General features: G+C 38.9%; 56 protein-coding genes and 5 tRNA genes (1 of these 61 cut by a window edge). 16 read left to right on the top strand and 45 right to left on the bottom strand.

Features of this window, described 5'->3' with window-relative positions:
- Nucleotides 1-174: 174 nt before the first annotated feature.
- The 3 genes from mnmE to AC00Y6_RS06655 all read right to left on the bottom strand — a co-directional run bounded on the left by mnmE (nt 175) and on the right by AC00Y6_RS06655 (nt 4,745).
- Nucleotides 175-1,575: a tRNA uridine-5-carboxymethylaminomethyl(34) synthesis GTPase MnmE gene (gene mnmE, locus AC00Y6_RS06665; RefSeq protein WP_474489831.1), complete on the bottom strand. Its 1,401-nt coding sequence runs from the start codon at nt 1,573-1,575 to the stop codon at nt 175-177.
- 128 nt (nt 1,576-1,703) lie between these two features.
- Nucleotides 1,704-4,085, bottom strand: coding sequence for a M1 family metallopeptidase (locus AC00Y6_RS06660; RefSeq protein ID WP_474489830.1), 2,382 nt, complete (start codon nt 4,083-4,085; stop codon nt 1,704-1,706).
- Between the two features lie 81 nt (nt 4,086-4,166).
- Complete coding sequence (locus AC00Y6_RS06655; RefSeq protein ID WP_474489829.1) at nt 4,167-4,745, bottom strand: HupE/UreJ family protein; 579 nt, start codon at nt 4,743-4,745, stop codon at nt 4,167-4,169.
- Between the two features lie 62 nt (nt 4,746-4,807).
- Between AC00Y6_RS06655 and AC00Y6_RS06650 the strand changes: the two genes are divergently transcribed.
- The 8 genes from AC00Y6_RS06650 (at nt 4,808) to AC00Y6_RS06615 (ending at nt 11,458) form a co-directional block, all read left to right on the top strand.
- Nucleotides 4,808-5,311 (top strand): DUF6702 family protein, encoded by a 504-nt coding sequence (locus tag AC00Y6_RS06650; RefSeq protein ID WP_474489828.1) that lies wholly within the window; start codon nt 4,808-4,810, stop codon nt 5,309-5,311.
- A gap of 30 nt (nt 5,312-5,341) precedes the next feature.
- Nucleotides 5,342-7,633, top strand: coding sequence for a GH92 family glycosyl hydrolase (locus AC00Y6_RS06645; RefSeq protein ID WP_474489827.1), 2,292 nt, complete (start codon nt 5,342-5,344; stop codon nt 7,631-7,633).
- A gap of 72 nt (nt 7,634-7,705) precedes the next feature.
- Nucleotides 7,706-8,188, top strand: a complete 483-nt coding sequence (locus AC00Y6_RS06640) for a SixA phosphatase family protein (RefSeq protein WP_474489826.1) — start codon at nt 7,706-7,708, stop codon at nt 8,186-8,188.
- Nucleotides 8,189-8,368: 180 nt separating this feature from the next.
- Nucleotides 8,369-9,001 (top strand): peroxiredoxin, encoded by a 633-nt coding sequence (locus tag AC00Y6_RS06635; RefSeq protein ID WP_474489825.1) that lies wholly within the window; start codon nt 8,369-8,371, stop codon nt 8,999-9,001.
- Nucleotides 9,002-9,080: 79 nt separating this feature from the next.
- On the top strand, nt 9,081-9,392 hold the full coding sequence (locus tag AC00Y6_RS06630) for a thioredoxin family protein (RefSeq protein WP_474489824.1): 312 nt from the start codon (nt 9,081-9,083) through the stop codon (nt 9,390-9,392).
- Nucleotides 9,393-9,454: 62 nt separating this feature from the next.
- Nucleotides 9,455-9,703: a DUF6952 family protein gene (locus AC00Y6_RS06625; protein ID WP_474489823.1), complete on the top strand. Its 249-nt coding sequence runs from the start codon at nt 9,455-9,457 to the stop codon at nt 9,701-9,703.
- Nucleotides 9,704-9,780: 77 nt separating this feature from the next.
- Nucleotides 9,781-10,794: an adenosine deaminase gene (locus AC00Y6_RS06620; RefSeq protein ID WP_474489822.1), complete on the top strand. Its 1,014-nt coding sequence runs from the start codon at nt 9,781-9,783 to the stop codon at nt 10,792-10,794.
- A 58-nt stretch (nt 10,795-10,852) separates the two neighbouring features.
- Entirely contained in the window at nt 10,853-11,458 is a 606-nt protein-coding gene (locus tag AC00Y6_RS06615) for an HAD family hydrolase (protein ID WP_474489821.1), read from the top strand.
- Here AC00Y6_RS06615 and AC00Y6_RS06610 read toward each other — a convergent pair.
- Genes AC00Y6_RS06610 through AC00Y6_RS06585 form a run of 6 tightly spaced genes read right to left on the bottom strand, consistent with a single transcriptional unit; the run spans nt 11,448 to nt 14,911 of the window.
- Entirely contained in the window at nt 11,448-11,894 is a 447-nt protein-coding gene (locus AC00Y6_RS06610) for a GNAT family N-acetyltransferase (protein ID WP_474489820.1), read from the bottom strand. The two genes, AC00Y6_RS06615 and AC00Y6_RS06610, sit on opposite strands and share 11 nt — an antisense overlap.
- On the bottom strand, nt 11,860-12,402 hold the full coding sequence (locus AC00Y6_RS06605) for a thermonuclease family protein (RefSeq protein WP_474489819.1): 543 nt from the start codon (nt 12,400-12,402) through the stop codon (nt 11,860-11,862). Before AC00Y6_RS06605 ends, AC00Y6_RS06610 begins: the two co-directional genes overlap by 35 nt.
- On the bottom strand, nt 12,392-12,985 hold the full coding sequence (locus AC00Y6_RS06600) for a Crp/Fnr family transcriptional regulator (protein ID WP_474489818.1): 594 nt from the start codon (nt 12,983-12,985) through the stop codon (nt 12,392-12,394). Before AC00Y6_RS06600 ends, AC00Y6_RS06605 begins: the two co-directional genes overlap by 11 nt.
- A 17-nt stretch (nt 12,986-13,002) precedes the next feature.
- Nucleotides 13,003-13,371: a bacillithiol system redox-active protein YtxJ gene (gene ytxJ, locus AC00Y6_RS06595; RefSeq protein ID WP_474489817.1), complete on the bottom strand. Its 369-nt coding sequence runs from the start codon at nt 13,369-13,371 to the stop codon at nt 13,003-13,005.
- 56 nt (nt 13,372-13,427) lie between these two features.
- Nucleotides 13,428-14,120, bottom strand: coding sequence for a ZIP family metal transporter (locus AC00Y6_RS06590; RefSeq protein ID WP_474489816.1), 693 nt, complete (start codon nt 14,118-14,120; stop codon nt 13,428-13,430).
- A 20-nt stretch (nt 14,121-14,140) separates the two neighbouring features.
- Nucleotides 14,141-14,911, bottom strand: a complete 771-nt coding sequence (locus tag AC00Y6_RS06585; RefSeq protein ID WP_474489815.1) for an SAM-dependent methyltransferase — start codon at nt 14,909-14,911, stop codon at nt 14,141-14,143.
- A gap of 71 nt (nt 14,912-14,982) precedes the next feature.
- Here AC00Y6_RS06585 and AC00Y6_RS06580 point away from each other — a divergent pair, with 71 nt between their 5' ends.
- Together AC00Y6_RS06580 and AC00Y6_RS06575 are read left to right on the top strand one after the other, a co-directional pair.
- Nucleotides 14,983-16,143: a THUMP domain-containing class I SAM-dependent RNA methyltransferase gene (locus AC00Y6_RS06580; protein ID WP_474489814.1), complete on the top strand. Its 1,161-nt coding sequence runs from the start codon at nt 14,983-14,985 to the stop codon at nt 16,141-16,143.
- A gap of 58 nt (nt 16,144-16,201) precedes the next feature.
- Entirely contained in the window at nt 16,202-17,197 is a 996-nt protein-coding gene (locus AC00Y6_RS06575; protein ID WP_474489813.1) for a glycosyltransferase family 2 protein, read from the top strand.
- A 32-nt stretch (nt 17,198-17,229) separates the two neighbouring features.
- On the opposite strand, the gene AC00Y6_RS06570 is transcribed toward AC00Y6_RS06575, so the two are convergent.
- A complete protein-coding gene (locus AC00Y6_RS06570; RefSeq protein ID WP_474489812.1) occupies nt 17,230-18,561 on the bottom strand; it encodes a dihydrolipoamide acetyltransferase family protein in 1,332 nt (443 codons plus the stop codon).
- Between the two features lie 121 nt (nt 18,562-18,682).
- Here AC00Y6_RS06570 and AC00Y6_RS06565 point away from each other — a divergent pair, with 121 nt between their 5' ends.
- On the top strand, nt 18,683-18,973 hold the full coding sequence (locus AC00Y6_RS06565) for a putative quinol monooxygenase (protein WP_474489811.1): 291 nt from the start codon (nt 18,683-18,685) through the stop codon (nt 18,971-18,973).
- 58 nt (nt 18,974-19,031) lie between these two features.
- On the opposite strand, the gene AC00Y6_RS06560 is transcribed toward AC00Y6_RS06565, so the two are convergent.
- The 7 genes from AC00Y6_RS06560 to AC00Y6_RS06530 all read right to left on the bottom strand — a co-directional run bounded on the left by AC00Y6_RS06560 (nt 19,032) and on the right by AC00Y6_RS06530 (nt 27,013).
- A complete protein-coding gene (locus AC00Y6_RS06560) occupies nt 19,032-20,321 on the bottom strand; it encodes an aldehyde dehydrogenase family protein (RefSeq protein WP_474489810.1) in 1,290 nt (429 codons plus the stop codon).
- A gap of 197 nt (nt 20,322-20,518) precedes the next feature.
- On the bottom strand, nt 20,519-21,106 hold the full coding sequence (locus AC00Y6_RS06555; protein ID WP_474489809.1) for a hypothetical protein: 588 nt from the start codon (nt 21,104-21,106) through the stop codon (nt 20,519-20,521).
- Between the two features lie 27 nt (nt 21,107-21,133).
- Complete coding sequence (locus tag AC00Y6_RS06550; protein ID WP_474489808.1) at nt 21,134-21,778, bottom strand: HD domain-containing protein; 645 nt, start codon at nt 21,776-21,778, stop codon at nt 21,134-21,136.
- Entirely contained in the window at nt 21,775-22,617 is an 843-nt protein-coding gene (locus tag AC00Y6_RS06545; RefSeq protein WP_474489807.1) for an alpha/beta hydrolase family protein, read from the bottom strand. The genes AC00Y6_RS06550 and AC00Y6_RS06545 overlap by 4 nt, the downstream gene beginning before the upstream one ends.
- 88 nt (nt 22,618-22,705) lie before the next feature.
- Nucleotides 22,706-23,596 carry a ribokinase gene (locus AC00Y6_RS06540; RefSeq protein WP_474489806.1) on the bottom strand — a complete coding sequence of 297 codons (891 nt, stop codon included), beginning with the start codon at nt 23,594-23,596 and terminating at the stop codon, nt 22,706-22,708.
- 18 nt (nt 23,597-23,614) lie between these two features.
- A complete protein-coding gene (locus AC00Y6_RS06535; RefSeq protein ID WP_474489805.1) occupies nt 23,615-24,259 on the bottom strand; it encodes a DUF4241 domain-containing protein in 645 nt (214 codons plus the stop codon).
- 135 nt (nt 24,260-24,394) lie between these two features.
- Nucleotides 24,395-27,013 (bottom strand): valine--tRNA ligase, encoded by a 2,619-nt coding sequence (locus AC00Y6_RS06530; protein WP_474489804.1) that lies wholly within the window; start codon nt 27,011-27,013, stop codon nt 24,395-24,397.
- 121 nt (nt 27,014-27,134) lie between these two features.
- On the opposite strand from AC00Y6_RS06530, the gene AC00Y6_RS06525 reads away from it, so the two are divergent.
- From AC00Y6_RS06525 to AC00Y6_RS06515, 3 genes are all read left to right on the top strand, one after another.
- On the top strand, nt 27,135-27,617 hold the full coding sequence (locus tag AC00Y6_RS06525; protein WP_474489803.1) for a DUF1573 domain-containing protein: 483 nt from the start codon (nt 27,135-27,137) through the stop codon (nt 27,615-27,617).
- Between the two features lie 69 nt (nt 27,618-27,686).
- Nucleotides 27,687-28,565: a polyphosphate kinase 2 family protein gene (locus AC00Y6_RS06520; protein ID WP_474489802.1), complete on the top strand. Its 879-nt coding sequence runs from the start codon at nt 27,687-27,689 to the stop codon at nt 28,563-28,565.
- A gap of 69 nt (nt 28,566-28,634) precedes the next feature.
- Nucleotides 28,635-29,978 carry a DNA recombination protein RmuC gene (locus AC00Y6_RS06515; RefSeq protein WP_474489834.1) on the top strand — a complete coding sequence of 448 codons (1,344 nt, stop codon included), beginning with the start codon at nt 28,635-28,637 and terminating at the stop codon, nt 29,976-29,978.
- Nucleotides 29,979-30,144: 166 nt separating this feature from the next.
- On the opposite strand, the gene hemB is transcribed toward AC00Y6_RS06515, so the two are convergent.
- Nucleotides 30,145-31,131: a porphobilinogen synthase gene (gene hemB, locus AC00Y6_RS06510; protein ID WP_474489801.1), complete on the bottom strand. Its 987-nt coding sequence runs from the start codon at nt 31,129-31,131 to the stop codon at nt 30,145-30,147.
- 112 nt (nt 31,132-31,243) lie between these two features.
- Between hemB and AC00Y6_RS06505 the strand changes: the two genes are divergently transcribed.
- Entirely contained in the window at nt 31,244-31,588 is a 345-nt protein-coding gene (locus tag AC00Y6_RS06505) for a T9SS type A sorting domain-containing protein (protein WP_474489800.1), read from the top strand.
- 42 nt (nt 31,589-31,630) lie between these two features.
- Here the strand turns inward: AC00Y6_RS06505 and AC00Y6_RS06500 are convergent, their stop codons facing one another.
- A complete protein-coding gene (locus AC00Y6_RS06500; protein WP_474489799.1) occupies nt 31,631-32,083 on the bottom strand; it encodes a VanZ family protein in 453 nt (150 codons plus the stop codon).
- A gap of 51 nt (nt 32,084-32,134) precedes the next feature.
- Between AC00Y6_RS06500 and AC00Y6_RS06495 the strand changes: the two genes are divergently transcribed.
- On the top strand, nt 32,135-33,199 hold the full coding sequence (locus AC00Y6_RS06495; protein WP_474489798.1) for an NAD(P)-dependent alcohol dehydrogenase: 1,065 nt from the start codon (nt 32,135-32,137) through the stop codon (nt 33,197-33,199).
- A 54-nt stretch (nt 33,200-33,253) separates the two neighbouring features.
- On the opposite strand, the gene AC00Y6_RS06490 is transcribed toward AC00Y6_RS06495, so the two are convergent.
- The 26 genes from AC00Y6_RS06490 to AC00Y6_RS06365 all read right to left on the bottom strand — a co-directional run.
- The gene (locus AC00Y6_RS06490; protein WP_474489797.1) at nt 33,254-34,531 is read right to left on the bottom strand and encodes an alkaline phosphatase family protein; all 1,278 of its coding nucleotides are present in this window, start codon (nt 34,529-34,531) and stop codon (nt 33,254-33,256) included.
- 144 nt (nt 34,532-34,675) lie between these two features.
- The gene (locus AC00Y6_RS06485) at nt 34,676-34,981 is read right to left on the bottom strand and encodes a DUF3467 domain-containing protein (protein ID WP_474489796.1); all 306 of its coding nucleotides are present in this window, start codon (nt 34,979-34,981) and stop codon (nt 34,676-34,678) included.
- 87 nt (nt 34,982-35,068) lie between these two features.
- Nucleotides 35,069-39,334: a DNA-directed RNA polymerase subunit beta' gene (gene rpoC / locus AC00Y6_RS06480; protein ID WP_474489795.1), complete on the bottom strand. Its 4,266-nt coding sequence runs from the start codon at nt 39,332-39,334 to the stop codon at nt 35,069-35,071.
- A 145-nt stretch (nt 39,335-39,479) separates the two neighbouring features.
- On the bottom strand, nt 39,480-43,307 hold the full coding sequence (gene rpoB, locus AC00Y6_RS06475; protein WP_474489794.1) for a DNA-directed RNA polymerase subunit beta: 3,828 nt from the start codon (nt 43,305-43,307) through the stop codon (nt 39,480-39,482).
- 424 nt (nt 43,308-43,731) lie between these two features.
- A complete protein-coding gene (locus AC00Y6_RS06470) occupies nt 43,732-44,145 on the bottom strand; it encodes a GlcG/HbpS family heme-binding protein (RefSeq protein ID WP_474489793.1) in 414 nt (137 codons plus the stop codon).
- 8 nt (nt 44,146-44,153) lie between these two features.
- Entirely contained in the window at nt 44,154-44,450 is a 297-nt protein-coding gene (locus tag AC00Y6_RS06465; protein WP_474489792.1) for a hypothetical protein, read from the bottom strand.
- A 4-nt stretch (nt 44,451-44,454) separates the two neighbouring features.
- Nucleotides 44,455-45,012, bottom strand: a complete 558-nt coding sequence (locus AC00Y6_RS06460) for an SDR family oxidoreductase (RefSeq protein WP_474489791.1) — start codon at nt 45,010-45,012, stop codon at nt 44,455-44,457.
- A 24-nt stretch (nt 45,013-45,036) separates the two neighbouring features.
- A complete protein-coding gene (locus tag AC00Y6_RS06455; RefSeq protein WP_474489790.1) occupies nt 45,037-45,867 on the bottom strand; it encodes an aldo/keto reductase in 831 nt (276 codons plus the stop codon).
- Nucleotides 45,868-46,032: 165 nt separating this feature from the next.
- A complete protein-coding gene (gene rplL / locus AC00Y6_RS06450) occupies nt 46,033-46,401 on the bottom strand; it encodes a 50S ribosomal protein L7/L12 (protein WP_474489789.1) in 369 nt (122 codons plus the stop codon).
- Between the two features lie 48 nt (nt 46,402-46,449).
- Complete coding sequence (gene rplJ, locus AC00Y6_RS06445; RefSeq protein WP_474489788.1) at nt 46,450-47,034, bottom strand: 50S ribosomal protein L10; 585 nt, start codon at nt 47,032-47,034, stop codon at nt 46,450-46,452.
- A gap of 17 nt (nt 47,035-47,051) precedes the next feature.
- The gene (gene rplA / locus AC00Y6_RS06440) at nt 47,052-47,744 is read right to left on the bottom strand and encodes a 50S ribosomal protein L1 (protein WP_474489787.1); all 693 of its coding nucleotides are present in this window, start codon (nt 47,742-47,744) and stop codon (nt 47,052-47,054) included.
- An 11-nt stretch (nt 47,745-47,755) separates the two neighbouring features.
- Nucleotides 47,756-48,199 (bottom strand): 50S ribosomal protein L11, encoded by a 444-nt coding sequence (rplK, locus tag AC00Y6_RS06435; protein ID WP_474489786.1) that lies wholly within the window; start codon nt 48,197-48,199, stop codon nt 47,756-47,758.
- Nucleotides 48,200-48,404: 205 nt separating this feature from the next.
- Entirely contained in the window at nt 48,405-48,947 is a 543-nt protein-coding gene (nusG, locus tag AC00Y6_RS06430; protein WP_474489785.1) for a transcription termination/antitermination protein NusG, read from the bottom strand.
- 17 nt (nt 48,948-48,964) lie between these two features.
- On the bottom strand, nt 48,965-49,171 hold the full coding sequence (secE, locus tag AC00Y6_RS06425; RefSeq protein ID WP_474489784.1) for a preprotein translocase subunit SecE: 207 nt from the start codon (nt 49,169-49,171) through the stop codon (nt 48,965-48,967).
- A 12-nt stretch (nt 49,172-49,183) separates the two neighbouring features.
- Nucleotides 49,184-49,254 (bottom strand) — tRNA-Trp (locus tag AC00Y6_RS06420).
- A gap of 54 nt (nt 49,255-49,308) precedes the next feature.
- Entirely contained in the window at nt 49,309-50,496 is a 1,188-nt protein-coding gene (gene tuf / locus AC00Y6_RS06415; RefSeq protein ID WP_076781867.1) for an elongation factor Tu, read from the bottom strand.
- Nucleotides 50,497-50,720: 224 nt separating this feature from the next.
- A tRNA-Thr gene (locus AC00Y6_RS06410) sits at nt 50,721-50,792 on the bottom strand.
- A gap of 39 nt (nt 50,793-50,831) precedes the next feature.
- Nucleotides 50,832-50,904, bottom strand: a tRNA-Gly gene (locus AC00Y6_RS06405).
- An 80-nt stretch (nt 50,905-50,984) separates the two neighbouring features.
- Nucleotides 50,985-51,065, bottom strand: a tRNA-Tyr gene (locus AC00Y6_RS06400).
- Between the two features lie 16 nt (nt 51,066-51,081).
- Nucleotides 51,082-51,155: transfer RNA gene (locus AC00Y6_RS06395), tRNA-Thr, on the bottom strand.
- A 119-nt stretch (nt 51,156-51,274) separates the two neighbouring features.
- Nucleotides 51,275-51,565, bottom strand: a complete 291-nt coding sequence (locus tag AC00Y6_RS06390; protein WP_474489783.1) for an HPF/RaiA family ribosome-associated protein — start codon at nt 51,563-51,565, stop codon at nt 51,275-51,277.
- Between the two features lie 56 nt (nt 51,566-51,621).
- Entirely contained in the window at nt 51,622-52,500 is an 879-nt protein-coding gene (locus tag AC00Y6_RS06385; protein ID WP_474489782.1) for a tyrosine-type recombinase/integrase, read from the bottom strand.
- 76 nt (nt 52,501-52,576) lie between these two features.
- Nucleotides 52,577-52,774, bottom strand: coding sequence for a 30S ribosomal protein S21 (rpsU, locus tag AC00Y6_RS06380; protein WP_027384137.1), 198 nt, complete (start codon nt 52,772-52,774; stop codon nt 52,577-52,579).
- Nucleotides 52,775-53,147: 373 nt separating this feature from the next.
- The gene (locus tag AC00Y6_RS06375) at nt 53,148-54,131 is read right to left on the bottom strand and encodes a pyruvate dehydrogenase complex E1 component subunit beta (RefSeq protein WP_474489781.1); all 984 of its coding nucleotides are present in this window, start codon (nt 54,129-54,131) and stop codon (nt 53,148-53,150) included.
- A gap of 174 nt (nt 54,132-54,305) precedes the next feature.
- The gene (locus tag AC00Y6_RS06370) at nt 54,306-54,725 is read right to left on the bottom strand and encodes a DUF2147 domain-containing protein (protein ID WP_474489780.1); all 420 of its coding nucleotides are present in this window, start codon (nt 54,723-54,725) and stop codon (nt 54,306-54,308) included.
- A 154-nt stretch (nt 54,726-54,879) separates the two neighbouring features.
- Nucleotides 54,880-55,236, bottom strand: the end of a protein-coding gene (locus tag AC00Y6_RS06365) for an LTA synthase family protein (RefSeq protein WP_474489779.1). Its footprint extends 1,563 nt past the window's final position; the window shows 357 of its 1,920 coding nt (coding positions 1,564-1,920); its start codon lies off the right edge, out of view — the gene reads right to left on this strand; the stop codon is at nt 54,880-54,882.

Below are 55,236 nucleotides of genomic sequence, written 5' to 3'. Positions count from 1 at the left end.
ATATACGAAATTTTCGTATTATGAGTAACCTTTTTTATAATGCACTACGGGTTAAATAAATAAATAAGATATCACTTAACCAGTGCAAATTAGAGTATTTGTACTGGTTTTTGACTTTGATATGATAGATATGACTTCCGGCATAATGATATATAGCTCAAATAACCCTTGTATTTATTTCCCGATACAAAACTTAGAAAAAATATTTCCCAACACTTCGTCATTGGTAAACTCTCCCGATATTTCACCAAGGTATTCAAGTGCGTTGCGAAGCTCGTAAGCTAATAGTTCTGTAGTGATCTGGGAGTTGACAGCCTCCTCTACCCTGTTGACGGAATCCAGTGATTTCTGAAGTGCTTCATAATGACGCTGGTTAGTAATGACTACATTGCCTTCTTCGGACTGAAGTTCTTCTACAAAAGATGACAGTTCATTCTTTAGTTCCTGAATGTTGCGGTTCTCTATCGCAGAGATCTTGATAAAATCAAATGGGTAATCCAACGCATCACGGAAGATACTTTCTACAATATCCAGCTTTGTTGGCACCACTTCATCAATCTTGGTTAAGCAAATAATCAATGCTACATCATTATGCAAAAGGGATTTAATCATTGCTATATCATCTGTGAAGTCTTCAGTCCCAGCATCTGCGAGGTAAACTAAAACTTCTGCCTGAGCCACTTTTTCCCTGGCTTTTCTCACGCCAATAGCTTCTATTTCATCGGCTGTTTCACGTAGTCCTGCTGTATCGATAAGGCGAAAGGGATGACCTTTGATATGCAACACTTCCTCAATAGTATCCCTCGTGGTCCCAGCAATATTGCTGACAATGGCGCGCTCTTCTTTCAGCAATGTATTAAGCAGTGTAGATTTTCCGGCGTTCGGTTTGCCAATAATAGCTACTGCTGTTCCATTTTTGATGGCATTGCCATATTTAAAACTTTCAAGTAAGCTTCCTAGCTTGGCTTTAAGCTGATCAATCAGGCTTTTAAGCGCCTTCCGGTCGGCAAATTCCACATCTTCTTCCGCAAAGTCCAATTCTAGTTCTATTAATGACGTAAAATTGAGCAGGTCATGTCTCAAAATACTTATCTCGTGCGAAATTCCACCTTTTAACTGATTGAGTGCCACTTTTCGGGATGCCTCATTTTCCGACGCAATCAGATCGGCGATAGATTCGGCTTGGCTCAAATCAATCCGGCCATTCATAAATGCGCGCATGGTGAACTCTCCGGCTTTCGCCATTCTGGCACCATTTTTTATCAAAACTTCCAGAATCGATTTTCCTATATATGGCGAGCCGTGAAAAGAAATTTCTACAGAATCTTCGGTTGTAAATGTCTTGGGTGCACGGAAAACACTCACCATCACTTCATCGATCACTTCGGCGTTTGGTAAACCTTTGTTGTCTGAAATATAACCGTAATGCACCGTGTGGGACTTTGCCTTTGTCAAATCCTTCCCCTGAAAAACCCTGTTTACAATCTCCAAAGCATCATCCCCGGAAACCCTGATAATGCCGATAGCGCCCACACCGTTAGCCGTGGCCAGTGCGCAAATAGTATCTTGATTCATATTACAAAATTAAGCTTTTACGAAACAACATTATCAAAGATTCTTAAAATGAAAATATGAGAAACCGATATTAACAAAAAAAGCTTCCCGAATTGATCAGGAAGCCTTTTTAGAATTAAGCAACAATTTTATTTTTTCGAAGCTTGCATTGGATTCACTTTTCCATTGGAAGCACCTCTGGATGCCTCTTTTTGCTTTTGTTTGAATACATTAAACTGACTTGGTGCATCGGATGAACCGGCAGCAGACCAGTAGTTATTTGTGGTATCAATATCAGCCGTTTCCCTCAGCGGATCCATTTGTACAGACTTCAGTTTCTTTTCAAAATAATAGGTTTTGGAAACTTTTTGCTCATTGCTTCGCCAGATCTGAACATTAATTCTGTCATTCAATTTGCTGCCATCTTCAAAAGTAAATTCAAGAATAATTGGCATTACAAGACCACCTTTGTTGGTAAAATCAAACTGGTAAGCCGTGATATTCTTCTTGGCTGCTATAGCTGCATTATCTTCTGCGCCAAGCTTTGCCGGACTGTTGGGCACTACAGAATATTCTTTCTTAGCATCCACTTTTTCTTCACCTCTGTCATATCTGTAATAAAAATCCTGAACGCTCTTATCCTTATCGGCATAAAATGTAATGGTTTTGTCCTGACGGTTCCTGATTTTGGAAATATCATCAAATTCATTCAGTAATGGCTGATCTACATTATATTTTACAACTTTGGCATCGTTGGGGATTGCATCAAATTTGGGAGTAGAAATGCTAACTTTATCTATGGCGATATCCACAGGATCTGTGCTGTAAAACCAGCCTCTCCAGAACCAATCCAGATCTTCGCCACTGGCATCCTCCATCGTCCTGAAAAAATCAGCGGGTTCCGGATGGCGGAATGCCCAACGCTGCGCATAGGTCTTGAATGCTTTATCGAAAAGCTCCCTTCCCATAATGGTTTCCCGAAGGATATTAAGCCCTGTCGCTGGTTTGGAATAAGCATTAGGACCAAAACGGGCAATGTTTTCGGAGTTGGTCATAATCGGTTCCAGCTCATCTTTAGGCAACTTCATATAATCAACAATGGTCCACGCCGGTCCGCGCTTGGAAGGGAATTTGTTATCCCATTTTTCCTCGGTAAGGTATTCTACAAAAGTGTTAAGCCCTTCATCCATCCAGCTCCACTGCCTCTCGTCAGAATTGACAATCATGGGGAAAAAGTTATGCCCTACTTCATGAATAATAACACCAAGCATCCCATTCTTAATCGCTTCGGAATAGGTGCCGTCTTTTTCCGTACGGCCGTAATTGAAACAGATCATTGGATACTCCATTCCATTGGCCGCTTCTACAGACTGCGCCACAGGATAAGGATAAGGGATTGTAAATTCTGAATAGGTTTTGATGGTGTGTGCCACAGCTTTGGTAGAGAATTTACGGTACAATCCATACGCCTCTTTACCATAGAAACTCATGGCCATCACCTTATTATTATTTTCCGGAATGGTTACCCGCATGCCATCCCAAACAAATTTCCGGGAAGATGTCCATGCAAAATCACGCACGTCATTGGCTTCAAAAATCCAGGTTTTTCTCTGTTTTGATTTTGATTTTTCAGCTTTTTTGGCTTCATCAAGGGTTACAATTTCCACCGGCTCATCAGATGATTCGGCTTTTTTGTAACGGTCAAGCTGCGCTGAAGATAAAACATCAGAATAATTTTTACATTCCCCCGTTCCACCTACGATGTGGTCTGCCGGAACATTCATTTTAACTTTATAATTCCCGAAAACCAAAGCAAATTCGCCACGTCCTGTGAACTGATGGTTTTGCCAACCATGGAAATCGCTGTACACACACATCCTTGGAAACCATTGCGTCATGGTATAAAGATCGTTCCCATCTTCTGCAAAATTCTCGTAACCGCCGCGGCCCCCGCGCTCAATCCTGTTAGGAATGTTATAGTTCCATTCAACTTTAAAGGTGTACTTCTCACCTTTTTTAAGCGTTTTAGGAAGATCGATGCGCATCATGGTTTTGTTGACCACAAAAGGCAGCAATTTGCCTGAACCGTCTGTCACTTTTTCCAGGTTCACGCCGTATCCATTGTCTTTTACAGGGATTTCGGATGGGCGCAGTTTTTCTATATCAGATGATTTTGCTAAAAAAGAAGAAGACGGGAAATCTGCATTTTTCACCGAAGACTGTTGGTTCTCATCCAGCTGTAGCCAAAGGTAATCCAGATCGTCCGGAGAATTATTATAATAAGTAATTGTTTCGGAACCTTTCAGGTTTCTTTTATCCTCGTCCAGATAAGCTGTTATATCATAGTCGGCGCGTTGTTGCCAATATTGGTGGCCGGGTGCCCCAGAAGCCGTTCTGTAAACGTTGGGCGTGGGAAGTATGGTACCGAGCTGCTCAAATTTGTTCCCATGGTTGCTGCCCGGGTTGTTCTGGATATTCTGCGCAGAAACCATCGCAGAACAGAACAAAATTGCTGAAATTTTTAACTTCATTATTCAAAAAATATTAGTAGGTAAAGCTTTTAAGTACAACAAATGTAAGAAATTGCAACCGACTTTACATAATCTTCAAGATTAAAAAGGGATTCTTTCTAATGCCATTTTCAGTGATAGGGCGAATACGGCAGAAGAAACAAATAGGATACAGTCTTTTCGGTTGATTCGGAATACATTAAGCAGAATGAATAAAATGATTAATATCCCAATAACCATCGCAATTTGCCCCAATTCCAGCCCGATATTGAAGCCTAAAAGCGGCACAAAAATACTTTGTTCTTTGGCAATCATCATCCGTGCTGTATTGGCAAAGCCCATCCCATGGATCAATCCAAAAATAAGTGCCAGGTAATAATTAAGCGTCATCAGGTTTTTCTGATGGTTTTTCATCAGGATATTATCCAGCGATGTCAGCACAATGGTAACCGGAATCAGGAATTCGACCCAATTTCCCGGGACGCGCAGCACATCCAGAACGCTAAGCGCCAATGTTAACGAATGCCCGATTGTAAATGCCGTAACCAAAATCAGTATTTTTTTGAAATCGTTGTAGGAATAAACGGCAATCAGTGCCAGGATAAACAGCTGATGATCCAGCGCATCCAACGAAATAATATGTTCCCAACCCAGCTTAAGATAAAAAATAAAGTCCTGCATTTTGTCCATTTTAAAAGCGGTTACGAAAATAATGATTAATTTCGGTTAAATTTTTTGATCTAATGAAAAAACTTGGTGTTGTAGCGGCTTTTGCTATACTGCTGGCGATGGTTTACTCTTTTGCATTGCATCCTTATCATGTAGGCTCGGTGGAATTCAGTTATAATCAGAAATCGAAAACATTTGAAATTACCGGAAGGTTTTTTATAGACGACCTGGAAAATGCCATCAACAAAAAATATGGCAAAAGTGCGCATTTCCTCAATCCAAAATCAGAAAAAGAAATGCAGCAACTGGTAAAAAATTACGCTGACGAATATCTTAAGCTGAAAGTCAATAACCAAATCCTGAAGGTTAATTACGTAGGTTACCAGGAAGACCGCGAAAGTGTCAATATCTATTTGGAAAGTGATCCGGTAGCCAACCCCAAAAAAATCGAAACTGCTGTCAGCTTTCTTTATAACCTTTTTGATGACCAGATGAATATCATCCATATCGTTATTAATGCCCAGCGTAAAAGCGAAAAACTAAATTATCCCGACCGCTATCTTTATCAACAATTTTAATGGTTCTAATCAATTAAGCAAGACAAGCCTATGTCAAAAATTAAACTTCTTATTTTTATGCTGGCGTTTACAGGCGCCCAGTCTCAGGAAATCAATGACTGGATCACCAATCCGGTAGATTTCGTCAACCCTCTGATGGGGAGCCAATCTTCCTACGAACTGTCCAACGGTAACACCTATCCTATTACAGGATTGCCTTGGGGGATGAATTACTGGACCCCACAAACCGGAAAAAACGGCAATGGCTGGCAATATACCTATGATGCCAAGAAAATACAAGGTTTCAAACAGACGCACCAGCCCTCGCCTTGGATGAATGATTATGGGCAGTTTTCTGTATTGCCAATGGTTGGAAACCCGCAGACAGATCAGGAAAAACGTGCCAGCTGGTTCTCTCACAAGACCGAAGAAGCAACACCATATTATTACAAAGTTTACCTCGCCGATTATGATCTGTGGACAGAAATTGCACCAACGGAACGTGCGGCGGTTATGAAATTTACCTTCCCGGAAACCAATCAGGGGCAGGTTTTGGTAGATGCATTTGATAGAGGTTCCTATGTCAAAATCATCCCTTCCGAAAGGAAAATTATTGGCTACTCTACAAGATACGCCCGCGGCAAGATGACTAATTTCAAAAACTATTTTGTTATTACTTTTGATCGGGATTTTGCCTCTCAGAATACCTGGGCAGGTACAGAACCTCCCAAATCTGAACTTGAAATCAAGGCAGATCATGTGGGCAGCATTGTCCGTTTTGCACCACTTAAAAAAGGTGATGTTGTTACCATGAAAGTGGCATCATCTTTCATCAGCCCGGAGCAGGCAGAAATAAACCTGGATGAAGTCCGTAATAAAACATTTGACCAGGTCAAAGCAGAGGCTAAGGATTTATGGAACAAAACACTCGGCAAAATTGAGATCAAAGGCGCCACCACAGACCAAGCCAGGACTTTCTACAGTTGTCTTTACCGCAGCGTCCTCTTTCCGCAAAAGCTCTACGAAAAAGATAAAAGCGGCAACATTGTTCATTACAGCCCATACAATGGTAAAATTGAACCAGGTTATTTGTACGGTGGCACCGGGTTTTGGGATACCTTTCGGGCGCTTTATCCTCTGCTCAACTTGGTTTACCCTTCCATCAATGTAGAAATGCAAAAAGGACTGATTTCCGCATATCAAGAAGGTGGGTTTTTACCCGAATGGAGCAGCCCGGGTTATGCAGATATTATGGTTGGCAACAATTCGGCCTCTGTTGTTTCCGAAGCTTATCTGAAAGGTTTGCGTGGATATGATGCCGAAGTGCTTTGGCAGGCGGTAAAACATGGTGCTAATCACGAAGGTCCAATGAGTGCTGTTGGCAGGAAAGGTGTGGACGATTATAATAAGCTTGGTTACGTTCCCACAGACACCGGCATTAATGAAAGTGCTGCCAGAACACTGGAATATGCTTATGATGATTATGCCATCTACCAAATGGGGAAATCCCTAGGCAAACCGGAATCTGAACTGCAACCTTACAAAGAAAGGGCAATGAATTACAAAAAACTCTTTGATCCCAAATATAACCTGATGCGTGGCAAGAAAAAGGATGGCAATTTTCAGGATAATTTTGATCCGTTTGAATGGGGAAATGCTTTTACAGAAGGCAACAGCTGGCATTACACATGGAGTGTTTTCCAGGATATCCACGGTTTGCGAGAACTGATGGGCGGAAAAAAGAACTTCACCAAAATGTTGGATTCCGTATTTGTTATGCCGCCAACTTTTAACATTAATTATTACAAAGAAGTCATCCATGAGATGCGCGAGATGCAAATTGTAGGCATGGGCCAATATGCACATGGCAACCAGCCCATCCAACACATGCTGTATCTCTACAACTATGCGGGACAACCCTGGAAGAGCCAATATTGGGTAAGGCAGGTGATGGACAGGCTTTATAAAGCATCGCCGGACGGCTACTGTGGAGATGAGGATAATGGGCAAACTTCGGCATGGTATGTATTCTCGGCCTTGGGGTTCTATCCCGTGACGCCTGCCAGCACACAATATGTTTTAGGTTCGCCGCTTTTTAAATCTGCCAGGATTAATCTTGAAAATGGGAAAACGGTAGAGCTGGACGCGCCGGAGAACTCATCCCAAAATATATATATTGATCAGCTAAAGGTGAATGGTAAAAAACATACGGCCAACTGGCTTGATCATTTTGAGTTGATGAAAGGATCTAAAATAAAATATAAAATGAGCGCAGAACCTAACAAAGAGAGGGGAATCCAAGATAAAGATGAACCATTTTCTATCAGTAAAACAGGAGAGTAATAAAAATTATTTATTTCTAAAGTGAGTATGCATCAAATTTTTTATTAATTTTATTAGATTAAATTTTTTTGAATGAAAACTCTTTTACTCATTCGGCATTCAAAAAGCGACTGGCCAGAAGGTGTAGACGACTTTGACCGCCCGCTGACGGAGCTGGGAAGCACCAATGCACCAAAAATGGCTGAGTTCCTGCGGCAACACCATATACCAATTGATGCATTTGTCAGCAGTACTGCCCTGCGCGCCAGGGAAACATGCAGACTTTTTTCGCAGGTTTATGGTAAAGATTACACCACCAATGAAAAACTTTACCGCCCATCCGAGGCTAATTTTTTATCGGTGATATTTGATACAGATGATAAAGTCAATCATCTTGCCTTGTTTTCGCATAATAACGGTATTTCCAATTTTGCCAACTCTTTGTCTGATGAGATTGTCAACCTGCCTACCTCTGGCGTTGCCGCCTACGAAATCGACTGCGACCACTGGAGTGATTTTGAAAATGCCCCCAAAAAGTTTTTATTCTTCTACTCTCCAAAGAATTTCTCTCATTAATATATAACTCCTGTAAAAAGGAGTTTTTTTATGTATAATATATTGGCTTGCAATAATATTATCAGAATCAAATATTAATCTTTCATCTTAATAGATTTTATAAATCAATATTTGTTTTTCAATTAACAAAATCTTACTACTTTTGTACAAGAAATTTAAACACATTAAAACTTAAATATTATGTCATTAGTAGGAAAATTATTCCCAAATGTTGCAATTGATGCGATGAGCGAAATGGGCGATGATCTTAGAATCAACATTTTTGAAGAAGCTGTAAACAACGAGCAAAAAGTATTATTGTTCTGGTACCCAAAAGATTTTACTTTTGTTTGCCCTACAGAATTACATGCTTTTCAGGAGGCTTTGGAAGATTTCAAATCAAGAAACACAATCGTTATCGGTGCATCTTGTGATACCAACGAAGTGCACTTCGCATGGTTAAACACACCAAAAGACAACGGTGGTATTGAAGGTGTTACTTATCCAATCCTTGCAGATACGCACAGACAATTGGCCAACATCCTTGGGATTGTAGACCAAGATCTTGAGTATGATGAAGAAGGTAACGAAATTTTAACAGGTTCCAACGTAACTTACAGAGCGACTTACCTGATTGATGAAACCGGTAAAATCTTCCACGAGTCTGTAAACGACATGCCTCTTGGTAGAAATGTGAAAGAATACTTAAGATTAATAGATGCTTACACGCACGTTCAAAAACATGGTGAAGTTTGCCCTGCCAACTGGGAAGAAGGTAAAGATGCAATGAATGCCGACAGAAAAGGCGTTGCAGATTACCTTGCAAAACACTAATTATAAATTGGTTGAATTAGCTGACAGCTCATACAGACTGTCGGCTAATCCTTCAATTTTCATTTAAAAAAGTATTATAATGTACACAGAACTTACAGAAGATAACTTACAACAGATCATCAGCCAAAACGATAAGGTGATGGTGCAGTATGGTGCCAGCTGGTGCGGTAACTGCAGAATTATGAAGCCAAAATTCAAAAAACTGGCTGCTGAAAATGAGGATATTCCTTTTTATTATGTAGATGCCGAAAAATTACCGGAAAGCAGAAAGCTGGCCACAGTAGATAACTTGCCAACTTTTGCAGCATTTGAAGGCGGCAACCTTAAAAATCAGGTTCAGACCAATCAGGCAGATAGCCTTAATACGCTTTTTTGCGAATTAAAAAATTAAAACGTCGGGATTTTAGAAATTTCTTAATTTATTAATCCTCCTAATTTCTAAATTTATTAAAAATGAAATTACCAATTATAAGACAACTCTATCAAAACCAATCACCCGAAAACCTAGAAGCAACGCTGGAAGTATTGGAAAGCTTTTCCGAGTTCCGAAATGTGTCTGAAGAAGATATCAACGTTGCCGGGGAACTTATGACTAACATCTGTGGTGCGCTGGAGGTGCATAACAATGTCAAAAATGGCATGAGCGAGAAAGATGCTTTGAACTCATTTGCACACAAGGTGATGGGCTCGATAGATAAATAACAATTAATTTTTGTTAATAAAAAGGCTTTGGAAAGGGATTTTTGAAGCCTTTTTTTTATTTTTGAACAAAGAGACTTATGCAGAATTTTATAAAAGCCCTTCCAAAGGCAGAACTCCACCTCCATATTGAGGGTAGTTTTGAACCCGAACTGATGTTTGAGATCGCCCGGAGAAACCAAATCAATATTCCTTATAAAACGGTTGACGAGGTTCGGAATGCATACCGTTTCTCTTGCCTGCAGGATTTTTTGGACATTTACTATGCTGGGGCCGGTGTGCTAATTCATGAACAAGATTTTTATGATTTGTCGATGGCTTATTATGAAAAATGCTACGAAAACAATGTGATTCATACGGAGATTATGTTTGATCCGCAAACACATACAGAGCGCGGAATCGCTTTTGAAACCATTATCTGCGGATTGCAAAAATCAAGAAAAGATGCCTATGAAAAATGGGGTATCACTTCCCTGTTTATCATGAGCTACTTGCGCCATTTATCCGAAGAATCCGCTTTCGAAACGCTGAAACAATCACTGCCCTACAAAGATTTGATTACAGCAGTTGGCTTGGATTCCTCAGAAATGGGAAACCCACCATCGAAGTTCAAAAAGGTCTTCGAGGCTTCTGTAAATGAAGGTTACCTGCCTGTGGCACATGCCGGTGAAGAAGGTCCGGCAGAATACATCCGCGAAGCTATCGACATCCTGAAAATAGTAAGGATAGACCATGGTAACCGCTGTCTGGAAGACGAAAAATTGGTTCAGGAAATTGTCAAAAAAGATTTGGCTCTTACAGTTTGCCCATTATCAAACTTAGCCCTTAGGAATACTGATGTGATGACTAACCACCCTTTGAAAAAATTATTAGACAAAGGTATCAAAGCGACCGTGAATTCAGATGACCCGGCTTATTTTGGTGGTTATATAAACGCCAATTTTATTGCTGTACAAAAAGCATTGGATTTATCCGAAGAAGACATTATCACTTTGGTAAAGAACGGATTCAGCCATTCTTTTGCTAATGAAGAGCAGAAAAAGAGTTACTTGCAAAAGGTTGATAAAGTAGCATCTGGATATCAGTTCTCATAATCAGAAATAAAATTGAGGTATTAATTCTAAAAAATTTTAGACTAAGAAACAGAAAACAATGATAAAGAATATTGTATTTGACTTTGGTGGTGTCCTTATGGATTGGAATCCGCGTTATTTTTTCAGGACTTATTTTAATGATGACGAAAAAATGGAATGGTTCCTGAAAAACATTGCCAAAGATGAATGGAACGCCGAACAAGACCGCGGAAGAAGCCTTGCCGAAGGGACAGAAATCCTTGTAAAACAACACCCAGATTGGGAAAAAGAGATCCGTGCCTACTATGATAACTGGGCTACAATGCTAAAAAGCGATATTCCGAAAAACGTAGAAGTCCTTCGAGAGCTGGATGGGCATTATCAATTATACGGATTGACCAACTGGTCTGCAGAAACGTTCCCATATGCATTGAAACATTATGATTTTTTCAAATTATTTGAAGGAAAAATCGTTGTTTCGGGCACAGAAAAACTAATCAAACCAGGCCGAGAAATCTTTGATGTGTTAATCAGCCGCTACCAAATACAACCCGAGGAGTCGGTTTTCATCGATGATAACGCCAAGAACATTGACACGGCAAAATCATTAGGTTTTGAAACCGTGCATATATTGCCAGACACAGATTTGGGTAAAGAATTAAGACAGCTTGGCCTTAATTTTTAAGGATCATCAGGCTTCTTTTATGATTTTGAAAACCATAATGTTCATAGAGTTTTTTGGCTCTGGCATTATGGTTTTCTATTTCAAGCATCACGACTTTGTATTGATGTTCAACCGAATAGGATTTGACAAATTCAAGCGCTAATTTCCCCAGAGATTTCCCTTGAAATTCGGGCTTTACGTACAATTCATCCAAAAAAAGGATTTCGCCTCCAAACTCAAAACTGAAATATTTTGCAAGAATAATATAACCGGCAATTTGTCCTTCGAACATAATTTTAAAACACGATCCAGAAGCTGGATTTTCAATAAACTGTTTAAAATTATTAGTCGTCATTTGATTATCAAAAGGATAATTATCGATGGCGTAAAAATCGCGCATCATGGTACAAAGTGCGGGGATGTCAGCTAACTCTGCTTTTAAAATATTGTGATTCATTCTTTTTTAATTTTCTCCACAGCCAAGGCTCTATGGGATTTTTATCAAGCCACAATCCTATTCTTTTTCGGCGGGCTTGATTCTCTAGTTGGGCATAATCGGCATCTTGAGAATATTTTTTATAATGCCAAGCCATGCCGAGCTTTAGCATCTCTTTATTGATATTTTGATTTTTATCGTTGATAATAACGGCAATCAAACGATGATAACGGTCATTTCTCCCACCAATTACAGTGACATACCTCCCAAAACAAAGTGCTGAAAGTGCCTGTTTAGCATTGTTCCCGAAAGGCTGGCTTCCTTTTTTCTCTGGCGCATCGATATGGGCAAGCCTGATTTTTAATGGATTTTTCTCATACAAAACCTCCATCGTATCGCCATCTGATATACCAATGACTTGTGCAGAAAATGTCTTGTTAGTGAGTTTCTCAGTTGACTGACCACGAATCAATGGGAAGATCAGAATTAAAAAAAACGTAACCGACTTAAAAAAATAATTAGATCTCAAACTTCTTTTTTGCTAACTCTTTTCTTACGCGGCTAAGGCTTTCCGGCGTGATGCCAAGGTAAGAGGCTACCATCCATTGCGGTACTCTCAACATAAGGTTGGGGTATTTCTTAATAAAATCCAAATAACGCTCTTCTGCCGTGCTGCTGATAAGCGCATTCACCCTGTTTTGCAGGTTTTTGATATGGTTAAACATCAGTTGCTGATTTTTCTCCGTCACTTCTGGGTAAAATCTGGATAAATCTTCAAAAAAACCTTTCCTTATAATAATGACAGTGCTCTCCTCCACCGCTTCTATATAAAAACGGGATTTTTCATTCAGCAGTTGGCTAGTAGTGTCCGAGATAATCCAACCTTCAGGGGCAAACTGTATTACGTGTTCTTTGCCCAATTTATCAATAGAATACATCCTCAACAGCCCTTTTTCTACAAAAAAAGTACTATCTGAGATTTCACCTTCGCGCAAGATAATTTCGTTCTTTTTAAAATCTTTGACCTCATAAAATGTTGAGCAAAACTCTGCTTTATCCACCGGAACGCCAAGGATTTGGGAAAGATGCTTATTGAAATTCTGATATGCCATAGTTACAAGAATTGAAATTAATCTAGGCTAATACTCTGATGCGACGCATGGTGAACCACCTTACCATCTTGCAAAACAATCAACTGGGGGCTCTGATGTTCTACGCCAAAACGCTCAGCAATATGGTTTGAAATATCCCGATGAGCCAAGAGATCCAGAAAATAATAAGCATAATCGTGACCAGAATCTTTCATCTCGTTTTCAAAATTTCTGAGAACTGTTTTGCTAATAAAACACCTCGTGGAATGCTTGAAAACAAACACTTTCCGGTGATAAGATTCGGCAACAGCCTCGTCTAGATCCTTAACCGAAGTGATCTGTTTCCAAAGTTTATCAGTTGAGTCCTCCGTTTCTTTTTTACCGAAAATCTGGCCTAAAAATCCCATAACAACTTTTTGGATAAATTTATTAAATTTTTATTGATAAATCAGTATAATCTTGATTAGTGATGGTGCAACAAATGGCCAAATAATGCCAGAGAAACCCCACAAATAACCAAAATGATTTTTTGCCAATCCATCTTATGGTTTTTGTTGCTTTCAAAAATTATAACTGAGGAAATATGTAGGAAAATGCCGCCAACAACAGCCAGAAAATAAACTTTGAGATTCTCGTCAAAATATTTACCCAAAAGCATCCCAAGCGGTGAAGCCAAGGCAAACGTCATCACAATCAACCAAAACTTAGGTGAAAAATTTTTGCTGTGTGCCAAGAAACTTCCCAAAACAAATGAAATCGGAATATTATGAAAGAGAATACCTAATAAATAAGGGGAGAGCAACTGTTTCTCATGCGACAACGGAATCCCTTCTATAAAAGCATGTACGAAAAGCCCGGCAATTAAGGCCACAGGAATGATGGAATGGTCATCGGAATGATGATGTAGATGGCCATGCTCAAAGCCTTTGGTAAGATTTTCCAAGAGCATCTGTATCAGAACACCTAATATAACGTATATCCCAATATTATGGTTATCTGAAGCGTAAACCTCGGGAAAAACTTCATTAATACAAATCGTAATTAGAAAGCCGGCACTCAGGATCAAAAGATTTTTGGCAAATTGCTGTTTGCTTCCCAAATATTTACCAAGAAATACACCGATTAGGACACTTAAAATTAATAAAACAATGATCATTTGATTGACTTTTATTTTCCCTATTTAATTTTTTTTCTGAACAAATTAATACAACGCTGAGAACTTTGGCTTTCAAAATCTCCTAACTGGTAATTGCCCCAACGTTTTACCAATTCAAAACCGAATTCATGGGCATATTGCAGAATTTTTTCTGGCGAGGTAAGTTTTACCCGTTCAAAAAAATGAAATTTTTGACCTTTGTCCTCAAAATCAATTTCTTTCACCACATAGTCATTTTCGATATGTTTTTTGATATTGAAATCAATATTACCTTTATTAACAGAACTATGGGGCACAATTGCGTTTTTGACAAATTCTGCATTCAGGAAATCCAGAACAAAATAACCATCCGGCTTAAGCGCTTCTGCGACAGACCGAAAAACACTTTTATCTTCCTCCTCCGTTTCAAAATACCCAAAACTTGTGAAAAGGTTAAAAACCGCATCCACAGGTTCTGTTTCTATTCTATTGCGCATATCATGCACCTGAAACTTTAACGTATCATTCTCAAATTGCTGGTCATAAGTGATGCTTTGTTTAGACAAGTCAAGACCCAAAACCTGATAGCCCAGTTTATTCAAATAAACTGAATGACGCCCTTTACCACAAGCCAAATCAATAATTTTGGAATGGGGATTAAGTTTAAGAAAAGCCGTTAAGAGATCCAGAAAGTTCTCAGCTTCCTGATAATCGTGGTTGTTGTATAAAATATGATAATAAGGGGTATCAAACCATTCTTCGAACCATTGCATACTGCAAAAATAGTGAAAATAGACGTGAGACAAGGCCATTGCAGACAGGAGATTTCCCTGAAATTAGAAAGTCCACAATCTATGATCCAATAATCTCTTATCTTTGCAGCATGAATACAGACAATCTGCAGATACAGATCAAAACATTTTTCGGTTTAGAAAACGTTTTGGCGGAAGAAGTTAAGAAACTTGGTGGTAAAAAAGTAGAAGCTAAAAACCGCGCAGTTACCTGCGAAGGCGATCTCGGTTTTCTTTACAAACTTAACTATTCCTGCAGGACAGCTCTCAAAATCATTGTTCCGATTATGGAGTTCAAGGCTTTTAACGAAACCAAATTCTACGATAAACTATTCAAATTTGAATGGGATCAGTTTTTGGAAAAACACCAGTCATTTGCCATTGATGCGACGGTTAATTCGGAGAGATTCAGCCATTCTCAGTTTATGACCCTGAAAATGAAAGATGCGATTGTAGACTATTTCCAAGACAAGCACAACATCAGACCCAGCGTTAACAAAGATAATCCCGACATCAAATTCCATCTTCATATCGACCGGGAACTGGTAACCATTTCTATGGACAGCTCCGGTGATCCGCTTTTCAAACGCGGTTACAGGAAAGAGCAAACTGTTGCGCCGATTAATGAAGTATTGGCAAGCGGCATGTTGCAACTGGCGGGCTGGGATGGCAAAGGGAATTTTCTGGATCCTATGTGCGGTTCGGGAACTTTGTTAATAGAAGCAGCCATGATAGCGTTGGATTTGCCGGCACAGATTTTCAGGAGAGGATTTGCCTTCCAAAACTGGAAAAATTATGACGATGAATTATTCCAAAAAATAAAGGAATTCCGAATCAATAGGGTTAAGGAATTTACAGGCAAAATTGTTGGCTACGACATCGATTCGCGAGCTTTGAACGCAGCAAGAATTAATATAGAATCTGCCGAAATGGAAGATGTTATCGAAGTTAAAAAGCAGAATTTCTTTGATTCAGAAAAAGATATGTTCCCATTGCTCATCGTGTTTAACCCGCCTTATGACGAGAGAATCTCCATCAACGACGATGATTTCTACAAAAAAATTGGCGATACTTTCAAACAACACTACCCTAACACTTTGGCCTGGCTCATCTCTGCCGATCTTGATGCGCCTAAGAAAATCGGATTAAGGCCTTCACGAAAAATCAAGCTTTTCAACGGGAAACTGGAAACCCGGTTTTTGCAATACGAAATGTATGACGGGACGAAGAAAGTTCATAAAAACAAGGATTAAAATTTAAATATTATACAGTAACAATATTAAGATTCAAAGAAAAATTCGATCAACTGAAATGATAACCATCTCCATCATTATCGCCATATTTAACAGAAAAGACGAATTATTCGAGCTTTTGAGTTCATTATCACATCAGACAGATAAAGATTTTGAAGTCATAATTGTAGATGACGGTTCCAAGATCAATCTTTTGCCTACGGTAGATACATTCAGGGAGATGCTTGATATTCAGTATTTCAAAAAATCCAACTCTGGGCCAGGACTGAGCAGGAATTACGGCGCAGAAAGAGCTAAGAATGACTGGTTGGTTTTTGTAGATTCTGACGTGATTGTGGAGAAAGATTATATCGAAAACATCAAAAAAGACCTTATAGAAAATCCCTGTGATGCTTTTGGTGGTGCAGATAAAGCTCACAAAGGTTTTAACCTGATGCAAAAAGCAATCTCCTACTCTATGACCTCGGTTTTTACCACGGGTGGCATCCGGGGAAATAAAAATGCGGTGACTAAATTCCAGCCCAGGAGTTTTAACATGGGTGTGAACAAAGAAACTTTTCTTAAAATTGGTGGTTTCTCCGAAATGCGAATTGGTGAAGATCCGGATCTCTCGATGACCTTATGGGAACATGGTTACAGCACACGGTTTTTTGATAAAATAGGCGTTTATCATAAGCGTAGGACAGATTTTGGAAAGTTCTCAAAACAGGTTTATCAGTTCGGATGTGCGCGCCCCATTCTTAACCAAAGGCATCCCAAGTATGTGAAGCCAACATTTTGGTTTCCAAGTCTTTTTCTTCTTGGCTATTGCATTGGCGTGATTCATTACCTGTTTTGGGGTAATGGATTGATCTTGGCCCTTTACGGACTTTACACTTTTCTCTTATTTTTCCATGCTCTGACGGTTACTAAGAATATCAGTATTGCTGCAATGGCTATTATAGCCACCTACATCCAGATGTTTTCTTACGGTTATGGCTTTTTGAAATCCTGGTTCTTACTCAACATCCTTAAAAAAACGCCAAGGGAAGCTTTCCCAACGCATTTTCATTAAAAAATTAAGCCCCCGAAATCCGAGGCTTTAATTTATATTTCTGTATTGATGTCCCAATTCTCTAAATAATCGTTGACATGTTTCAGGAACATGCCTCCCAAAGATCCGTCTACAACCCTGTGGTCATAAGAATGTGACATAAACATCTTCTGACGAATGGCAATCACATCACCATATTCTGTCTCCAGAACTGCCGGCTTTTTAACGATAGCGCCAACCGCCAATATCGCTACCTGCGGCTGTGGGATGATAGGTGTACCCATCAGGTTACCAAAAGTCCCCACGTTCGAAATGGTATAGGTTGCGCCTTGCGTATCGGCAGGCGTTAGCTTTTTATTTCGGGCCCTGTAAGCCAGGTCGTTAATCGCTTTTGTTAAACCGGAAAGGCTGAGCTGATCGGCATTTTTTATCACTGGGACAATCAGGTTGCCATCCGGCAAAGCTGTTGCCATCCCGATATTGATGCTTTTCTTTTTGATAATCCTGTCGCCGTCCACAGAAACATTAATCATTGGGAAATCCTGAATGGCTTTAACCACTGCACGGATAAAAATCGGCATATAAGTCAATTTTTCGCCTTCCCTTTTCTGGTAAGCGTTTTTATTTTTGTTTCGCCACTCTACTACGTTGGTTACATCGGCTTCGATGAAAGATGTAACGTGTGGGGAAACCTGCTTGCTTCTTACCATATTATCGGCAATCAGCTTTCTCATTCTGTCCATCTGGATGATTTCGTCACCCTCACTCACACTTAGTGGTTTTGCAGGAGCGGCCGTAACTAGTGCCTGTGCTGGCATAGAAACAACTGTTGATTGCGGTGTTGGTTGCGATGTTATATTTTCGGATCTGTTTTGTACAAATTTCAGGATATCTTCTTTGGTAATCCTTCCGTCTGCACCAGTTCCTTGGATGGTTTTCAGTTCATCATCGCTGATGTTTTCTTCCTGAACGATAGATTTTACAAGAGGCGAAAGATACAGTTCTTGATTATCATTGCTTACAGGACTTGGAGCATCAGCCAACGGTTGCTGCAGGGTTTCCATCACTTCCTGTTCCGGTTGTGGAATTTGCTCCTGAACTTCGTTATAAGACTTCGGTTGTAGATCTTCTGTATTTTCTGCAGAATCAGTTTCCAAAATGGCAATAGGTTCGCCAACTGCGGCAATCTCATCTTTCTGCTTGAGAATCCTGACAATTTTCCCCGATACAGGTGTAGGAACATCTGAATCCACTTTATCCGTAGCAATTTCTACTACAGATTCTTCTTCTTTTATAAAGTCACCTTCTTTAAACAGCCAGCCGATGATTGTTGCTTCCATGACGCCTTCGCCCATACTTGGGAGCAAGAGTTTGTATTCTGCCATTTTTTGCTTTTTTGAATTTCTCCAAAAATACATTTTTTTTTATTAATTATATAATTCTGAATTTTTTAATTTTTAACCGCGATTTTTTCTAAATTTGATATTTCAATTTTAGACTTTAATTATGACCATTTATCTCAGTGCTATCATCCATATCAAAGAAAATTACATTATGGATGCTATAGAAATCCTTAAAAAACTGGTAATCGAAACCCGAAAAGAAAAGGGCTGCATTCAATACAACGTCTACGAAGATCACCGGAACAAAGGTGTATTTTTCTTACATGAAACTTGGGAAAGTAATGAAGATCTTCATATCCATCAGACTTCTGACCACATGCTGGTATTTCGTGATAATATTGCTCCATTACTGGACAGCCCTAATAAAGTATATGTTGGTAATCAATTGTTTTAATAAAAAAGTCGGAGAATAAATTATTCTCCGACTTTTTTATTTCCTTAAGTCATCAGAATCAAATATTCCCAACCACGGTTTTGATTTGTGTAAATTCTTTAATCGCATGTAAAGACAATTCTACACCGTAGCCAGAAGATTTGGCTCCTCCAAATGGCAGCCTAACATCAGAACTGGTAGATTTGTTAACGGAAACAGTTCCAGACTCCAGATTATCGATAAAAAACTGAGCCCTCGCTTGATCTTTGGTCCAAACTGCATTGCCTAACCCAAAAGGGATGTCGTTGGCCAGTTTCAGGATTTCATCATCATCTTTACCAATCATCAAAATTGCTAAGGGACCAAAAAGTTCTTCATTTAAAATCGGATTTCCTGCTTTCACGCTAATAATGCCAGGGCGGAAAGTGCTTTCGTCAATTCTTTCAAGAGGAAGAATGATTTCTGCATCATATTGCTGTGCTTTTTTATACTGATTTTCCAGTTCATCGGCCAAATCCGGCCTTGCCATTTTCCCCAATTTGGTTTCTTTCAGCAAAGGATCACCAGGCTGATAAGCTTTGTACGCTTCTATAAATTGAGGTACAAATTCCTTTTCAATAGCCTTATGAACGATAAAGCGTTTGGCCGCATTGCAAACCTGCCCGGTATTTTGAAGTTTTGCCGCAGAACCATCTTTAGCCGCTTTTGCAAGATCCGCATCGTCTAAAACTATGAATGCATCACTGCCACCAAGTTCTAACACAGATTTTTTGATATTTTTTCCGGCCAAAGAAGCCACACTAGCACCAGCTTTTTCGCTACCTGTAAGGCTCACCCCTCTTACCAACGGATTTTCAAGGATCGTTTTGATATCTTCATGGCCAATTCTCAAATTCTGGAAAATAAATTGTGGAAATCCTGCTTTTAGAAAAGCTTTCTCAATCTCATCGCCACTGCCAAAACAAATTGAGGCATGTTTCAGCAAAACAACATTGCCTGCTAATATCGCAGGAATAGCAAAACGCAAAACCTGCCAGAAGGGGAAATTCCAAGGCATAACGCCCAAGATAATCCCCAATGCATCATAATGCACCTCGCTCAGGTTATATTCCGTATGAATTTTTTCTGGTTTTAATACATTCTCAGCATTGGCGTAATAGCGAATCATTCCGGCACTTTTTTCTATTTCTGCGATGGACTGGGAAATAGGTTTATTCATTTCCGTAGTAATCAGCTTGGCATACTCCTCCTTGCTTTCTTCCAAAACATCAGCCAATACTGATAATAATTTTTGTCGATCTGTAAAGGATTTTATCTTCCACTCCCTAAAGGTTTGCTGCGCAGAATTAATACTAGTTGATAAGTCCATTGTAATAATATTTATTATTCGGTAGCATGAATTGTACCATGAATTAAGTTATAAAGGTACAAAAGGAGACTTAAAATTGAAAAATTGATTTATATTATTTTCAAATTATTCTATCAAATTTTATCAATAATAAAATAGTGAAATCAGAATCATCTTAAAAATTCGGATTGGCTAAGAAATCAAATTCAGGATAGAAACTATTTTCGCCCTCGGAAAAGCAAAACACCATTTAGGAATATAAGTAATAAATCGAGCGTTACCCAAATGCTGAGTTTGATATTGTCATATTTAAGTTCTGCAACTTTGTCTGTTGCGATAGCAGACAACTTAAGACTGTGGTTGATATAATTTCTTACCTCAATTATTTTATCCTCATTTTTATTTGGCACTGCAATCTGAGAAAAATAGATTAGTTTATTTTTACCAATATAACCAGCCACCCAAAATTCATTGGATTTTTGCATATTAAGATACTCAATACGGTAAAAATCCGGCCGAATCTGCCCTACATGTTTTGAACTGTATTTAGTAGCATCGGCACCATCCTGAATACGAATAATGTAGAAGTCAACAGGCTGAGGGAGATAATTGATAACCTGTACGGCCAAAGAGTTCTCCAAAAACTGAGATAAACTTTTTTCTACAAACCAAAACGTAAAATATGCCGCTGCAGAAATAGTGATGACAGATCTGATGATTTTGTTCCACAGCTGCTTTTTCTGTGAACGGAAACCATATAAAATAAGTGCTACAAGAAGTAAAATAAAGAGCAGAACAATGATCATAAAACAAAGATAACAGTTTCTGAGCAATTACAGCGAGACATTCCACTCTTTGTAAAATTCATCCAAAAAGTTGAGCATCAGCTGATGTCTTTCTTCCGCAATGTGTGCAGCTGTTTGGGTATTGATGAGATCTTTAAGAAGCAATAATTTTTCATAAAAATGATTGATGGTGGTCCCGTTCGATTTTTTGTATTCTTCTTTAGTTTGATTTAGTTTTGGCTGGATATCAGGATCATACATCAGGTTATTTTTGTAACCTCCAAAGTTGAAAGTCCTTGCAATACCAATTGCTCCAATAGCATCCAACCGGTCGGCATCCTGCACAATTTTGAGTTCCAACGGAAGTTCCTTTGGTGCATCATTACGGTTTTTGAAAGACATATTTTCGATGATAAAAATAACTTTGTCAATCACTTGCAGATCTACCTGCTGTTGCGTAAGAAATTCTCTAACGATTTTTGAAGCTAAAGTTTCATCACCGTTATGAAATTTTGGATCTGCAATATCATGCAAAAGTGCGGCTAGTTGAATGATTTGCAGATCACCACCTTCCCTTTCCTGCAGATAAAGGCTTAGTTTCCAGACGCGTTCTATATGAAACCAGTCATGCCCGGCTTCTGCACCTTTTAATTTTTCTTTTACAAATTCTATGGTATTACTGATAATATTCATTGTTCTAATTCTTTTAAAATAATATTCCAGAGTTTTTTGTTATAACTTCTGAAAAAATTGATATGCCCAATTTCTTTTTGATCAGACTCGGATGTTTTTATTAGTCTGTAGAAAGGTTTTAGGTTCGGGTATGTGTTTTTCAACAGAGATTTTACGCCCTTTTCCGTCACCCAACTGTCATCTTCTGCCCACAACACCAACACTTTTTGATGCAGTTCCCTGGAAAAATCCGGGGATTCCTCCAGCAATCTGTTCGTTGATTTTTTATTGAGGATTAATGTGCGCCAGTCAAAAGCACTTCCGGCAGGCAAACTCTCTCCCAAACCAAACCAGTTGGCCGGGAAATAGCCTAATAGCGACGTTGTCAAAGGCTGAGCCAAGCCAAATCCCAAATAAGCCTCCAGCCGGGTTCTCAGTTTAAGGTTTCCCACAAAAGCATTTTGAGTCCCCACGAATATGAATTCATCAAACATCACTGAATCAGGGTTTAATCCCAATATCAAAGCGCCTACCGAATGGCCAAGACAAAACTTCCTGTAACCTTTGAACTTTATTTTTATAAATTCTGTTACCGCCCGATAATCTGTATTTCCCCAAAGTTTCATAGAGGCAGAAAAACCTTTCATCTTACGAGGTTTGGATTGACCTATGCCTCGATAATCGTAGGTAATCACCGTAAAACCATGCTCTGAAAAATATTGAGCCAACGAAAAATAGATCTGCTGCCTGACACCTGTTGCAGAATTAATCAATACTATTTTCTGCTGAGGATTTTCGGGTTCAAAAATATGTGCGGATAATTTATACTGGTCTGCCGTTGTTATACTGATAGCTTTCATAACTTAATCTTCGCTGCGTGGCGTCGTTAATCTTATAAAAATAACAATCCAGTTCTTAACAGCATCATTTTTCAGTATGCAGGAAATACTAATATTTAAAATCGGAGAGATAAGGCAACCCTTTTTGTGACCCTCGGTAATCTGCAGCTTTTAGTGCCACATCATTCCCAAATTTCACACAATCTTCGATAGAATTACCATGCAGCAGCGCAATGGAAAACCCTGATGTGAAGGCATCACCCAAGCCCATGCTGTGTGCTTCGGTTTTAGGCACTTTGCGGAAATATTTCATCTCGTTGCCATCAAAATAGCTGGTACTGTTGGCACCATCTCTTACAAACAATTTGTTGGGCAACTGTTTGATGATCTCTTTATGATCTTTGCCTCCAAAAATAACTTCTAGATCTGTACTTTTTGCCACAATGAAACTGGCATAGCTGATGATTTCGTCGGAAATCGCGCGACCAGGTGCTGCATAAATCCCAATCTTTTTGTTAAGTTTTTTAGCTTTTTTGAAAAGATATTCTACCGTTTCCGAAGGAATCTCCAATTGGGTGAGAATCAGGTCTGCATGGATTAGAAATTTTTCGGCTTCATCAATATCTTTGGCAGATAAATTGTAATTAGCCGCAGGAACTACGGTAATCGCATTACCTTCATCAGAAGCGGTTACATAGGCCGTTCCGGTAGATTCCTCCTCATCTTCTACCACATAAGCCACGTTCACTTCTTCTTCATAAAGATTTCTAAGAACCTGCTGCCCATAAGGATCCATACCCACACGGCTGATCAAAGAGGTGTGCGCGCCAAGGCGCGACGTCGCGATGGCTTGGTTGGCTCCTTTTCCTCCCAAAAAGCTCTGAAGGCTGGTGGCAAGCACCGTCTCATTGGCAGTTGGAATCTTAGAAGCTTTCAGCACCAAGTCTATGGATGAACTTCCTACAACAACGATCTGTGGTTTGATACGACTGAGTTTCATTCCGACTAAAGTAATCAATTAATCCGAACCAATTTCTATAAATTCCGAAATTAATTTAATAGGCTGATTATCTTCGGAATAACCGATATAACTGGCATAAAACCCCTCTCCATAACCGGTTTCAAAAGCAATAATATTCTCATCTTTTTTATCGTAAGGTATCAGAAAAGCGTATTGGTCAATCGCACCTTTTTCATCAAAGAAATAAGCGTGGAAAAATTCTTCATAAATCCCTAAAAAATCAGCTCCTTTTTTATGAAACAATTCTTGCTCCAGCTTGTTAAGGGCTGTCTGTGCATCTTTGTCCATAAAGCTTCCCATCCCGGATTCTACAAGATAGCCAAAAACCTCGCCTTCTTTCAGGTCTTTTGGGTTTTGGTTATCACACAGAGCCAATGCCCATTTTTCTGCTGTTTTGGTTTTATCGAAAACAATCTCGGCGTAAGCAATACAGTTGGAATCCCTTTCTTTGTGAATGAAAATGGGAAAGTCACCTTTGGGAAAAACCTGTGTAAAAGCCGAATGATCCGGTGAAATCAAAGGATCACTCGCCACAATTTTTCCTGAAGAAATATGGATGCTCCCAGCTTCGTAGGTTTCCAGCAAGGGATTTTCCACGAAGTTTTTGGAGAATAGTTTTTTAATATTTTCGAGATGTTGCATTTTTTGTTTTAACCACAAAAGTCACAAAATTGTCTTTGTTTTTAAGAAAATCGAAGTTCAAAAAAGATTGCATTTTGCTTTTTGTTCTTTTAAAAGCTCTGTTTTCAATATTGGCTTTTGTGGTTGATTTTTGTTTTAAAGCGATTTCAATTTTTCTTCCAGAAGCGCAATTTTATCCTGAGCATCTTTTTGTTTTTTACGCTCATTGTCAACTACTTCCGGCTTAGCATTGGCTACAAATTTCTCGTTGGATAATTTTTTATCTACAGAGGTCAGAAAGCCTTTCAGATATTTGATTTCCTCTTCGGTTTTAGCTTTTTCTTCTTCCAGGTCAAGGTTTTCACTCAACGGAATCGAAAATTCATTAGCACCAACCAAGAAGGTGAAACTTGGCTTATCGGTTTTTTGATTATAATGGATTTCGGAAATATTAGCCAGTTTTTGGGCAACATCCGCATTTTTTATGTCAGCAACGTTGGTAAAAACATCAACCTCTTCCCTTGGCGAAATCCCTTTGGACTGACGATAATTCCTAACTCCGGAAATGACTTCTTTTGCAAAATCAAATTCTTTGATTACAACTTCATCAAAAGAATCGGCCTTTTTCTGCTGAGCAATAATCAAGGCTTCGTCAATTCTTCTTTCCGAAATATTCTGATACAGTTCTTCTGATAAAAATGGTGCAAATGGATGCAGCAACTTCATTAATTCTTCAAAATAAGCAATGGTTTTTTGATAAACATCTTCGCTAATCGCTTCTCCAAAGTTGGGTTTAACGGCCTCCAAATACCAGGAACAGAAGTCGTCCCAAATTAATTTGTAAACCAAATGCAACGCATCAGAAATCCTGAATTTTGAGAATTGATCTTCTATATCAATAATGGTTTTGTTGAGTTGCTCCCCAAACCAGTTGATGGTTTGTATGTCGGATTCTTTCTCTTTGATATTACCATCGCGTTTCCAGCCTTGGATCAGTTTGTAGGCATTCCAGATTTTGGTGGCAAAGTTACGTCCCTGCAACATCAGTTCTTCGTCAAACAATAAGTCGTTTCCGGCCGCGGAACTCAACAGAATCCCAACACGAACGCCATCGGCGCCATATTTTTCGATCAACTCAATTGGATCTGGCGAATTACCAAGCGATTTTGACATTTTCCGCCTTTGCTTATCACGCACAATCCCCGTAAAATAAACGTTTTTGAAAGGGACATCTTTTCTGTATTCCAGTCCTGCCATTATCATCCGGGCAACCCAGAAAAAGATAATATCCGGGCCTGTAACCAAATCCGATGTTGGATAATAATAATTAATATCTTTATTTTCCGGCTCCAAAATCCCTTCGAAAACCGACATTGGCCACAGCCACGAGGAGAACCAAGTATCTAGCGCATCTTCGTCTTGTTTAAGGTCAGAAGCTTGAAGTTGGAAGTTGGAAGTTTTTTCCTGTGCTAATTTCAGCGCTTCTTCAATATTTTCGGCGACTACAAAATCATTTTCGCCGTTTCCGTAATAATATGCCGGAATCTGCTGTCCCCACCAAAGTTGACGGGAAATGTTCCAGTCGTGGACATTCTCCATCCAGTGGCGGTAGGTATTTTTGAATTTCTCCGGATGGAATTTGATCGTGTCATCCATCACCACATCCAAAGCAGGTTTGGCCAGTTCTGACATTTTCAGGAACCATTGTACAGAAATTTTTGGTTCGATAACCGCCCCTGTCCTTTCAGACGTTCCCACTTTATTCACATAATCTTCCGCTTTCAAGAGCAAGTCTTTCTCCTGCAATTCTTTGGCAATTTCTTTTCTTACAGTAAAACGGTCTTTCCCGGCATAATGCATTGCGTGCTCATTAAGAACCGCATCATCATCCATAGAGTCGATGATTTGCAGGTTATGTTTTTGCCCGATTTCGTAATCGTTGATGTCGTGCGCCGGTGTGATTTTCAAAGCACCTGTCCCAAACTCAATATCCACATAATCATCCTCGATAATTGGAACTACTCGGTTAACAATAGGGACAATTACATTTTTACCCTTCAACTGCTGATAACGCTCGTCATTTGGGTTGACGCAAACAGCAACATCGCCAAAAATTGTTTCGGGACGTGTGGTTGCGACAGTAAGATAGTCTTCTGAACCTTCTATTTTATATTTTAAATAATATAATTTTCCGTTTTGCTCTTTGAAGATGACTTCTTCGTCAGAGATATTGGTTTTAGCCTCGGGATCCCAATTTATAACTTTGTAACCACGATAGATCAGACCTTTATTATATAGGTCTACAAAAACTTTAATTACCGATTTAGAGAGATTTTCTTCCATCGTGAATCTAGTCCTATCCCAATCGCAAGAGCAGCCTAATTTTTTCAGTTGCTCAAGAATGGTTCCGCCGTATTTATCGGTCCATTCCCAGGCATGTTTTAAAAATTCTTCGCGCGAAATATCTTTTTTATTAATCCCTTCGGATTTCAATTTGGCTACAACTTTGGCTTCGGTGGCAATAGATGCGTGATCTGTCCCAGGAACCCAACAAGCGTTGAAGCCCTGCATCCTTGCACGCCTTACCAACACATCCTGAATAGTATTGTTCAGCATATGCCCCATGTGAAGAATCCCCGTTACATTTGGTGGTGGGATAACAATGGTATAAGGTGGCCTATCATCCGGCGTAGAATGGAAAAATTGGTTTTCCAGCCAGAAGTCGTACCATTTTTTTTCTGTTTCTTGAGGATTATATTTGTCTGCAATCTGCATCTTAAGATATTTTTTTTAGCTTGTAATCTGCAAAAATAACATAATGTGAAAAATCTAACAGCACTTATTTAAATTATTTATAACTTTGAACTTTAATTTTAAAAATTTAAACAATATTAATATGAAAAAGATTCTTGCAGGATTATTTATGACAGGTGCTTTTGCACTCGCATCTGCACAAACCATATCTTTTGACAAAACAACTTTTGATTACGGAGTTATAAAACCAGGCTCTGACGGACACCGCTTTTTCAATGTGAAAAACACGGGTGACAAACCATTAATTTTGAACGAAGTAAAAGCTTCATGCGGTTGTACAACGCCTGAATTTAGCACAGATCCTATTTTACCAGGTAAAACTGCCCAAATCAAAGTTGGATACAATACAGGTATCAAAGGTTCTTTCAATAGGGTAATCGAGGTATTTTCAAATGATCCTCAAAACAGCAGATCTGTACTTTACATCAAAGGTAATGTAGAAGATCTTAAAGGTGAAAACCAAGAAGCCAAATTGACGTTGACGCCAGCTGACAGTAAAGCCTCTCGTGCAAAAAAAGCGGTAAAAAAAGAAGTAGCTGCTCAAAAAGCTGAACTTGCAAAATAGTACTAGAATTTGTAATTTTAGAACCGTTCCTTTTCCGGAACGGTTTTTTTTTACTTAATAACTTACATCATGGATTATAATTTTTCAGACGATTTTTTAATTAAAGACCATTCAAAATTTGAACTCAAAAATCATGATACCTGCTACAAAGGAAATCTTAGCAAAGAGGAAGCAAAAACCTTGTTAAACATAGAGAAACAAAAACTATATCTATTGCAAGAAAAACTCTATGCAGACAGCGGCCAATCTCTACTTATTATTATTCAGGCTATGGATGCAGCGGGAAAAGATAGTTTGGTAGAGCATGTTTTCAGTGGTGTTAACCCACAGGGCTGCGAGGTGAGAAGTTTTAAAACGCCCAGTACAAGAGAATATGCCCACGATTTCCTCTGGCGCCATTATCTAGCTCTTCCGGAGAAAGGCAAAATCGGGATTTTTAACCGTTCTCATTACGAAAGTGTTTTGGTCTGCAAAGTTCACCCAGAATATAACTTGAGCGAAAAAGTATGGACCGATGTCAAACAATTTGATAAACAATTTTGGAAAAACCGATACGAGAGCATCCGCAATTTTGAAAAGCATCTTGCTAACAATGGCACAAAAATCATTAAAATCTTCTTGAATGTTTCCAAAAAAGAGCAAAAACAACGTTTTTTGGATAGAATTGACGAAGATGATAAAAATTGGAAATTTTCTGCCGCCGATATTACCGAACGTGGTTTTTGGGACGATTATATGAAAGTTTACGAAGATGCCATCAAAGAAACTTCAACAGATTACGCGCCATGGTTTGTTATACCGGCAGATCATAAATGGTTTACCAGAGTCGCCGCCATCCAAATAATTATTGATAAATTGGAAGAAATGGATTTAAAATTTCCAGAACTCTCAGGTAAGGATAAAGACGCGTTAAAAGAGTCTAAGCGAAAGCTGGAAAACGAAAAATAAAATATTATTATTACCCTTTCATTTGTCAATTTTTGAGAGGGTTTTTAATTAAATTAAAACTAAATAATGATTGCGCTATACTTAATCTTGGGCATTATCATTGGGGGCATTATGGTCTTTCTGACTATGAAATCCCTGTATGTCAGAAAAAAAAACATTGAAATACTTAATGAAAATTTAATCCGTTCCCAAGAAAACGAGAACCACTCCCAACAAAAGATTGAAGACCTTAAACTTATCAATATTCAGTTTGCTAAAGAAATCTCTTCTATCCAAAAAAGTAAAGAAGAACTGCTTTTTACCAACGCGGAAGTGAATGCCCATTACAAAAACCTGCAGGACAACCTTGAAAATCAAAAACAGGAATTTGAAAAACTTCAGGAAACCACGCGCTTACAGTTTGAGAAAATGGCCAGCCAAATCCTGGAAGAGAAGAGCCTAAAATTTACCCAACTTAATCAAAATCAACTCAAAACAATTCTCGAGCCTTTTCAGGAGAAAATCAATGAACTGAAAAACACCGTGAACGAAACCTATGACAAAGAGTCGAAAGAACGGTTCTCCCTTGGTGAAAAAGTTCGGGAACTGAAAGACCTCAACCGGCAGATCTCCGAAGATGCCAAACAATTGACCAGGGCACTGAAGGGTGAAAGCAAAACCCAGGGAAACTGGGGAGAAATGATCCTGGAAAGTATCCTAGAAAAATCGGGATTGCGGAAAAACCATGAATATTTTTTGGAGCACGAGCTTCGGGATGAACATAACAAAGCTATCTTCTCCGAATTTTCCGGTAAGAAAATGAGACCCGATGCCGTCATCAAATATCCCGATAATCGCAACGTAATTATCGACAGCAAAGTTTCCCTAACCTCTTTTGTAGAAATGACAGACGAATCTGATCCTGAAATTTTCACTGCAAAACAAAACCAGCATCTGCAATCTGTAAAAAACCACATCAGCCAGCTGAGCCAAAAAGCGTACGACGATTTTGACAAATCCCTAGATTTTGTCATGATGTTCATTCCCAGCGAAGCTGCTTATATTGCGGCTTTGCAAGCGGATCCCAATCTCTGGAATTTTGCCTATGACAAAAGAATTTTGTTGTTAAGCCCAACCAACCTTATAACTTCTCTAAAATTGGTTCAGGACCTATGGAAACGAGAACATCAAAATAGAAATGCGATGGAAATTGCGGATAGAGGTGCTAAACTCTATGATAAATTTGTGGGTTTTGTAGAAAACCTGGAGCGCATCGGCAAGAATATTGACCAAGCCAAAAATGCTTACAATGACGCATTTAAACAACTGAGCTCGGGCAATGATAACCTGATGACCCAGACTCAAAAACTGAAAAACCTGGGGATTAAAAACAAAAAAAATCTTCCTCAGGGTTTGGATGAGAAAGATTTGTAGATTTTAAAAGTAAATTTTATTGATTAAAGCAGTTTAACTGACAAAATCCTAGCCCCGATGGTAACGGCATCCTTTTGTTTTGGCGCGAGGTGGCGGAGCGAAGCGGAGCCAACCGAGCGGCAAAATAAAAGATACAGTGGACAGCGGGAAATAGCTCCTTAAAAACCTATCGATTTAGCAATTTTGCCACTTCTGGCGCTGCGTAAGTGAAAATCATATCCGCTCCGGCGCGTTTAATACTGGTTAAACTTTCTATCAAAACTTTGTCGTTGTCCAGCCAGCCATTTTGTACGGCGGCTTTCAGCATGGCATACTCGCCGCTGACTTGATAAACGGCAATAGGCTGAGTAATCAATTCACGGATTTTGGAAACAATGTCCAGATAAGGCAAGCCCGGTTTTATCATGATAATGTCTGCACCTTCATCCACATCTTTCAGGGCTTCATCGATGGCTTCGCGGGAGTTGTGGAAATCCATCTGATAGGTTTTTTTATCTGCCGGAATCTCCTCTGCATCTACAGGTGCACTGTCCAAAGCATTACGGAACGGGCCGTAAAAAGCACTGGCATATTTGGCGGCGTATGATAAAATCCCAACATCCGTAAAACCACTTTCTTCAAGACCTTCGCGCATGGCAAAAACACGGCCGTCCATCATGTCGCTGGGTGCCAAAATGTCTGCACCTGCTTCGGCAAGGGAAACCCCCATTTTTACAAGGGCTTCTACGGTAGAATCGTTATCTATTTTGCCATTTTTGATAATACCATCATGACCATAGATGGAGTAAGGATCCAGCGCTACGTCTGGCATGATTATAACTCCTGGGACAGCATCTTTAATAGCTTTGATGGTATTCTGCATTAGTCCATTAGGATTCCAGGATTCTTTGCCTGTATTGTCTTTCAGGTTGTCTGAAACCTTCATGTAAAGATTAATGGCCTTAATTCCCAAGCTGTAATTTTCTTTGACAGTTTGCACTGTTAAATCTAAACTTTGACGAAAAACGCCCGGCATAGAGGAAATGGCTTCTTTTTTGTTATCACCTTCCATAACAAACATAGGTAGTACCAAGTCGTTTGTTGTAAGGTTTGTTTCACGAACTAGACTTCTGATGGAATCGTTGGTTCTTAGTCTTCTGTTTCTTGAAATCATCTTAATTAAAATTGTTTATGCAAATTTACTTATACTTTTACGGATAGTCTATTGTGCAATCAATTTATTTAAAATATATTTGTTGTAATTGTATAAGAACAACTTAAAGCGAATGAAAAAATTTTTATTCTTTATTATATTTTCGGTTTTATCAGTTGGATTTTCGGGAGAGATGAAGGCTCAAACCTCACGCAGCATTGATCAAAAGACCGATGACGGTGTTTTGGTAGCGTACCCCAATCCTACAAGAGATGTTTTGGTTTTAAAATCCAAAGATAACTCTGCAAAAATCAGAACTGTTACTTTTTTCTCCATATTAGGCAGTCAGGTTGCAGAATATGTGGTTAATAATAACAGTGCAGAACTTAGACTGGATAAACTAAGACCCGGAAAATATCTGATGCGCTATACTTTGGATGACAATACTCAAAAGATAACACAGATTATTAAACAATAATTTAAATTTAAAAATTATAGATTGCCGGTTTTACCGGCATTTTTATTTGTATTGAAGAATGTTTGACTTGCGATACGTTGTCCTGAACATTGTCTTGTAAATTATAAAGCCTATAATAACCCCGGTAGTATTGAGTATAACATCGTCTATATCAGCTGTACCACGGTCAAAGTAATACTGAGAGAATTCTATGATATTAATCAAAATAAGGAATCCAACCAAAATATTTATAAACCTTTTGAACAAGGGATACAATAGCCCTAAGAAACCATAAGGAATAAATAATATAATATTGCCTAAGATATTTTTTTCAAATTCAACATTGTTGTCATGAGAGTGAAAAAGCTGACTAAAATAATAATCAATGGTCCCAAATGGTATTGTCCTCAGTTCGAAATTTCTGTATTCCATTTGTCGCATATCTGCAAAAAATAACATATAAAGCATCCAAACAGTATAAATATTAATAAAAACAGGGTAATACTTTTTTATCATCAGAACCATTGGAACAAAGTAATTTTTTAACACGTAAAATTATTAAATAAAATGAAAACAAGGACTATAAAAGCTTACGGAACGCAGGCTGCAGAAAAAGATTTAGAATTATTAACAATAGAGAGGAGAGAAATCCAACCGAATGATATAGAAATCGATATCTATTATTGTGGTGTTTGCCACTCGGACCTTCATACTGCCAGAAATGATTGGGGAGGAACTCTCTACCCCGCTGTACCAGGTCACGAAATTGTAGGAAAGGTGAAAAACATTGGAAGTAGCGTGAGTAAGTACAAAGTGGGCGACTTGGTTGCTGTTGGCTGCATGGTGGACTCTTGCAGAAGCTGCCACAGTTGTGAGCAGGATCTGGAGCAGTTTTGCGAAAATGGTTTTACAGGCACTTATAACGGAAAAGATAAATACCTAGACGGAAAAAGAACCTATGGTGGTTATTCCGAATCTGTTATAGTGGATGAGCATTTCGTCCTGAAACTGCCGGAAAACCTGGATATGGCTGCTGCTGCCCCATTGCTATGCGCGGGTATCACAACCTGGTCTCCCCTGAAACACTGGAATATCACAGATAAGTCTAAAGTAGCCGTGGTTGGCTTAGGCGGCCTGGGACATATGGCCATCAAACTGGCAAAAGGTTTGGGAGCAGAAGTATCTTTATTTTCCCGTACTCCCGGAAAAACCAAAGATGCCATTGCACTGGGAGCTGATCATGTCATTATTTCTACGAATGACAGCGAAATGAAAGATGTAGCCAACAAATTTGACCTTATTATAGATACCGTTCCTTATGAGCATGACATCAATCCTTATATGAATACGCTGACTGTTAACGGAACCTTGGTTTTGGTAGGTTTTATCGGTGAGTTTGATAATACGGCAATCAGCACGCGTCCATTAATCTACAAAAGGCGGTCGGTTGCTGGGTCTTTGATTGGCGGGATCAAAGAAACCCAAGAGATGTTGGATTTCTGTGGTGAGAAAAACATTGTTTCTGAGATAGAAGTGATCAATATCCAGTATATTAATGAGGCTTATGAACGGATGTTGAAAAGTGATGTCAAATACAGGTTTGTAATTGATATGAAAAGTTTGAAAAACTAAAATTTTAGTCTTACTGAGTAAAAAAGAGAATACAAGCATATTCTCTTTTTTTTATTATTGATTTTTTAGGATTGGTTTTAGTATTTTGAAACGGCCATCTATCGGTTGATCAATTTTGAGCTTCAGAATATGAGCCACTAAAGGGTAAACATTTACATTCTCAAATTCATTGATTACTAAATCCTCCCTGAATGCCGGTCCCCATGCCAGGAATGTTGCCTTCATCTCGGGAACTTTTCTGGGGTTATAGCCATGTTTGCCAACAGATGTTTTCTTTCCCTTTTCCAAAAATATTTTGGGAGCTTTTGGGATCAGCAGGATTTGGCCAATCCTTTTATAATGGTCATCTCGGGTAGCATAATGCAAATATCGCGGTAACCTGCTGTCCAAAAAAACATCATAATCCTGATTTTTTTGCTGCTTCAGTTCTTTGTAAACTTTTTTGACCTCATCCTGGTTTTTAACATAGACCCGAAGCAGGGTTTGAGAATTATAAAAATCAAATCTGCTTTTATCCAGCAGTAAATCTGGAATTGGCAATGCGTTTCCGCCATCCACTTTAATCATCCCATGATCAGAAACAAATACAAAATTGACATTCTTCAGTCCTAACTGTTTCACTTTTTCCACCAAAATCCCGATGGCATTGTCTATAGAATGCACAGCTTCTTCTGTCTCGTTTGTATCAGGTCCAAAATGGTGACCAGCTGCGTCAGCTTCAGGAAAATATAGGGATATAAAGTGAGGCCGCTTATCCTCTGGCAGCTTTAGCCAATTGATTACCTTATCCACTTTTTCCGTGGGTGAAAATTTTTCATGGTAAGGATAATAGTAGGTAGGCCTTGCACCACCTGCATCACTTGCCGAGCCTACCCATTGCAAAGAAGCACTCAACAGCTGTTGCTTTTCTGCCAACCCCCACAAAGGTGTTCCGCCATACCAACTGCCGTCTTCCGCATTTTGGCGATTGCTCATGGCATAAGGTTTTTGCTTTTGATAGTCATAGAAAAAATTATCAATCAAACCATGATGAGACGGATAAAGCCCTGTAATCAATGTCCAGTGGTTGGGGAAAGTGATACTCGGGTAACTAGGTAACATTGCTTTTGCTCTCACACCTTCGTGAGAATATTTCAGCAGGTTTTCAGCATTATATTTAGAGGCATAATCATACCGGAATCCATCTGCAGAAATCATAATAACATAAGGCTTCCCGATGGCTTGAGGACTATTGAATCTGTTGGGTACTACAATCTGAGCTGTATCTATAACTGATTGCGCCAACGAAAATGATGACAGTATAATCATCATGGCAATGCAAATTCTTTTCATTCTAAAACATTTTAGCAAAGTTAGGTCTGAAAAATGAGTATAAAATAGTATTGTAATTAAATAATTATTAATCTATAATAGATCGATTAAAAAAAAACCTCCACTTAGAGTGAAGGTTTTCTTTGATATTCTTTTCAGATCATCTTAAGCTTGTACGTTGTTACCGCCCAAAACGAAAGGTTCAACTTCTTTGATTTCACCAAATTGTTGCTCATAATTAGTAACATTTTGTTGAAGTGCAGCCAAAACTCTTTTTGCATGAAGTGGAGCTAAGATAACTCTGCTTCTTACATTAGCTTGTTGTACACCAGGCATCAATTGGATAAAATCCACTACAAATTCTGATGGAGAATGGTTAACTAGTGCTAGGTTACAATATACACCCGCAGCAACCATCTCGTTAAGGTTTATATTAATGTTGTTTGGATCTTGATTTTGATTATTGTCCATTTTTAAAATTATTTTGTTTAAAATTTGAAATTTGAGATTGTGAAAATATAAAAAATAATGTCAAACCTCAAATTTCAAATCAATTTATTAGTTAATATCTTCGAATTCTTTTCTGGAACCTACAATGATATTCTGATAATCCTTAAGACCTGTACCTGCAGGGATTCTGTGCCCTACAATTACATTTTCTTTAAGACCGTTCAAGAAGTCGATTTTTCCGGAAACCGCTGCTTCGTTAAGAACCTTAGTTGTCTCCTGGAAAGACGCCGCAGACATAAATGACTTAGTCTGTAATGCTGCTCTGGTAATACCCTGTAGTACAGATGTAGCCGTCGCTGGCAAGGCTTCTCTTACCTCAACAAGTGCCAGGTCTTCTCTCTTAAGCTTAGAATTCTCGTCTCTCAACTCTCTTGCAGTGATCATCTGCCCAGCTTTAAACTCTTTTGAATCTCCCGGTTCGGTAACAACTTTAAGTCCGAAAACCCTGTTGTTCTCCTCGAGGAAGTCAAATTTGTGTTCCAAAGCGCCTTCCAAGAATTGAGTATCTCCACCATCTACAATCGAAACTTTTGTCATCATCTGACGAACAATAATCTCGAAGTGCTTATCATCAATTTTTACACCTTGTAAACGGTAAACCTCCTGGATCTCGTTAACCAAATATTCCTGAACAGCTGTTGGGCCTTTGATCCTAAGAATATCATCCGGTGTGATAGATCCGTCAGAAAGTGGATCACCAGCGTAAACGAAATCATTTTCCTGTACCAAAATCTGGTTGGATAATTTCACAAGATATTTCTTGATCTCCCCTGTTTTAGCTTCTACGATCAACTCACGGTTACCTCTCTTGATTTTTCCGTAAGAAACTACACCGTCAATCTCCGTAACTACCGCTGGGTTAGAAGGATTTCTCGCTTCGAACAATTCGGTAACCCTTGGAAGACCACCGGTGATATCCCCTGCTTTTGCAGATTTTCTTGGGATCTTGATCAAGACTTTACCCGCCTTGATTTTTTCACCGTCGTTTACCATTAAGTGGGCACCTACTGGCAAGTTATAGCCTTTTTGTTCTACTCCTTTGGTATCTACTACTTTTAGGGTAGGAACGGCTTTTTTATTTCTAGATTCGGAGATTACTTTCTCTTCAAAACCTGTCTGTTCATCGATTTCCAATTGGAAAGAAACCCCTTGGATAATATCTTCGTACTCTACCTTACCAGAAGTTTCTGCAATGATAACCGCGTTATACGGATCCCACTTGGCAATCAGGTCACCTTTTTTAACCTTATCACCTGGTTTTACAGATAATTCGGAACCGTAAGGTACGTTGGCTACCATGATAGGCGTTCTGGCATCGTTATCTGCTACCAAACGGAATTCTGTAGAACGGGAAACCACGATGTCCGCAGTTTTACCGTCTTCTCCTTCGGATTTAATAGTTCTAACCTCATCCATCTCAACAATACCATCACGTTTTGCAACGATACTTGGGTTTTCTGAAATGTTACCTGCAGTACCCCCTTGGTGGAAGGTTCTCAATGTTAACTGAGTACCAGGCTCACCAATAGATTGTGCAGCGATTACACCTACAGCTTCTCCCATGTGGATGCCTTTTCCGGTGGCAAGGTTACGACCGTAACATTTTGCACAAATCCCTTTTTTGGCTTCACAAGTTAATGGCGAACGAACTTCTACAACCTCAATTCCGGCTTCTTCTATTTTTCTTGCTACCGCTTCTACAATCAGTTCATCGGCATTGGCAATCAATTCATCAGTTTCCGGATGGTAAATATCGTGAAGAGAAACTCTACCAAGAATCCTGTCTGAGATTCTTTCTACGATATCATCATTTTTCTTAAGAGCGGTAATCTCTGTACCTCTCAATGTTCCACAGTCCTGTTCTGTAATGATTACATCCTGTGCAACGTCTACCAATCTTCTGGTCAAATAACCGGCATCGGCAGTTTTAAGAGCGGTATCCGCAAGACCTTTACGGGCACCGTGGGTAGAGATAAAGTACTCCAAGATAGACAAACCTTCTTTAAAGTTCGCTACAATTGGGTTCTCGATAATCTCTGCACCTACAGAACCTGCTTTTTGTGGTTTTGCCATCAAACCTCTCATCCCTGATAACTGACGGATCTGTTCCTTAGAACCCCTCGCACCAGAATCAAGCATCATAAATACAGAGTTGAATCCGCCCTGGTCAGACTTCATCCTGCTCATAATCATTTCGGTAAGGCTGGCGTTGGTATTGGTCCAAACGTCAATTACCTGATTATAACGTTCTGTATCGGTAATAAGACCCATGTTATAGTTAGCCTTGATCTCATCTACAGATTCTACTGCTGTGGCAATCATGGCTTTTTTCTCTACTGGAATCACGATGTCACCCAAGCTGAATGAAAGACCTCCCTTGAATGCGTTGGAGTATCCAAGATTCTTCATATCATCCAGGAACTTAACCGTAGTTGGGAAATCTGTATCTGCAAGGATTCTACCGATGACATTTCTAAGAGATTTCTTAGTCAATAATTCATCGATATAACCTGATTCTTTTGGTACAATCTGATTAAACAAGATTCTACCAACCGTTGTAGGGAACAATTTGGTTGTAATAACACCATCTTCTTTAATAGGAAGGCGGCATCTAACTTTTGCGTTAAGGGAAACCTGCCCTTCTGCATAAGCGATCTCTACTTCTTCCGGAGAGTAAAATGCAAGACCTTCGCCTTTCACTTTATGATCTTCTGTAGATTGGGCTTCTTTGGTCATGAAATAAAGACCCAAAACCATGTCCTGAGAAGGTACCGTAATTGGCGAACCATTCGCAGGGTTAAGGATGTTCTGAGAACCCAACATCAATAACTGTGCTTCCAAGATTGCTTCTGGCCCTAGTGGCAAGTGAACCGCCATCTGGTCACCATCGAAATCCGCGTTGAAAGCCGTTGTTACCAATGGGTGAAGCTGGATTGCTTTACCTTCGATCATTTTCGGCTGGAATGCCTGGATACCCAAACGGTGAAGTGTAGGTGCCCTGTTCAAAAGAACCGGGTGCCCTTTCATCACATTTTCCAGGATATCATAAACTACAGGTTCTTTTCTATCGATGATTCTCTTAGCTGATTTCACTGTTTTTACAATTCCTCTCTCAATCAGTTTTCTGATGATAAACGGTTTGTAAAGCTCTGCAGCCATATCTTTTGGAAGACCACACTCGTGCAATTGTAAGCTAGGCCCTACAACAATAACCGAACGAGCAGAGTAGTCTACCCTTTTTCCTAATAAGTTCTGACGGAAACGACCTTGCTTACCTTTTAATGAATCTGAAAGGGATTTCAATGGTCTGTTTGATTCAGATTTTACAGCAGAAGATTTTCTTGTATTATCGAATAATGAATCTACAGATTCCTGAAGCATACGCTTCTCGTTTCTCAAGATTACTTCCGGAGCTTTGATCTCCAATAGTCTCTTAAGACGGTTGTTTCTGATAATTACCCTTCTGTAAAGGTCATTTAAATCGGAAGTTGCGAAACGTCCACCATCCAAAGGAACCAATGGTCTCAATTCCGGCGGAATGATAGGAAGAACCCTCATAATCATCCATTCCGGCTTATTGATCATTCTTGTATTAGCACCTCTCAATGCTTCTACAACGTTCAATCTTTTAAGCGCTTCGGTTCTTCTTTGTTTAGAAGATTCGTTGTGTGCCTTGTGTCTTAAATCGAAAGAAAGAGAATCAAGGTCGATTCTTTTCAACAATTCTTCAACCGCTTCTGCACCCATTTTTGCAATGAATTTGTTCGGGTCTGAGTCATCAAGGTATTGATTCTCTACAGGAAGTGTTTCCAGGATATCCAGGTATTCTTCTTCTGTCAAGAATTCTTTATCTTCGAAATCAGAACCATCTGCTTTCTTAGCAATACCTTGCTGGATCACAACATATCTCTCGTAATAGATAATCATATCCAATTTCTTGGACGGAATACCTAGTAGATAACCAATTTTGTTTGGCAAAGAACGGAAATACCAGATGTGCGCTACAGGAACAACCAGGCCAATGTGCCCAATTCTCTCTCTACGTACTTTTTTCTCTGTAACTTCTACCCCACATCTATCACAAACAATCCCTTTGTAACGGATTCTTTTGTATTTTCCACAAGCACATTCGTAGTCTTTTACAGGACCAAAGATCTTTTCGCAGAACAAACCGTCTCTTTCTGGTTTGTGCGTACGATAATTGATCGTTTCTGGTTTAAGGACTTCCCCTCTCGATTCCTGAAGAATAGATTCTGGTGAAGCTAAACCAATAGTGATTTTGTTAAATCGACTTGTTTTATTTTTATTTGACATATTATTCAAATGAAATTTTTATTATTTAAAGTAATTTTTACTGTATTAGAAGTCCTTCGACAAGCTCAGGATGACAACTCTAATACTATTTTTTTAATTTTTCCGGCCATGTCAGGCTGAGCCTGTCGAAGCCTTAAAAATTAAATTACTCTTCCAATCTTACATCAAGTCCAAGACCTTGTAACTCGTGAAGTAATACGTTGAAAGATTCCGGAATACCAGGTTCTGGCATTGCTTCGCCTTTCGCGATTGCTTCATAAGTTTTTGCTCTACCAATCACGTCATCAGACTTCACAGTCAGGATCTCTCTCAAGATATTGGATGCTCCAAATGCTTCTAGAGCCCAAACCTCCATCTCTCCGAAACGCTGACCACCAAATTGTGCTTTACCACCAAGAGGCTGTTGCGTAATCAATGAGTATGGTCCGATAGAACGTGCGTGCATCTTATCATCTACCATGTGTCCCAGTTTCAACATATAGATTACACCCACCGTAGCCGGCTGTGTAAATCTCTCACCGGTACCACCGTCATAAAGGTATGTATTACCAAATTTTGGAAGACTTGCCTGCTCGGTATACTCGGTAATTTGTTCAAGACTTGCACCATCAAAGATTGGTGTTGCGAATTTAAGTCCCAAATTTTTACCTGCCCATCCAAGAACAGTTTCGTAAATCTGACCAATGTTCATACGGGAAGGTACCCCAAGTGGGTTCAATACGATATCCACAGGTGTTCCGTCTTCTAGGAACGGCATATCTTCTTCACGTACGATTCTGGAAACGATACCTTTGTTACCGTGACGACCCGCCATTTTATCCCCAACATTCAGTTTACGTTTTTTAGCAATGTAAACTTTAGCCAGTTTAATGATACCAGCAGGCAATTCGTCCCCGATGGACAAAGCAAACTTCTCACGGTTTTTAACACCGGAAAGATCGTTGTACTTGATTTTATAATTGTGGATTAATTGCTTAATCAAATCATTTTTATCGGCATCAACTGTCCAATCTGCACCGCTGATGTTGTTGTAATCCTCTACAGACTGAAGAAGTCTCAGCGTAAACTTGGTACCTTTACTGATAACTTCCTCTTCAAGGTCGTTTTTAACGCCCTGAGAAGTTTTACCGGAAACCAAAGTATTCAGTTTCTCAATCAAAGTGTTTCTTAACTCGTCAAACTTAGCTTTGTAAGTATTTTCGATTTCTTCCAACTTGATTTTTTCTTCGCTTCTTTTCTTTTTGTCCTTGATGTTTCTGGAGAACAATTTTTTGTTGATAACAACCCCTCTAAGAGAAGAATCCGCTTTCAACGAAGCATCTTTTACATCACCGGCTTTGTCACCAAAGATCGCTCTAAGGAGTTTTTCTTCCGGCGTTGGGTCAGATTCACCTTTTGGCGTAATTTTCCCGATCAGAATATCGCCAGGCTTAACCTCTGCCCCGATACGGATCATACCGTTTTCATCAAGGTCTTTGGTAGCTTCTTCGGATACGTTAGGAATATCCGCTGTCAGCTCTTCCATACCCAATTTGGTATCACGAACTTCCAAAGAATATTCATCTACGTGGATAGAAGTAAACCAGTCATTACGAACCACTTTTTCGTTGATTACGATCGCATCCTCAAAGTTATACCCTTTCCAAGGCATGAAGGCTACCACAAGGTTTCTACCCAATGCCAGTTCTCCGTTTTCGGTTGCATAACCGTCGCAAAGAACCTGTCCCTTTTCGATCTTATCACCTACTCTTACGTTAGGTCTCAAAGTGATGGTTGTACTTTGGTTGGTTTTTCTGAACTTCGTCAGTTTATAAGTTTTAGTCGCAGAATCGAAGTTAACTAAATCATCTTCTTCGCTTCTTTCGTACTTGATAACAATTTTCTCCGCATCTACATATTCTACAACACCGTTGCCTTCTGCATTGATCAATACTCTGGAGTCTCTTGCAACTTGTTTTTCCAGACCTGTACCTACAATTGGAGCCTGTGGCTTCAACAATGGAACGGCCTGACGCATCATGTTGGATCCCATCAATGCACGGTTCGCATCATCATGCTCCAAGAAAGGAATCAATGAAGCGGAAATACCGGAAATCTGGTTTGGTGCTACGTCAATCAAATCTACCTGCTGAGGCTCAACTACCGGATAGTCACCATCCAAACGGGCAATAATCCTGTCTGTCTCGAAGTTACCATCATCACTCAAAGCAACGTTGGCCTGAGCAATTACTTTATCCTCTTCATCCTCTGCATTAAGGTAAATTGGCGCAGCTTTAAGAGCTACTTTACCATCTTCTACCTTTCTGTATGGCGTCTCGATGAAACCAAGGTTGTTGATTTTTGCATACATACCCAAAGAAGATATCAAACCAATGTTTGGTCCTTCCGGAGTTTCAATAGGACAGATACGTCCGTAGTGTGTATGGTGAACGTCACGCACCTCGAAACCTGCTCTCTCCCTTGATAAACCACCAGGTCCTAGTGCAGATAATCTACGCTTGTGCGTAATCTCTGACAATGGGTTGGTCTGGTCCATAAACTGGGAAAGCTGGTTGGTACCGAAGAACGAGTTGATAACAGAGGTCAATGTTTTGGCATTTACCAAGTCAACCGGTGTAAAGATCTCGTTATCACGTACATTCATCCTTTCTTTGATTGTTCTTGCAATCCTGGAAAGACCTACACCAAACTGGCCAGCCAACTGCTCGCCTACAGTTTTGATCCTTCTGTTGGAAAGGTGGTCAATATCATCCACTTCCGCCTTGGAGTTAACCAATTCGATAAGGTGTTTTACAATGGCGATGATATCTTCTTTTGTAAGAACCTCTGTTGTGGTAGGGATATTAAGGCCTAACTTTTTATTAAGTCTGTAACGTCCTACTTCTCCCAATGAATATCTCTGCTCGGAGAAGAATAGTTTTTCAATAATTCCTCTTGCAGTTTCCTCATCCGGAGCGTCAGCATTTCTTAACTGACGGTAAATATATTCTACCGCTTCTTTTTCTGAGTTGGTAGGGTCTTTTTGTAATGTATTCTGGATGATAGAGAATTCGTTAGAATTTTCTTTGTGAATCAGGATCGATTTAACGCCAGATTCCAGAATAATATCAAGATGTTCTTTCTCTAGAACTGTTTCTCTGTCTAGGATAATTTCGTTTCTTTCGATAGAAACCACCTCACCTGTATCTTCGTCCACAAAATCCTCGAACCAAGTGTTCAAGACTCTTGCAGCTAATGTTCTGCCTTCTACTTTTTTAAGCGCAGCTTTGGAAACTTTCACTTCCTCCGCCAAGTCAAAGATCTGAAGGATTTCTTTATCAGATTCATAACCAATTGCTCTAAGCAATGTTGTTAAAGGTAATTTTTTCTTACGGTCAATATACGCATACATCACGTTATTGATATCCGTGGTAAACTCCATCCAAGACCCTTTGAAAGGGATAATTCTTGAGTAATAAAGTTTTGTCCCGTTGGCATGGTAAGTCTGTCCGAAGAACACACCAGGTGAACGGTGCAACTGCGTAACGATAACCCTTTCAGCACCATTGATGATGAAAGAACCAGACGGCGTCATGTAAGGAACAGGACCTAAATAAACATCTTGTACAACAGTCTGAAAATCTTCATGTTCAGGGTCTGTACAATACAATTTAAGTCTTGCTTTTAGAGGAACCGAATAGGTTAAACCTCTTTCCACACACTCATCAATAGAGTAACGTGGAGAATCTACCAGATAATCCAAAAACTCCAATACGAATTGGTTTCTGGAATCTGTAATTGGGAAATTTTCCTGGAACGTCTTGTAAAGTGACTCATTCAAACGCTGCTCAGGAAGCGTGTCCAGCTGGAAAAACTCCTTGAAGGACTGGATTTGGATGTCCAAAAAGTCAGGTGTATCGATTCTACCTTTCGCAGAAGAAAAGTTGATTCTTTCATTACCCTGAAGTTTAGGAGCGGCCTGTGTTTTACTCATAAAATTATAAGAAAAATGGGTTAAAAAATATTTTGATTTAAAAAATATCAGAAAAAGAAGGTAGAAACTATAGGAAATAGGAAAAGACTTTGATGTTTGGCGCTATCAGAAGTAGTCTTGATCCTTTATCCTTTTATTCCTGGTTCTAATTTCTAACTGCAACGCCGGTATATCTTTTCACGGCGTAATGCAAAATACTTTTTGGTTAATTTTGACGAAAATGAGAATCAATACCCACAAAACACGAAATCCCTTCCAAAACTGAAAGAGTTGATATTCAATATTTTACTGATGTATTAATAATTATTAGCGCCAAAAGAACTGCAAATTTAATCTTTTTTATCGAAATTCGCAAGTAATTATTATAGCTAATTAAAAAAGTCCCGCCATTTCGTGACAGAACTTTTCATCATTAAAATTGATTTCAGATCTTTGCCATAGCTGCATATTTGGCAATCTCCTCATCCTGGTCGGCAGTTCCACCGCTTACACCTACCGCACAAACTACTTCACCATCAAAAATGACGGGAACGCCACCCGCGAACACGATTACAGTGTTATCCAATGTATTGTTAAGGCCGTACAATTCGCCTTTTGGCTCTGCGTCGCCTTTTAGGTCAATAGTTTCTTTTTTGAAATAGGCGCTTGTTTTAGCCTTGTTAATAGAGTGCTTTATACTTGGCAACTGCGCATCATCCATTCTTATATGAGCCAATAAAAAACCATTGGCATCGACCACAGCAATATTGCTAGGCGATTGTAAAATGGTAGCTTTCTCACGCGCAGCTTGGATAATAATTTCGGCCTCTGCAAGGCTCAATGTTTTTATCTGTTTCATAATTGCATTTATTTTCCGTTGGGTGTTTCTGGCGCGATATCGTAAGCTTTCTGAACCAATGGATCTCTTTCTGCCTTGTTATTTTGTTGCCTTGCCCAGACTTCGGCCATTTGCTTTTTGGTTTCTTCCACAATCTCATCCGGCACAACATTCCTGTAAGTTGTAATTTCCCCTGTCAGCACCTTTTCTGTTTTTTCGTAAACGTGTTCCGGTTTATATTGCTCATGAGGAAATGCAATTTTACTATAATCAAAAACACTTTCCTCTTTTTCAAAATTTAACCATCTAGAAGGCGCTTCAAACATCCTGTCATTGAAGCCCGTGTATATCGGTCCCCGGATTAATTGTAGCGACTTGGATCCCAAATTCTTTAAGTTCCTTATTCATAGCCTCGGCAAAAGCTTCTATCGCATGTTTGGAAGCAGAGTATGCGCCAGCAAAAGGATCGGTCGTGATACCCGCCACAGAACTCATAAAAACAATTTTACCGCTTTTTTTCTTAATCATATTTTTGGCTATAATCTGCGTCAGAAGAACGGTCCCAAAAACATTAACCTCAAACTGCTTCCTGATGATTTCTTCCGGCAAATCTACAACTGCCCCGCCTTCACTAATGCCTGCATTATTTAGAAGAATGTCCACATCCCAATCGCTGGCTCTTTCTCTATCGTTGAAATCTGTAATATCCAATTTCTCAAACTGAATATCAAGCTTTAATTTCTTAGCTTCTTCCTTAAGCTCAAAGATCTGTGACGCTGTTTCCACCGCTGCAATTACTTTGTAGCCATTTTTTGCCATACGGAATGATGCATCTTTTCCAAATCCACTTCCTGCGCCGGTTATCAAAACCGTTTTTTTGTTTTTCATAATATTTTATTTTGATGTAGAATTCTAAATCATTTCAAGACTCACTTTATGCTTGGGCTTTGGGAAAACTTTGTCCAGCTGTTGGTTATCTTCCTCTGTGAGTTTGACCGAGAGGCTTTTAAAATTATCATTAACATGACCAACTGATGAAGCCTTGGGAATGGGTAAGACATTTTTGTTTTGTAAAATCCAGCCCAAAGCAATTTGTGAAGCACTCGCATTATGTTTGCGGGCAATGTCCAATAAAATCTCGTTGGATAATAACCTGTTTTGTTCTATTGGCGAATAAGCCATTACCGGCATATTATGATTGCTGCACCATGGCAGAAGGTCAAACTCAGGGCCACGACGGGAAAGATTATACAGAACCTGATTGGTTGCGCAGCTCTGTCCTTGCGAGCATCCCGTTAAAGTTTTCATGAGGTCTGTATCAAAATTACTGACGCCCCAGTTTTTTATTTTCCCAGATTTTTTAAGCGCTTCGAAGGCGTCAACCGATTCCTGAAGAGGAAATCGCCCCTCCCAATGTAAAAGGTAAAGATCAAGATAATCCGTTTGTAACCTTTTCAGGCTCTGCTCGCAGGCTTTGATAGTGCCATCATAAGAAGCATTGGATGGCAACACCTTGGAAACCAAAAAGACATTCTTCCGAATGCCCTGAATAGCCTCTCCTACCAAAACTTCTGAACGGCCGCTGCCATACATTTCGGCCGTGTCTATGAGTTGCATCCCAAGGTCAATGCCCGTTCTTAATGTTGTGATTTCTTCCTTTCTCGTTGCAGGGCTGTCTCCCATATTCCAAGTTCCTTGCCCGAGCTGGCAGATAGTCTGGTTACCAATAGTTATTGTTTTCATTTCACAAAAATCTTTGCGATGTAACTTTCAATAATAATTCCAATGGCAACTCATCAAAAAAAAATTGTCCAACTTTATAAAATATTAACATTACAATGCGTCACAGAATAAAAACAAAAAACCCCGGGCAAAATACCCGGGGTTTTTTATATGGTAAGAACTAAATTACTTCAATTCTACTTCAGCACCAGCTTCTTCAAGTTGTTTTTTAAGCGCTTCAGCTTCGTCTTTTGGAATACCTTGTTTGATTGGAGCAGGAGCACCATCTACGATATCTTTAGCTTCTTTAAGACCAGCACCAGTTAAATCTTTTACCAATTTAACAACTGCTAATTTAGAAGCACCAGCTGATTTAAGAATTACATCGAATTCTGTTTTTTCTTCAGCAGCATCACCTGCACCACCTGCAGCAACTACTACAGCAGCAGCAGCTGGCTCAATTCCATACTCATCCTTAAGGATAGTAGCTAGTTCGTTTACGTCTTTTACTGTTAGGTTTACTAGCGTTTCAGCTAAATTTTTTAAATCTGACATTGTTGTAATGTTTTTGTTGATTATTTGAATTATTTTTTGAGTGTCTAATTATTCTGCAGCTGGAGCTTCTCCTTCTGCAGCAGCTTCCGGAGCTTCGGTAGCTGGAGTTTCTTCCGCAGCAGGTGCAGCTTCTTCAGCTTTAGCTTCTACTGTTTCAGGTTTGTTTTGCAAAGCAGAAAGTACGTTTCTGATTGGAGACTGAAGCAATCCGATGATTTCACCGATCATTTCTTCTCTAGACTTGATGTTAGCCAAAGTCTCAAGGTTGTTATCGCCAATGTAGAAAGTTTCCTGAACAAAAGCAGACTTAAGAGCCGGCTTCTCTTCTTTCTTTCTGAAGTCTTTGATTAATTTTGCAGGAGCGTTAGCCGTTTCTGAAATAAGAACCGCAGAGTTACCTTTGAAAGTATCGAACATCTCAGAGAAGTCTACACCGTCAATTTGCTCCATTGCTTTTTGCAAAAGTGTGTTTTTCACCACTTTTACTTTGATATTGTTTTTGAAAGCCTGTCTTCTGAAGTCAGAAGATTTTCCGGCGTTCAAACCTTCTAGATCTGCTACGTAAACTACTTTTGCACCCTCAAGCAAATCTTTGATCTCTTGTATTGCTACAACTTTTTGGTCTTTTGTCATTGTCTTAGGATATATAATTAGTTAACAGATTTAGTATCAATTGCAATTCCAGGGCTCATTGTAGAAGACATAAAGATGCTTTTTACATAAACTCCTTTTGCAGCAGTTGGTTTCAACTTAACCAATGTCTGGATCAATTCCTGAGCATTTTCTTTAAGTTTAGCAGCATCAAAAGATACTTTACCAATACCTGCATGTACAATACCGTATTTATCTACTTTGAAATCGATTTTACCTGATTTTACCTCAGCTACTGCTTTACCAATTTCCATTGTTACAGTACCTGATTTTGGGTTTGGCATAAGACCTCTTGGTCCTAAGATTCTACCCAATGGTCCTAGTTTACCCATAACAGCTGGCATTGTAACGATAACGTCTACATCTGTCCATCCGCTTTTGATTTTATCTAGGTATTCATCAAGACCTACATAATCAGCACCAGCTTCTTTAGCTTCTGCCTCTTTATCAGGTGTTACCAAAGCCAAAACTTTCACATCTTTACCTGTACCGTGAGGAAGAGATACAACACCTCTTACCATTTGGTTTGCTTTTCTTGGATCTACACCCAATCTTACAGCGATATCTACAGATGCATCAAATTTTGCAGTATTTACTTCTTTTACCAAAGCAGAAGCTTCGTCAAGATTGTAAATTTTATTTTTCTCCACTTTACTTAAAGCCTCTTTTTGCTTTTTTGTCAATTTTGCCATTTCTTTAAGTTTTAAGCGTTAGTTGGTTTAGTTCCTGATACTTTCAATCCCATAGATCTAGCGGTACCTGCTACCATAGACAATGCAGAATCCAATGTGAAACAGTTAAGATCTGACATTTTATCTTCAGCAATTTTCTTAACCTGATCCCAAGAAACAGAACCTACTTTGTTTCTGTTCGGTTCACCAGAACCACTTTTGATCTTTGCAGCCTCTAGCAACTGGATAGCAGCCGGAGGTGTTTTGATTACGAATTCAAAAGATTTGTCTTCGTAAACTGTAATTACTACTGGCAAAACCTGACCAGGCTTATCCTGTGTTCTACCGTTGAATTGTTTACAAAACTCCATGATGTTCACCCCGGCAGAACCTAATGCAGGACCTACTGGTGGAGAAGGGTTAGCTGCGCCACCTTTCACCTGAAGTTTTACCATTTTAAAGACTTTTTTAGCCATTTTAATGTTTTAAGAAATTAATAAATAATGAATGTTGGAAGCATTTATTATTCAGTGGGTTATCTATTCTCACATCAGAGAACCCACTTTTCGGTCTGCAAAAATAAGAATATTTTTCCAACAGACAATAATTATTATAAAATTTAATAAAAAAAAGCTCTCCGAATATTGGAAAGCTTATATATAAAACTATACTTAATTAATTTTAAACCTTTTCTACTTGCATAAAGCTCAGTTCCATAGGTGTTTTTCTTCCGAAGATCAAAACAGAAACTTCCACTTTTTTCTTGTCTTCAAGGATTTTTTCAATAGTTCCGTTGAAACCGTTGAACGGTCCGTCTATCACTTTGATATTTTCTCCAACGATGAAAGGGATTTCTACATCCGTTGCAAACTCGGAAAGTTCATCCATTCTTCCCAGCATTCTGTTCACTTCCGATTTTCTCATTGGAACAGGTTCGCCACCTTTTGTAAGGCTTAGAAAAGAGATAACTCCAGGGATATTTTTGATAACGTGTGGCACCTCACCTACAAGGTCTGCCTCTACCATCAGATATCCTGGATAATATGGTTTTTCTTTGGGTACTTTTTTGCCGTTTCTAATCTGGATAACCTTTTCCATCGGGATAACTACCTGCGTAACATAAGACTCCATCCCTAATCTTTGGATCTCATTCTCGATGTAGTTTTTTACCTTATTTTCCTGTCCGCTAATAGCTTTCAGCACATACCATTTCGATTCGCTCATGAGGAAAGTATTTTGGATTAATTAAACAGATTAATAAAAGTCGCAATAAAATTCTTAATGGTTACACTAAATAAGGAATCTACCCCAAATGTGAACAAAGAAAGGATGATAGTAGAAACTGCTACAACAATAGTAGAAGACTGCAGATCTGGCCACTTTGGCCATTCTACCTTATCTTTAAACTCTGTATAAGAACCTTTTAAGAAATTAATTAATGAGCTCATAATTTAATTTTGCACGGGCACAAGGATTCGAACCCTGATCAACGGTTTTGGAGACCGGTATCCTACCATTGGACGATGCCCGTAGATTAAAAAGTTCCGTAAGTTTCCTTACGGAACTTTTTTTATTAATTATAGAATTAGTCTATGATTTCAGTTACCTGACCTGCACCAACTGTTCTACCACCTTCTCTGATCGCAAATCTAAGACCTACGTTAAGAGCGATTGGTTGCAACAATTCTACTGTAATTGTCAAGTTATCACCAGGCATTACCATTTCTACACCTTCTGGCAAGAAGATTTCACCTGTAACGTCAGTAGTTCTTACGTAGAACTGAGGACGGTATTTGTTGTGGAATGGAGTGTGACGTCCACCTTCTTCTTTAGAAAGGATATAAACCTCAGCTTTGAATTTTTTGTGTGGTTTAACAGAATCTTTCTTAGCGATAACCATACCTCTCTTGATGTCGGTTTTTTCAATACCTCTCAACAATAGACCTACGTTATCACCAGCTTCACCTCTGTCTAGGATTTTTCTGAACATCTCAACCCCTGTAATAGTAGAAGTCAATTTTTCATCACCCATACCTACGATGTCAACAGGATCACCAGTGTTGATAACACCAGACTCGATTCTACCAGTTGCTACAGTACCCCTACCTGTGATAGAGAATACGTCTTCGATTGGCATCAAGAATGGTTTATCTTGATCTCTAACTGGCAATTCGATCCAGCTGTCAACAGCTGCCATCAATTCGTCGATTTTTTCAACCCATTTAGCATCTCCGTTAAGACCACCTAAAGCAGATCCTTGGATTACTGGAGAGTTATCACCATCATATTCGTAAGAAGAAAGAAGATCTCTAACTTCAAGTTCTACTAGTTCAAGAAGCTCAGCATCGTCAACCATGTCAACTTTGTTCATGAAAACAACGATTCTTGGTACGTTTACCTGACGGCAAAGTAGGATGTGCTCTCTAGTTTGAGGCATTGGGCCATCTGTAGCAGCAACTACAAGGATAGCTCCATCCATTTGTGCAGCACCAGTTACCATGTTTTTTACGTAATCCGCGTGACCTGGACAGTCAACGTGAGCGTAGTGTCTGTTTTCAGTTTCGTATTCTACGTGAGCAGTGTTAATAGTAATACCTCTTTCTTTTTCTTCTGGAGCAGAGTCAATAGAAGAGAAGTCTTTCTTTTCAGCTAAACCTTTATCTGATAATACTTTTGTAATAGCAGCAGTCAAGGTAGTTTTACCATGGTCAACGTGACCAATAGTACCAATGTTTAAGTGTGGTTTGTTACGATTAAACGTTTCCTTTGCCATGATTTTAATATTTAATTTATTTAACTATTGTTTTTTTCGGTCTGCAAATATAATGATTTTTTAAATATCAAAAATTATTTTACATAAAATTTAATAATATGATATTCAATTTAAAAAAAATCGCAGCAACATAATATTTTCTACCAGACCGGAAACACAAATTTTCGTTATCTAAGTAAAAATGATTCCAAAAAAAATCCTGAATCTCTTCAGGATCTTTTGTGAGCCAACTACGGGATTTGAACCCGTGACCTCTTCCTTACCAAGGAAGCACTCTACCCCTGAGCTAAGTCGGCCAAAAAAAAATCACATTCCGCAAAGGTTTGTGATTCTTGAGCGGAAGACGGGGGTCGAACCCGCGACATTCAGCTTGGAAGGCTGACGCTCTACCAACTGAGCTACTTCCGCATTTTGTTTCCAAAAAGGTTGGTAAACGTGAGTGCAAATTTAAAACTATTTTTTGAATTTGCAAATCAAAATATAAAAAGTGGGGAGAGCAGGATTCGAACCTACGTAGCCGAAGCAGCTGAGTTACAGTCAGCCCCATTTGACCGCTCTGGTATCTCCCCAGTATTTTTATAAATGAGCCTCCAGAGGGATTCGAACCCACGACCCCGAGATTACAAATCACGTGCTCTGGCCAACTGAGCTATGGAGGCAAATAGATTTCAAAAGAACTTTCTTTTCTGCATCGCGGTTACTTCCGTTTTGCGAGTGCAAATATGAGACACTTTTTTGAAATCTACAAATATTTTAGAAAAAAAATTTAATTATTTTTTTAAGCTAATTCTTTTTTCTTGATTAGCAGTTTCTTAGCTGTTTCTACACAATCGTCCAAACTTTCTTCAAAACTGGCAGCAGTCTTTTTAACCACCAAATCATCTCCCGGAACCTTTACAATAAGTTCGGTAGTTTTGTTTTGCTTTTCTGATGTATTTTCTACTTTAAGCGATACGGCAGACTCCACTATTTTATCATAGTAAGTTTCCAGCTTACCTACTTTTTTTTCAATTCTTTCTTTTAATGGTTCGTGCGGTGTAACACCGGCAGTCTGAATTGTAATCTTCATAACGTGTAATTTATTGGTTAAACAATTTTAAATATGATGTAAAAAATCATTTCATACTATTTTCTTTCTCTGGGATGTGCATTTTTATAAGCCTCTTTCAGCTTCTCAATATTAGCACTGGTATAAACTTGTGTACTGGCCAGGCTTGCATGTCCCATCAATTTCTGTACCTTCGAGATTTCAGCACCACTATTTAGGATATGGGTGGCGAAGGTATGCCTCAAAATATGTGGACTCCTTTTTTGTTTAGAAGTCACAAGACTAAAGTACTTATTAACGACCAAATACACAAACTTTTCGCCCAGTTTTTTCCCTTTCTTATTGATAAAAAAGAATTGTTCCGACCCTTTCTCAGGGAGGCGAACAGCCAGATATTGCCTGTAATCATCCAATAATGCATCAGCAATAGGAACAATGCGCTCCTTATTCCCTTTTCCTACCACTAGGATTTCTTTTTTGGAAAAATCAACATTTTCGAAAAGCATATTGCAGAGTTCTGCCTTTCTGATACCGGTCTGGTAAAGTGTTTCTATAATAAGCTTCTCCAGCAGCGTAACAGTGCCCTTCTCCTCTACTTCACTTTCCATCTTCTCCATCTCTTCTACAGAAAACGGAATTCTTTTTTCCGCATAAAATTTAAGCGAATCAATGGTTTCCATAGGCGACACTTTTATCTCTCCTATTCTCAGTAGAAAAGAATAAAAACTACGCAGTGATGATAACTTCCTGTTGATGCTTCTTTTGCTAAGCCCTGCATTGCTAAGCTCAACAATGAAATTCCGCACCACTTTTTTATGAACATTCACAATACTTTGGGATGCCTCAGTCTCTAGAACAAATCCCGAAAAATCCAAAAGATCCTTTTTGTAATTAATTAGGGTGTAAGGCGAATACCGCTTTTCTACTTCTATATATTCTAAAAATCGTTCTACCATGGGTATGTAAACAGAAAATCACCTCCAAATATAAGAATTCGGAAGTGATTTTGTATTAATTAAAGCTAAAAAGAACTTAAGCTTGTTCTTCTTTGCTCAGGTTTCTTTGTTTGTGAGCTGCTTTTAGTTTAGCTTGTCTCAAAGTTACAGAAGGCTTGATAAATTGTTGTCTAGACCTAAGTTCTCTTACAACTCTGGTTTTATCAAATTTTCTTTTATACTTTTTTAAAGCTCTGTCGATAGACTCTCCGTCTTTTACTGGAATTATTAACATATTTTACATCTCATTTTGAGGTGCAAAAATAGGAATAATTTATTAACCTACAAATTTTTGTGGTTTTATTTTACCAAATAATTAGAATTTTATTTCTGTATCATTTTCAACGCAAAGCCTGCAAATATTTTATAAAAGTAGGTTAATTATATGATAGGATTCTAAAATGTTGAGATTACTACAAAATGTCAAAATTATGTTTCTACATTGGCTTTTGATTGGGATGACAAAAACCCATAGCCCCGATTACAGTGGAAATCCTTTTGCTTTTTTTTCATCTGTGAAAAAGCAAAAGATTGCAACGGAAAGCGGGATTAAGCTACAAAAAACAGCTGCAAATAAAAACTCCCGAATAAATCCGGGAGTTAAAATATTATGCTTTGATGTACAATGCTTTTCTGATTTCTTCCTTCACTTTTTCGAGTTTCGGGAACCATTCTGCGAATAAGGCTGCAGAATAAGGAGCTGGCGCATCCGGAGTCGTAATTCTCTTAACAGGCGCATCCAGATAATCAAAAGCCTTTTGCTGAACCATATAGGTAATCTCTGAAGCCACGGAAGCAAACGGCCACGCTTCTTCCAAGATCACCAATCGGTTGGTTTTTTTCACAGATTGCAAAACCGTGTCGTAATCCAAAGGACGTACGGTTCTAAGATCGATCACTTCTACAGAAATACCTTCTTTCTCGAGATCTGCAGCAGCCTGCAAAGCCACTTTCATAATTTTTCCGAAAGATACCAATGTGACATCCTTTCCTTCTTTTTTAATATCGGCTTTCCCGATTGGGATGTAATATTCTTCTTCCGGGATTTCCATTTTATCGCCATACATCTGCTCAGACTCCATAAAAATAACCGGATCGTTATCCTGGATTGCTGTTTTCAAAAGACCTTTTGCATCATAAGGATTAGATGGCACCACCACTTTAAGACCAGGGCAGTTGGCATACCAGCTTTCAAAAGCCTGAGAGTGCGTAGCTCCCAACTGGCCTGCAGAGGCTGTAGGGCCACGGAAAACGATTGGGCAGTTCCATTGCCCGCCACTCATCTGAAAGATTTTTGCAGCATTGTTGATAATCTGATCTATGGTAACCATAGAAAAGTTGAAGGTCATATACTCTACAATAGGACGGTTCCCGTTCATAGCGGCACCTATAGCAATACCGGAGAAACCAAGTTCTGCGATTGGCGCATCGATAATTCTTTTTGGGCCAAACTCATCCAGCATCCCTTTAGAAGCTTTGTAAGCACCGTTGTATTCTGCTACTTCTTCTCCTACTAGAAAAATGGAGTCATCCTTACGCATTTCTTCACTCATTGCCTGAGCAATTACTTCGCGAAATGTATGTTCTTTCATCTGCTGATATTTAATATTTTTGTTTGCAGGATTGCGATCTGATGATCTTACATCCTAACTGTTATGAAATTTTCGTTTTTTGATTTCGAAATACAAAAGTATTAATTTTTTTATTATCTGCATAACAAAAAAAGCTCCTAAAAAGGAGCTTATGATTGATTAAAGTCATTTATTTTAATCCGCTTTTTGCCAAGTCTGCGTCCTGCCGATAAGCGAGATACCAAGATAGCCTCTTACATTCAGCTTGTCGCCGTCTTTGGTAATGGTACATTTGTAAGATTTGCCATTTTTAGGATCTGTAATGGTTCCTCCTGTAAACTCTTCACCATCTTTTTTAAGACCACGGATGATTTCCATCCCAAGAATTGGTTTGTTTTTGCGGTCGTCTTTACAAGCAATACAGTTTGCATGTTCCGGCTTTATCAGCAATTGGGAAACCTTGCCATAATACTTGCCATCGGCTTTTTTCCAGATTTCAACAACAGATTTTGCTTTTCCGGTTTCGTCATCGATGGTTTTCCATTTTCCTTCGATCTGGGCAAAAGAAAAAACGCCGATAAATGATAAGGCAAATGTTAATAATAATTTGTTCATTGTCTTCTATTTTAATTGTTTTGATAAGCTTGTTGCGTTAATGTTAAATTAACATTGATAAAAGTAAAAAATTATTTTAAACAAACAAGTATTTTTTATTATCTGATGCATAAATAAAAACCCTTGTAGCGATTTTCAGCTTTTAAACACCCTTTTAGTTTAGCTTTTTATTTATCACCTTATCCATATAATCCTGATACCAGCCTTTGGTTTTCAAAATGCCCAATTTTTGTTCGGCGTTTAGGTTTTTGGAGAGAAGGTTTTTGGACAATGCCAAATCTGTTTTATTATAAATCCCCGTAATATCTTTCCCGTTGAAGGTATAGATGTAATTGCCAATAATCATCTGCTCATTAATAGAATCGGAATTAACAATGATGGGATCTTCGTCTTTATCAGACACAAGGCTTCTGCCCCAGCTGCGGATCTTTTTATTATAACCAATAAGGTCTGCCAATGTTGGGTAGATGTCAATCTGCTGCGCCAAACGATTATCTAAACCATGGAGATT

The organism is Epilithonimonas sp. (assembly GCF_056329745.1).
The sequence above is the reverse complement of the archived record's forward strand: the minus strand, read 5'-3'. Positions and strand labels throughout refer to the sequence as shown.

Bases quoted from the DNA above. Each gene is read 5' to 3' on its own strand.
- mnmE (WP_474489831.1), bottom strand. From the start codon at position 1,575: ATGAATCAAGATACTATTTGCGCACTGGCCACGGCTAACGGTGTGGGC.
- AC00Y6_RS06660 (WP_474489830.1), bottom strand. From the start codon at position 4,085: ATGAAGTTAAAAATTTCAGCAATTTTGTTCTGTTCTGCGATGGTTTCT.
- AC00Y6_RS06655 (WP_474489829.1), bottom strand. From the start codon at position 4,745: ATGCAGGACTTTATTTTTTATCTTAAGCTGGGTTGGGAACATATTATT.
- AC00Y6_RS06650 (WP_474489828.1), top strand. From the start codon at position 4,808: ATGAAAAAACTTGGTGTTGTAGCGGCTTTTGCTATACTGCTGGCGATG.
- AC00Y6_RS06645 (WP_474489827.1), top strand. From the start codon at position 5,342: ATGTCAAAAATTAAACTTCTTATTTTTATGCTGGCGTTTACAGGCGCC.
- AC00Y6_RS06640 (WP_474489826.1), top strand. From the start codon at position 7,706: ATGAAAACTCTTTTACTCATTCGGCATTCAAAAAGCGACTGGCCAGAA.
- AC00Y6_RS06635 (WP_474489825.1), top strand. From the start codon at position 8,369: ATGTCATTAGTAGGAAAATTATTCCCAAATGTTGCAATTGATGCGATG.
- AC00Y6_RS06630 (WP_474489824.1), top strand. From the start codon at position 9,081: ATGTACACAGAACTTACAGAAGATAACTTACAACAGATCATCAGCCAA.
- AC00Y6_RS06625 (WP_474489823.1), top strand. From the start codon at position 9,455: ATGAAATTACCAATTATAAGACAACTCTATCAAAACCAATCACCCGAA.
- AC00Y6_RS06620 (WP_474489822.1), top strand. From the start codon at position 9,781: ATGCAGAATTTTATAAAAGCCCTTCCAAAGGCAGAACTCCACCTCCAT.
- AC00Y6_RS06615 (WP_474489821.1), top strand. From the start codon at position 10,853: ATGATAAAGAATATTGTATTTGACTTTGGTGGTGTCCTTATGGATTGG.
- AC00Y6_RS06610 (WP_474489820.1), bottom strand. From the start codon at position 11,894: ATGAATCACAATATTTTAAAAGCAGAGTTAGCTGACATCCCCGCACTT.
- AC00Y6_RS06600 (WP_474489818.1), bottom strand. From the start codon at position 12,985: ATGGCATATCAGAATTTCAATAAGCATCTTTCCCAAATCCTTGGCGTT.
- ytxJ (WP_474489817.1), bottom strand. From the start codon at position 13,371: ATGGGATTTTTAGGCCAGATTTTCGGTAAAAAAGAAACGGAGGACTCA.
- AC00Y6_RS06590 (WP_474489816.1), bottom strand. From the start codon at position 14,120: ATGATCATTGTTTTATTAATTTTAAGTGTCCTAATCGGTGTATTTCTT.
- AC00Y6_RS06585 (WP_474489815.1), bottom strand. From the start codon at position 14,911: ATGGCCTTGTCTCACGTCTATTTTCACTATTTTTGCAGTATGCAATGG.
- AC00Y6_RS06580 (WP_474489814.1), top strand. From the start codon at position 14,983: ATGAATACAGACAATCTGCAGATACAGATCAAAACATTTTTCGGTTTA.
- AC00Y6_RS06575 (WP_474489813.1), top strand. From the start codon at position 16,202: ATGATAACCATCTCCATCATTATCGCCATATTTAACAGAAAAGACGAA.
- AC00Y6_RS06570 (WP_474489812.1), bottom strand. From the start codon at position 18,561: ATGGCAGAATACAAACTCTTGCTCCCAAGTATGGGCGAAGGCGTCATG.
- AC00Y6_RS06565 (WP_474489811.1), top strand. From the start codon at position 18,683: ATGACCATTTATCTCAGTGCTATCATCCATATCAAAGAAAATTACATT.
- AC00Y6_RS06560 (WP_474489810.1), bottom strand. From the start codon at position 20,321: ATGGACTTATCAACTAGTATTAATTCTGCGCAGCAAACCTTTAGGGAG.
- AC00Y6_RS06555 (WP_474489809.1), bottom strand. From the start codon at position 21,106: ATGATCATTGTTCTGCTCTTTATTTTACTTCTTGTAGCACTTATTTTA.
- AC00Y6_RS06550 (WP_474489808.1), bottom strand. From the start codon at position 21,778: ATGAATATTATCAGTAATACCATAGAATTTGTAAAAGAAAAATTAAAA.
- AC00Y6_RS06545 (WP_474489807.1), bottom strand. From the start codon at position 22,617: ATGAAAGCTATCAGTATAACAACGGCAGACCAGTATAAATTATCCGCA.
- AC00Y6_RS06540 (WP_474489806.1), bottom strand. From the start codon at position 23,596: ATGAAACTCAGTCGTATCAAACCACAGATCGTTGTTGTAGGAAGTTCA.
- AC00Y6_RS06535 (WP_474489805.1), bottom strand. From the start codon at position 24,259: ATGCAACATCTCGAAAATATTAAAAAACTATTCTCCAAAAACTTCGTG.
- AC00Y6_RS06530 (WP_474489804.1), bottom strand. From the start codon at position 27,013: ATGCAGATTGCAGACAAATATAATCCTCAAGAAACAGAAAAAAAATGG.
- AC00Y6_RS06525 (WP_474489803.1), top strand. From the start codon at position 27,135: ATGAAAAAGATTCTTGCAGGATTATTTATGACAGGTGCTTTTGCACTC.
- AC00Y6_RS06520 (WP_474489802.1), top strand. From the start codon at position 27,687: ATGGATTATAATTTTTCAGACGATTTTTTAATTAAAGACCATTCAAAA.
- hemB (WP_474489801.1), bottom strand. From the start codon at position 31,131: ATGATTTCAAGAAACAGAAGACTAAGAACCAACGATTCCATCAGAAGT.
- AC00Y6_RS06505 (WP_474489800.1), top strand. From the start codon at position 31,244: ATGAAAAAATTTTTATTCTTTATTATATTTTCGGTTTTATCAGTTGGA.
- AC00Y6_RS06500 (WP_474489799.1), bottom strand. From the start codon at position 32,083: ATGATAAAAAAGTATTACCCTGTTTTTATTAATATTTATACTGTTTGG.
- AC00Y6_RS06495 (WP_474489798.1), top strand. From the start codon at position 32,135: ATGAAAACAAGGACTATAAAAGCTTACGGAACGCAGGCTGCAGAAAAA.
- AC00Y6_RS06490 (WP_474489797.1), bottom strand. From the start codon at position 34,531: ATGAAAAGAATTTGCATTGCCATGATGATTATACTGTCATCATTTTCG.
- AC00Y6_RS06485 (WP_474489796.1), bottom strand. From the start codon at position 34,981: ATGGACAATAATCAAAATCAAGATCCAAACAACATTAATATAAACCTT.
- rpoC (WP_474489795.1), bottom strand. From the start codon at position 39,334: ATGTCAAATAAAAATAAAACAAGTCGATTTAACAAAATCACTATTGGT.
- rpoB (WP_474489794.1), bottom strand. From the start codon at position 43,307: ATGAGTAAAACACAGGCCGCTCCTAAACTTCAGGGTAATGAAAGAATC.
- AC00Y6_RS06470 (WP_474489793.1), bottom strand. From the start codon at position 44,145: ATGAAACAGATAAAAACATTGAGCCTTGCAGAGGCCGAAATTATTATC.
- AC00Y6_RS06465 (WP_474489792.1), bottom strand. From the start codon at position 44,450: ATGTTTGAAGCGCCTTCTAGATGGTTAAATTTTGAAAAAGAGGAAAGT.
- AC00Y6_RS06460 (WP_474489791.1), bottom strand. From the start codon at position 45,012: ATGAAAAACAAAAAAACGGTTTTGATAACCGGCGCAGGAAGTGGATTT.
- AC00Y6_RS06455 (WP_474489790.1), bottom strand. From the start codon at position 45,867: ATGAAAACAATAACTATTGGTAACCAGACTATCTGCCAGCTCGGGCAA.
- rplL (WP_474489789.1), bottom strand. From the start codon at position 46,401: ATGTCAGATTTAAAAAATTTAGCTGAAACGCTAGTAAACCTAACAGTA.
- rplJ (WP_474489788.1), bottom strand. From the start codon at position 47,034: ATGACAAAAGACCAAAAAGTTGTAGCAATACAAGAGATCAAAGATTTG.
- rplA (WP_474489787.1), bottom strand. From the start codon at position 47,744: ATGGCAAAATTGACAAAAAAGCAAAAAGAGGCTTTAAGTAAAGTGGAG.
- rplK (WP_474489786.1), bottom strand. From the start codon at position 48,199: ATGGCTAAAAAAGTCTTTAAAATGGTAAAACTTCAGGTGAAAGGTGGC.
- nusG (WP_474489785.1), bottom strand. From the start codon at position 48,947: ATGAGCGAATCGAAATGGTATGTGCTGAAAGCTATTAGCGGACAGGAA.
- secE (WP_474489784.1), bottom strand. From the start codon at position 49,171: ATGAGCTCATTAATTAATTTCTTAAAAGGTTCTTATACAGAGTTTAAA.
- tuf (WP_076781867.1), bottom strand. From the start codon at position 50,496: ATGGCAAAGGAAACGTTTAATCGTAACAAACCACACTTAAACATTGGT.
- AC00Y6_RS06390 (WP_474489783.1), bottom strand. From the start codon at position 51,565: ATGAAGATTACAATTCAGACTGCCGGTGTTACACCGCACGAACCATTA.
- AC00Y6_RS06385 (WP_474489782.1), bottom strand. From the start codon at position 52,500: ATGGTAGAACGATTTTTAGAATATATAGAAGTAGAAAAGCGGTATTCG.
- rpsU (WP_027384137.1), bottom strand. From the start codon at position 52,774: ATGTTAATAATTCCAGTAAAAGACGGAGAGTCTATCGACAGAGCTTTA.
- AC00Y6_RS06375 (WP_474489781.1), bottom strand. From the start codon at position 54,131: ATGAAAGAACATACATTTCGCGAAGTAATTGCTCAGGCAATGAGTGAA.
- AC00Y6_RS06370 (WP_474489780.1), bottom strand. From the start codon at position 54,725: ATGAACAAATTATTATTAACATTTGCCTTATCATTTATCGGCGTTTTT.